Source organism: Actinomadura sp. NTSP31, from assembly GCF_041951385.1.
Taxonomy (GTDB): Bacteria; Actinomycetota; Actinomycetes; order Streptosporangiales; family Streptosporangiaceae; genus Spirillospora; species Spirillospora napierensis.
This window is the reverse complement of record NZ_JBGNUT010000003.1, coordinates 56,756-114,426: the sequence shown is the minus strand read 5'-3', so window position 1 is coordinate 114,426 and position 57,671 is coordinate 56,756. Positions and strand designations below refer to the sequence as shown.

Sequence of the window (57,671 nt, the reverse complement as noted above, 5' to 3'; positions counted from 1 at the left end):
CCCGTCGCGCGGCGGGAGGTCGGCGACCGCCGCCAGGTCGCGGCCCGCGGCGATCATCGCGCCGGCGATCGCGCCCGCCGACGTCCCGACGATCACGTCCGCGCCGGCCGGGTCCGCGCCCGCCGCGCGGAGCCCGGCGGCGAGGCCCGCCATCCACGCCGTGCCGACCGGGCCTCCCGGACCCAGCACCAGGCCCCAGCCCATCAGCCGGCCTCGACGTCGCGCGCGTACATGCCGGGACGGTCCGGGTCGATGTTGAACGCCAGCAGCCGGCGCGGCCGGATGCGGATGAACCAGTCGTCCCGCTCGCCGTCCCGGACCTGTTCGGCCCGTCCCCGGATCTCCAGGAACCGCATGTTCTCCGCGCCCTCGCCGATCGCGTCGTCCACGACGAACGACACCGCCGGGTGCCGCTCGACGTTGCGGAACTTCGCCGAGCCCGCCATGCCGAACCCGTGGATGTCGATCGTGCCGTGCGCGGCGTTGTGCTCGAACCCGACCGGCTTGTTCTGCGGGCTCCCGTCCGGCGCGACCGTCGCCAGCCGCCCGCGCGGGACCTGTGCCAGATACCTCTGCTCGACCTCGTTGAACGTCATGCCCCGACCCTAGGAACGGGACGCCGCGGGCGGCATCCGTCGGATGACTGGTGCGGCGCCCCGCGGGCAAGACTCTTGACATCAAGATAAGCGCGCGGCATCATGTCTCTTGATGTCGAGACAAGCCGAGGCCGTGTGGGACCCCGCCCAGTACGGGGTCTACGGCGACGAGCGCGCCAGGCCGTTCACCGAACTGGTCGGCCGGCTCGGGCCGATCGCGCCCCGGCACGTCGTCGACCTCGGGTGCGGGAGCGGGGAGCTCACCGCGACCCTCGCGGGCCGCTGGCCCGGCGCGGTCGTGGCGGCCCTCGACTCTTCCCCCGAGATGATCGCCGAGGCCCGCGCCCGCGAGATCCCCGGACGGCTCACCTTCGAGGTCGCCGACGTCACCGCCTGGAAGCCCCGGCACCCCGTCGACCTCATCGTCTCCAACGCCGTCCTGCAGTGGGTCCCCGAGCACCTCGACCTGCTGCCGCGCTGGATCGACGCCCTCGCCCCCGGCGGCCGCCTCGCCTTCCAGGTCCCCGGCAACTTCGCGGCCCAGAGCCACGTCCGGCTCCGCGAGCTGTGCCGCTCCCCGCGCTGGCGCGACCGCCTCGCCGGCACCGTCCGCGACGACCCCGTCCTCGACCCGGCCGGCTACCTGGACCGCCTCGCCGGCCTCGGATGCGCCGTCGACGCCTGGGAGACCACCTACATGCAGGTCCTCACCGGCGACGACCCCGTCCTCGAATGGGTGAAGGGCAGCGCGCTGCGCCCCGTCCTGTCGGCCCTCGGGCCGGACGAGACCGGCGAGTTCCTCGCCGCCTACCGCGACCGGCTCCGCGCCGCCTACCCCGCCCGCCCCTACGGCACCGTCTTCCCGTTCAGGAGAGTGTTCGTGATCGCCACACGGCACGCCCCGTAGACGGGACGCCGCCCGCCGGCCGAGGCAAGCGAATCGTTCCCCTGCGGTGTGCCCCTCGGCCGGCGGGCGGCGTCCAGGCCGCGCGGACGCGACCACGAGATGGTCGCAGAGCGCGGCCCGGCACCGAACCCCGGCTTCGCGACCCGACGCCGGCGACCCCTGCCGGTGGCCGCCCGGACGAACTCCGGACGGCCACCGGCGTCCGCACCACGCGCACGACCGGCCACCGGCGGATCAGACCGACGGATGCGGGCTCGGATCGGCGAACTCGGCCTCCACGTCACGGCGGCTCCTGCGCTGCGCCTTCGCCGCCGCCTTCTCTTCCGCCTTCTCCGCCTTCGCCGCCGCCTTCTCGGCGCGCTTCTCCGCGCGCTCCAGCTCCTTGCGGCGCTGCCGCGGATCCAGCGACGGCTTCGGCTCCAGCCCGGCGAGGCCGTTCCACGCGAGGTTCACCACGTGCGCGGCGACCTCCTCGCGCTTCGGCTTGCGCACGTCCAGCCACCACTGGCCCGTCAGGGCCACCATGCCGACCAGGCTCTGCGCGTACAGCGGCGCGAACTTGTCGTCGTAGTCGTGGCGGTCGAACTCCTGCGCCAGGATGTGCTCCACCTCGCCGGCGATCTCGCTCAGCAGGCTCGCGTAGCTCCCGGTCCCCGTGCCGCCGTGCGAGTCGCGCACGAGGATCCGGAACCCGTCCGGATGCGCCTCGATGTACTCCAGCAGCGCCAGCGCCGCCTTCTCCAGCTTGCTCCGGTAGTGGATCGCCGAGTTCAGCGCCTCCGTCACCAGGCTCAGCAGCCGCTCGAACTCCCGGTCGACGACGACCGCGTACAAGCCCTCCTTGCCGCCGAAGTGCTCGTACACCACGGGCTTCGACACACCCGCGGCGGAGGCGATCTCCTCCACCGAGGTGCCGTCCAGGCCGCGCTCGGCGAACAGCGTGCGGCCGATGTCGAGGAGCTGCTCGCGGCGTTCCTTACCGGTCATCCGCTTTCTGCGCGGCCTGGGAGCGGGATCTGTCACGGGATCAATTGTGACGGTCACGCCGCCTGCTTCGCGCGTTTCGCGGCGAGCCTGTCGTCCTTCGGCCACCGGACGTCGCGCGCCCAGCCGGCCTTCTCGAACGCCCAGATGATCCGGGCGCTGACGTCGACCTGCCCCTTCAGCACGCCGTGCCGCGCGCACGTCGGGTCCGAGTGGTGCAGGTTGTGCCACGACTCGCCGAGCGACGGGATGGCCAGCCACCACACGTTGCGGGACTTGTCGCGCACCTCGAAGTGCTCCTTGCCGAACGTGTGGCAGATCGAGTTGATCGCCCACGTCACGTGGTGGACGAGCGTGATTCGCACGAACCCGGCCCAGAACAGGGCCGTGAAGAAGCCGAGCCACGACATCGTGATCAGCCCGCCGAGCGCGGCCGGCAGGAGGAAGGACACCGCCACGAGGCCCGGGAAGGCCAGGTGGATCCGGGTGATGTCGCGGTCGTTCAGCAGGTCCTTGGCGAACCGCTGCTTGGACGTCCGGTTCGCGTCGAACAGCCAGCCGTAGTGGGCCCACACCAGGCCCTTGGCGAGCGCCTTCCAGTCGTCCCCGAACCGCCACGGCGAGTGCGGGTCGAACTCCTGGTCGGAGTGCTTGTGGTGGCGCCGGTGGTCGGCCACCCAGGTGATCACCGGCCCCTGGATCGCCATGCTCCCGGCCAGCGCCAGGAAGATCTTCAGGCCCCGGTTCGCCTTGAACGACCCGTGCGTGAAGTAGCGGTGGTACCCGACGGTGATGCCGCCCGCGGACAGCACGTAGAAGACGGCCGTCAGCGCGACGTCGGTCCAGCCGAGGAACCTGCCCCAGGCGAGCGGGACGGCCGCGAACAGGGCCAGGAACGGGACGCCGGTGAACACCGCGACGAGCGCGCGTTCGGCGTTGCCCTGCTGGTCGGGTGCTAGTTCGGGGCGCCGTTCGGGTTGAGGAGGAGCCATGGTCGGAGCCGTTGTCATGCGTCACCACTTCCTGCGACTAGGGGCTGACTTACCTACGCCAACGTAACCTACGCAACCGTAAGTTGGACAGGGACCACCGGTGAATTCAGCGGGAATCTGTCTCATGAGCCACATAACCCTCGTGTGAACGTCGTCGCCCGCCGCGAAGGGAACTCCATGTCCCGGGCCTGGAGGGGCGCTCCGACCGCGCCCGCGCCGGGTGGTCGGGCGACACGGTGATGGGGTGCTCCGTGACGGGCGTTCTAAACCGATTCGGCAAAATCGACCAGGATGCGCTGGCGCGGTCGAGCACGGGCTTGCGAACGTCCACTGCCGCCACATGCGGACGCGCCCGCGGGCCGGTGCCGGAGTGGATCACCCAGTAGAGTCCCGGGCGAGGCGAAAGCCTTGGGGATCGCGCGGGTCCACTCGGTATCCTTGGTCTCGCTCGACTCGGCTCTCTCTCATGCGGGGAGGGCTGAATCGCCCATCCCGGGTCGTCTAGGGGCAGGACAACTGATTTTGGTTCAGTCAACGGAGGTTCGATTCCTCCCCCGGGAGCACATTCGCCCGGAACGCCGATCTCCAGGGCGTCCGTCCTGGTGAAGCGGCCCTCCGGGTGACGCGCGCCCGGCGGGCGGTATCCTTCCGGTGTCGGGTGCGCCTCGGCCTGCCGTACCGTGATCTCGCAGGTGGGCGCGCTCGCCGTCGATCCCGTCCGCGATGCCGAGGAGCCTCCTAGTGAGTGCCGACAGCCCGGCCGCCGTCATCGTTCTCGCCGCGGGCGAGGGCACCCGGATGAAGTCCCGCACCCTGAAGGTCCTGCACGAGCTGTGCGGGCGCGCCATGCTCGGCCACGTGCTGGCCGCCGCCCGCGAGCTGGAGCCGCGCAGGCTCGTCGCGGTCGTCGGGCACCGGCGCGAGCAGGCCGTCGCCTACCTGCGCGAGCAGGCGCCGGACGTGGAGCCCGCCGTCCAGGAGGTCCAGGGCGGGACGGGCCACGCCGTCCGGATGGCGCTGGAGCAGACCGGGTCGCTCGACGGGACGGTCGTGGTGACCAACGGCGACCACCCGCTGCTGCGCGGCGAGACGCTCGCCGCGCTGGTCCGCGCGCACCGGGACGAGGGCAACGCGGTCACCGTGCTGACGACGGAGATGCCCGACGCGACCGGGTACGGGCGGATGATCCGCGCGGCGGACGGCAGCGTCGAGGCGATCGTGGAGCACAAGGACGCGACCGAGACGCAGCGCGCCGTCACCGAGATCAACGTCGGCATGTACGCCTTCGACGGGACCCTGCTGGAGGACGCGCTCAAGCGGGTGACCACCGACAACGCGGGCGGCGAGGAGTACCTCACCGACGTGGTGGCGATCCTGCGCGGCGACGGCCACCGGGTCGGCGCGCACCTGGTCGCGGACTGGGTGGAGACGCAGGGCGTCAACGACCGGGTCCAGCTGGCGCAGGCCAGGAGGCAGCTGAACGACCGGATCCTGGAGGCCCACATGCGGGCCGGGGTGACGATCGTGGACCCCGCGTCCACCTGGATCGACGTGGACGTGACCGCCGAGCCGGACGCCGTCGTGCACCCGGGGACGCAGCTGCACGGCCGCACCCGTCTAGAGGCGGGCGCCAGCGTCGGGCCGAACTGCACGCTGACCGACACGCGGGTGGGCGAGGACGCGTCCGTGGTGAACGCGGTGTGCGTCGGGGCGGAGATCGGCCCGGAGGCGTCGGTCGGCCCGTTCGCCTACCTGCGGCCGGGGACGCGGCTGGCCCGCAAGGGCAAGATCGGGACCTACGTCGAGACCAAGAACGCCGACATCGGCGAGGGCACGAAGGTGCCGCACCTGACCTACGTCGGCGACGCGGAGATCGGCGAGCACTCCAACATCGGCGCGAGCTCGGTGTTCGTGAACTACGACGGCGTGCGGAAGAGCCGCAGCGTGATCGGCTCGCACGTGAAGGTCGGCAGCGACAACATGATCGTCGCGCCGGTGACGGTGGGCGACGGCGCCTACACCGCCGCCGGGTCGGTGATCATCCAGGACGTCCCGCCGGGGGCGATGGCGGTCGCGCGGGCGCGGCAGCGCAACGTCGAGGGCTGGGTCGAGCGCAAGCGGCCGGGGACGCCGGCGGCGGACGCGGCGGAGGCGGCGCGGCGCGCCGCCGAGGGCCGGGACGAGCCGGCCTGAACGGTGCGCGCCGGCTCCCGGCGCGCCGATGACTGCCCCGCCGCGCGGCGGGGAGGTGGAGGACAGTGGCGTCCCCCACGGACAACAGACGGCCGGGCATCGCGAGGGACCCTTGTGATGCCTGGTGTGTGGGGGCAACAACCCACATGAGTGCACAGTTCCATTGAGGGGGAGTTGTCAGAGGTGAGTGGGATCAAAGCGAGCGGTCAGAAGAAGCTGATGCTCTTCACCGGCCGAGCCCACCCGGACCTGGCCAAGGAAGTCGCCGACAACCTCCACGTCGACCTGACGCCGACGTCCGCGTACGACTTCGCCAACGGTGAGACGTTCGTGCGGTTCCTGGAGTCGGTCCGCGGCTCCGACGCCTTCGTGATCCAGAGCCACACAGCTCCCATCAACCAGTGGATCATGGAGCAGCTGATCATGGTGGACGCGCTGAAGCGGGCGTCCGCCAAGCGGATCACGGTGGTGGCGCCGTTCTTCGGGTACGCCCGGCAGGACAAGAAGCACCGCGGCCGCGAGCCGATCTCGGCGCGGCTGATGGCGGACCTGTTCAAGACGGCGGGCGCCGACCGGTTGATCACGGTGGACCTGCACACCGCGCAGATCCAGGGGTTCTTCGACGGTCCGGTCGACCATCTGTTCGCGCTGGACCTGCTGGCGCACCACTTCGAGAGCCGGCTGGACACCTCCCGGGTGACGGTGGTCGCGCCGGACGCGGGCCGGGTGCGGGTGACCGAGCGCTGGTCGGACCGGCTCGGCGGGGTGCCGATGGCGATCATCCACAAGAAGCGCGACCCGGACGTGGCCAACGAGGTCAAGGTGTTCGACGTCGTCGGCGAGGTCAAGGGCCGCACCTGCGTGGTCGTGGACGACATGATCGACACCGGCGGGACGATCGTGAAGGCGGCGGACGCGCTGTTCGAGCAGGGCGCCGACAAGGTGGTCGTCGCGGCGACGCACGGCGTGCTGTCGGGCCCGGCGGTGGACCGGCTGAAGAACTCGCGGATCTCCGAGGTGGTGCTGACCAACACGCTGCCGATCCCGGAGGACAAGCAGTTCGACAAGCTGACGGTGCTGTCGATCGCCCCGCTGGTCGCCCGCGCGATCAACGAGGTCTTCAGCGACGGCTCGGTCACCAGCCTCTTCGGCGGTCACAGCTGAGCCCGCCCTTCGCGGGCCGATGCCGGACGGCCAGGTCAGGGGCGTGCCGGCGGCGGGGACGGGGGGCGCCTGCGGGCGCCCCCCTGGGGGTCTTGGCGTTGCGCGTGGAAACGATCGGCTAGACTTCTTGAATCCGCGTATGCCCCGGGTCGTCAGTGCGGCGCCGTTCAGGTCCGTACTCCCCGGGTAACGCAAAGAATCTTGGCGCCCGCCCTGAGTCGGCGTGCGAGGATCGCAACGCTCTGTCCGTAGCGGACGTCCTTGGGGACGGCCGTGGATCGCAACAAGCAAGGAGTTTCCGCCGTGTCCGAGGTACGCATCGCCGCCGAGCCGCGCACCGAGTTCGGTAAGGGTGCCGCGCGGCGCACCCGCCGGGCCGGCAAGGTGCCCGCCGTCCTCTACGGCCACGGCACCGACCCGCAGCACATCGCGCTGCCGGGCCACGAGCTGATGCTCGCGCTGAAGACCCCGAACGTGCTGCTGACCATCGACGGCCTCGGCGGCGGCTCGGAGCTCGCGCTGCCCAAGGACGTGCAGCGCGACCCGATCAAGGGGTTCCTCGAGCACGTCGACCTGCTGCTGGTCAAGCGGGGCGAGAAGGTCACGGTCGACCTCCCGGTGAACCTGGTCGGCGACGTGGTCCCCGGCGGCGTCGTGCAGCAGGAGGTCGTGCAGGTCTCGGTGGAGACCGAGGCGACGCACATCCCGGAGGCCGTCGACCTGTCGATCGAGGGCCTGGAGGTCGGCACGCAGGTGCTGGCGAAGGACCTGAAGCTGCCGTCGGGCACCACGCTGTCGCTCGACGAGGACGCGCTGATCCTGCAGATCACGGACGCGTCGGCGTCCGCGGGCGCGACCGAGACCGAGGCCGAGGCGGAGGCCGCCGCGGACGCGGCGGAGACCGCCGCCGCGGAGGCCGAGGCCGAGGGCGCGGCGGAGTCCGCCGAGTAGGTACGCGGAACGGCGAAAACGGCGAACGGCCCCCGCAGGTGCTTCCTGCGGGGGCCTTCGGCTGCGAGGAGAGCGGATGACTGCGGACGTCTGGCTGGTGGTCGGCCTGGGGAACCCGGGGCCGTCGTACGCCGGCAACCGGCACAACGCCGGGTTCATGGTGCTGGACGTGCTGGCCGGCCGGGCGGGCGGCCGGTTCAAGGCGCACCGGTCGCGGGCGGACGTGCTGGAGGGCCGGCTGGCGGGCGCGCGGGCGGTGCTGGCGAAGCCGCGGACGTACATGAACGAGTCGGGCGGCCCGGTGAAGGGGCTGCGGGACTTCTACAAGGTGCCGGTGGAGCGGCTGGTCGTCGTCCACGACGAGCTGGACGTCCCGTTCGGGGCGCTGCGGTTGAAGCGCGGCGGCGGTGACAACGGTCACAACGGGCTGCGGTCGATCTCGAAGTCGCTGGGCGACAAGGAGTACCTGCGGGTCAGGTTCGGGGTGGGGCGGCCGCCGGGGCGGATGGATCCGGCGGCGTTCGTGCTGAAGGACTTCGCCGCGGCGGAGAAGAAGGTGCTGGAGTTGGAGGTCGACCGGGCGGCGGACGCGGTGGAGGCGCTGTTGGCCGGGGGGCTGGAGGCGGCGCAGAACGTCTTCCATGCGGGCTGATTCGCGGCCGGGTGGGGGTTTTCCGGTGATCGGCCGGATGCGGCCCGTGGTGGGCTGGACACGGTGAGGCGCTCGTAAAATCATGCGTGCATGAGGTTCGTGTTTTATGTGAACCTTGAGCGCTCTTCAACCGTCTCTGGGGTGGATCGAGCTTTTCGGGGCGCGCGTTACATGGGTTGGGTGAGGTCGTATGGCCGTCGTTGACAAGGTTCAGGCCGAGTCACCGATCCGCCACGAGCAACGTCGCCCGGATGCGCAGGGCTGGAGTGGATGGTATCGCCGGTTCGCCGGCGGGCTGGACTTCTTCAGCATGCTGGCGGCCGGGGTGATCGCGTTCGTGCTCCGCTTTCCGGGCGTGCCGAGCGATCCGACGGCCCCCTATGTGGCGCTGACGGTCGCCCTGCCGGTGCTGTGGATCCCGATGCTGGCGCTGTGCCGGGCGTACCAGCCGCGCTACATCGGCGTGGGCTACGAGGAGTTCAAAGGTGTCCTCCGCGCGGGGTTCATCTTCACCGCGACGCTGGCGATCCTGGCGTACGCCACCAAGACGGAGGTCGCGCGCGGCTACGTGGTGATGGCGATGCCGCTCGGCACGTTCCTGAACCTGGTCGCGCGGTACCGGCTGCGCAAGTGGCTGCACCGCAAGCGCTGGAACGGCGAGTGCATGCGGCGGGTGGTGGTGGCGGGGCACCGCACGTCCGCCGCGGATCTGATCCGGCTGCTGCGGCAGAAGCGCTACCACGGGATGGACATCGTGGCGGTGTGCCTGCCGCCGGCGCTGGCGTCCGGTGAGGACGCGGTCCGCGAGGTCGAGGGCGTGCCGGTGCTGGGCGACTTCGCCCAGACGGCGGTGGTCGCGGAGCGGATCGGCGCCGACTCGGTCGCGGTGCTGGCGTGCCCGGAGATGGACGGGGTGGCGCTGCGGCGGCTGGCGTGGCAGATCGAGCGCGACGACGTGGAGCTGGTGGTGGCGCCGGCGCTGATGGACGTGACGGGTCCGCGGATCTCGATCCGTCCGGTGTCGGGGCTGCCGCTGCTGCACGTGGAGCATCCGGAGCTGGACGGCGGCCGGCGGGTGCTGAAGGGGCTGTTCGACCGGACCGCGGCGCTGTCCGGGCTGCTGCTGCTGAGCCCGCTGCTGCTGGTGGTCGCGTTCCTGATCAAGGCGACGAGCGCGGGTCCGGTGATGTTCAGGCAGGTCCGGGTGGGCCGCGGCGGCCGCGAGTTCACCGTGCTGAAGTTCCGCACGATGGTGCAGGACGCGGAGGCCCGCAAGAACGCGCTGCTGGAGCACAACGAGAACGACGGCGTGCTGTTCAAGATCCGGGAGGATCCGCGGATCACCCGGGTGGGGCGGTGGCTGCGCCGGTACTCGCTGGACGAGCTGCCGCAGCTGTTCAACGTGGCGCGCGGCGACATGTCGCTGGTGGGGCCGCGCCCGCCGCTGCCGGAGGAGGTCGCGCGGTACGGCGGCGACGTGTACCGGCGGTTGGTGGTGAAGCCGGGGCTGACCGGGCTGTGGCAGGTCAGCGGCCGTTCGGACCTGACCTGGGACGAGTCGGTCCGGCTCGACCTGCGGTACGTGGACAACTGGTCGCTCGCCATGGACCTGCAGATCATGTGGAAGACGTGGTCGGCGGTCTTCCGCGGTTCCGGCGCGTACTAGCGCGGGCTCCCACCGACCGGGACCGCGGCCCTGGCACCGGTCGCCGTGCGGTATCCATGAGAAAGTAGACCGGGCAGACCAGTCGAGTCGGGAATGTGATCAACGGATGACCGAGAGAGCGGCGGCGGACGACCACGCGCTGGCGGCGGAGCTCGCCGCGGCGGCGGGACGGCTGCTGCTGGGCGTGCGGGACGAGGTGGGCTTCGCCGACGGGCGCGCCCTGAAGGACACCGGCGACCTGCGGTCGCACGAGTACCTGATGGCGGCGCTGGCGGAGCGGTGTCCCGGCGACGCCGTGCTCTCCGAGGAGGGCCGCTCGTCGGTCGCGGGCAAGCGCTCGAAGGACGACGACCGGGCCCCGACGCGCAACACCGGCGAGGCCGAGCGGCTGTCGGCGTCCCGCGTGTGGATCATCGATCCGCTGGACGGGACCCGGGAGTTCTCCGAGGAGGGCCGCCGCGACTGGGCCGTCCACGTGGCGCTGTGGGAGCGGGACGCGGCGGGCGCGGCGCGGCTGTCGGCGGGCGCGGTGGCGCTTCCGGCGCAGGGCCTGACGCTGCGCACCTGCGCGACCGGCGGGGCGGTGCTCGTCCGCGACGACGCCGGCGAGCCCGACCCGGTGACCGCGGGGTCGGACGCCGCGCGCCGGGGCCTGCCGCGGGAGGTGCCGCTGCACGTGCCGGGGCCGGACACGGGCAAGCTGCGGATCGCGGTGAGCCGGACGCGTCCGCCCGAGTTCGTCCAGCGCCTCGCTGAGAAGCTCGAATTGGCGGTCGCGGGGGGTGTGGGGGGTCGTCCCCCCTCGGAGGGCATCGACGTGGAGTTGGTGCCGATCGGGTCGGCGGGGGCGAAGATCTCCGCGGTCCTGCTCGGCGAGGTGGACGCCTACGTGCACGCGGGCGGCCAGTACGAGTGGGATTCGGCGGCGCCGGCGGCGGTGGCGCTGGCCGCGGGCGCGCACGCGTCCCGGATCGACGGTGCGCCGCTGGAGTACAACCGGAAGGACCCTCGGCTGCCGGATATCCTGGTGTGCCATCCCGTGTCGGCATCGACGCTGCTGACCGGCATCCGGGACGTGGGCGACAGCTTGCCCGGTTAGCCCGCCCCGTCGGCGGGATCGATCAGAGGCGGGCCGACGTTCGATCCGGTGGGAAGGCGTGCGCCCGTCCCCGTGCCACCGGTTGCATCTGCCAGAACAGCGTGGAGAGAGCCCCAGACCATGCAGCGTTGCGATTATCTGCTGTCCCAGCTAGACGTCCTCGAGGCCGAGTCGATCCATATCTTCCGGGAGGTGGCGGCCGAGTTCGAGCGGCCCGTGCTGCTGTTCTCCGGCGGCAAGGACAGCATCGTGATGCTGCGCCTCGCCCAGAAGGCGTTCTGGCCCGCGCCGATCCCGTTCCCGGTGATGCACGTCGACACCGGGCACAACTTCCCCGAGGTGATGGACTACCGCGACCGGCGGGTCGCCGAGCTGGGCGTCCGGCTGATCGTGGCGTCGGTGCAGGACGCGATCGACTCGGGCCGCGTGGTGGAGCAGAAGGGGCGCCGCGCGTCGCGGAACCGGCTGCAGATCACGCCGCTGCTGGACGCGATCGAGGAGCACGGGTTCGACGCGGCGTTCGGGGGTGCGCGCCGCGACGAGGAGAAGGCCCGCGCCAAGGAGCGCGTGGTGTCGTTCCGGGACGAGTTCGGCCAGTGGGACCCGAAGAACCAGCGCCCCGAGCTGTGGAACCTGTTCAACACGCGGATCACGCAGGGCGAGCACGTCCGGGTGTTCCCGCTGTCGAACTGGACCGAGCTGGACATCTGGGACTACGTGCGGCGCGAGGAGCTGGAGCTGCCGCCGATCTACTTCGCGCACACCCGCCGCGTGTTCGAGCGGGACGGGCTGCTGCTGGACGCCGAGACCGGGTTCGCCAACCGCGGCGACGACGAGCCGGAGTTCGAGGCGTCGGTCCGGTACCGGACGGTCGGCGACGCGTCCTGCACGGGGGCGGTGAAGTCGAACGCCGAGTCGCTCGAGGACGTGATCGCGGAGATCGCCGCGACCCGGATCACCGAGCGGGGCCAGACCCGCGCCGACGACCGGACCAGCGAGGCCGCCATGGAGGACCGCAAGAAGGAGGGCTACTTCTAATGGCCAGCACGAACCGGCCCGCCGAGAGCGCGTCCGCCACGGGCACGTCCGCCACGAGCACGGCCATCACGGGCGAGCCGGCCAAGACGATGGACCTGCTGCGCTTCGCGACGGCCGGCAGCGTCGACGACGGCAAGTCCACCCTCATCGGGCGGCTGCTGTTCGACTCCAAGTCGATCTTCGAGGACCAGCTGGAGTCGGTCGAGAAGACCAGCGCCGACCGCGGCGAGGAGTACACGAACCTGGCGCTGCTGACCGACGGCCTGCGCGCCGAGCGGGAGCAGGGCATCACCATCGACGTGGCGTACCGCTACTTCGCGACGCCGCGCCGCAAGTTCATCATCGCCGACACCCCGGGGCACATCCAGTACACCCGGAACATGGTGACGGGCGCGTCCACCGCCGACCTCGCGATCATCCTGGTGGACGCCCGCAAGGGGATCCTGGAGCAGTCCCGGCGGCACGCGTTCCTGACCACGCTGCTGCAGGTCCCGCACCTGGTCGTGGCGGTCAACAAGATGGACCTGGTCGACTACGACAAGGCCGTCTACGAGCGGATCGTGGACGAGTTCACCGCGTTCGCCTCCAAGCTGGACGTCTCCGACCTGACGTTCATCCCGATCTCGGCGCTGCACGGCGACAACGTCGTCGAGCGCAGCGTGAACATGCCGTGGTACGACGGGTCGTCGCTGCTGCACCACCTGGAGCACGTGCACATCGCCTCCGACCGCAACCTGATCGACGTGCGGTTCCCGGTGCAGTACGTGATCCGCCCGCACGCCTCCACCGACCCCGAGCTGCACGACTACCGCGGCTACGCGGGGCAGGTCGCGGGCGGCGTGCTGAAGCCGGGCGACGAGGTGGTGCACCTGCCGTCCGGGCTGACCACGACGATCACCCGGATCGACGGCCCGAACGGCCCGGTCGAGGAGGCGTACGCGCCGATGTCGGTGACGCTGCGGCTCGCCGACGACATCGACATCTCCCGCGGCGACATGATCGCGCGGCCGCACAACCGGCCGGAGACGGCGCAGGACCTGGACGCGATGGTGTGCTGGATGACCCCCGACCGCACCCTCACGCCCCGCTCCAAGCTGATCATCAAGCACACCACCCGCACCGCGAAGGCGCTGGTGAAGGAGCTGCACTACCGGCTGGACGTCAACACGCTGCACCGCGACGAGCAGGCGCCGGGCCTCGGGCTGAACGAGATCGGCCGGGTCTCGCTGCGGGTGACGCAGCCGCTGTTCGTCGACGACTACACCCGCAACCGGCTGACCGGCGGGTTCATCCTGATCGACGAGGCCACCAACAACACCGTCGGCGCCGGGATGATCACCGGCGCCCGGTAAGCACCCCTTTGGAGCCCCCCGTGCACCTGCCCGCCCCCCGGGGCCCGAGCCCGATCCTCGAGCCGTGAAGGCCCTCGTGCTGGCGGGCGGGGCCGGGTCCCGGCTCCGCCCCATCACCCATACCTCCGCGAAGCAGCTCGTCCCGGTCGCCAACAAGCCCGTGCTGTTCTACGGCCTGGAGGCGATCCGGGACGCCGGGATCCGCGAGGTCGGCATCGTCGTCGGCGACACCGAGGCGGAGATCCGCGGCGCCGTCGGCGACGGTTCGGCGTTCGGCCTCGACGTGACGTACCTGCGCCAGGACGCGCCGCGCGGGCTGGCGCACGCCGTCCTCATCGCCCGCGACTACCTCGGCGGCGACGACTTCGTGATGTACCTCGGCGACAACTTCATCGTCGGCGGCATCGACGGCCTCGCCGGCCGGTTCCGCGCGGAGCGCCCGCAGGCGCAGATCATGCTGACGCACGTGTCGGACCCGCGCGCGTTCGGCGTCGCCGAACTCGACGACGCGGGCCGCGTCGTCGCGCTGGAGGAGAAGCCGGAGTTCCCGAAGAGCGACCTGGCGCTGGTCGGGGTGTACCTGTTCAGCCCGGCGGTGCACGAGGCCGTGGCGGAGCTGAAGCCGTCCGCGCGCGGCGAGCTGGAGATCACCGACGCGATCCAGTGGCTGATCGACCACGGCCACCGGGTCGAGTCCACGGTGATCACCGGCTACTGGAAGGACACCGGCAACGTCACCGACATGCTGGAGGTCAACCGCCTCGTCCTGGAGGGCGTCGAACCTCATGTGGAGGGCGAGGTGGACGAGGCCAGCGAGCTGATCGGCCGGGTCGTGGTGGAGCGGGGCGCGCGCGTCGCCGGGTCCCGCGTCGTCGGCCCGGTCATCGTCGGCGCCGGGTCGGTCGTCCGCGACTCCTACGTCGGGCCCTTCACCTCCATCGACCGCGACTGCGCGGTCCTGGACAGCGAGATCGAGTACTCGATCGTGCTGCGCGGCGCGTCCATCGACGGCGTCGGCCGCATCGAGTGCTCCCTGATCGGCCGCGAGGCCGAGGTCACGCCCGCCCCCCGGGTGCCGAAGGCGCACCGGCTCGTACTGGGAGATCACAGCAAAGTGCAGATTTCTAAATGAGCGCCCCCCGCGTTCTGGTGACGGGCGGGGCCGGGTTCATCGGGTCGCAGTACGTGCGGGATCTGGCGTCCGGTGCCTTTCCCGCGTGGGACGGCGCCGAGATCACCGTGCTGGACAAGCTGACCTATGCCGGGAACCTGGCGAACCTGGAGCCCGTGGAGGGGCGGTTCACGTTCGTCCACGGCGACATCTGCGACGGCGCGCTGCTCGCCGGGCTGGTGCCGGGGCACGACGTGGTGCTGAACTTCGCGGCCGAGTCGCACGTGGACCGGTCGATCGCCAGCGGCGCGGAGTTCGCGCGGACGAACGTGCTGGGCGTCCAGACGCTGATGCAGGCGTGCCTGGACGCGGGGACGCCGCGGGTCGTGCAGGTGTCCACCGACGAGGTGTACGGCAGCATCGACGAGGGCTCGTGGGACGAGGACGCGCCGCTCGCGCCGAACTCGCCGTACTCGGCGGCCAAGGCGGGCGGCGACATGATGGCGCGGGCCTACGCGCGCACGCACGGGCTGCCGGTCAGCATCACGCGCTGCGGCAACAACTACGGGCCGTACCAGTACCCGGAGAAGGTCATCCCGCTGTTCGCCACGAACCTGATGGACGGCCGTACGGTGCCGCTGTACGGGGACGGCGGGAACGTCCGCGACTGGATCCACGCCGCCGACCACTGCCGCGGCATCCAGGTGGTCGCCGAGCGCGGCGAGCCCGGCGAGGTCTACCACATCGCGGGCACGGCGGAGCTGACGAACCTGGAGCTGACGCGGCGGCTGCTCGCCGCGGTCGGCGCGGGCTGGGACATGGTCGAGCGCGTCGAGGACCGCAAGGGCCACGACCGCCGCTACTCGCTGTCGGACGCCAGGCTGCGGGCCCTCGGGTACGCGCCCCAGGTGTCCTTCGAGGACGGCCTGGCCGCGACCGTCCGCTGGTACGAGGAGAACCGCGCCTGGTGGGAGCCGCTGAAGAAGCGGGCGGAGGATGCCGAGTGACCTGGCTGGTCACCGGTGCGGGCGGGATGCTCGGCACCGACGTCGTCGCGCGGCTCGATGACGTAGTGGCGCCGGGACGCGGCGAACTCGACCTCACTGACGCCGACGCGGTCCGCGAGGCGCTGCGGCGGCACCGGCCCGAGACCGTGGTGAACTGCGCGGCCTGGACGGCCGTGGACGACGCGGAGACCTGCGAGGACGCGGCGCTCGCCGTCAACGGCACCGCCGTCGAGGCGCTCGTCGCGGGCTGCGCGGAGATCGGCGCGAAGCTCGTCCAGGTGTCCACCGACTACGTGTTCCCCGGCACGGCCACCGAGCCCTACCCGGAGGACGCGCCGACCGCGCCCGTCAACGCCTACGGCCGCACGAAGCTCGCCGGCGAGGCGGCGGTCCTCGGCTATGAGCGCGGTTATGTGGTGCGGACGGCGTGGCTGTACGGGGCGCACGGGCCCAGCTTCGTCCGGACGATGGCGCGGCTGGCGGGGGAGCGCGACACCGTCGAGGTCGTGGACGACCAGGCCGGGCAGCCGACCTGGACCGGCGACCTCGCCGCCCGGATCATCGCGCTGGCCCGCGCGGACGCCCCCGCCGGGGTGTACCACGGCACGAACGCGGGCCGGACGACCTGGTACGGGCTGGCCCGCGAGGTGTTCGCGCTGCTCGGCCTCGACCCCGGCCGGGTGCGCGCCACGACGAGCGAGAGGTTCGTGCGGCCCGCGCCGCGTCCGGCGTTCAGCGTCCTCGGCCACGGCCGGTGGGCGGCGGCGGGCCTGGAGCCCATGCGCGGCTGGCAGGAAGCGCTGCACGCCGCCTGGCCGTCCCTGCGGGCCGGCTGGGCCGGGGCTCAGCCGGGCAGCCCCAGCTTGGCGTAGTGGTCCAGGCAGTCCTGGTAGGACGGCAGCAGCCCGGCCCGGCGGGCCTCCTCGAGCGTCGGCGCCTGCGCGTCCTTGTCGGACAGGACCGGCTCGACGTCGGCGGCCCACTCGATGCCGATGCCGGGGTCGAGCGGGTGCACGCCGTGCTCGCGGCCCGGCGCGTAGGGCTCCGAGCACAGGTAGACGACGGTCGCGTCGTCGGTCAGCGCCATGAACGCGTGCCCGAGGCCCTCCGCGAGGTACAGGCAGCGCCGTGACCGGTCGTCCAGCCGGACGCCCTCCCACTGCCCGAACGTGGGGGAGCCGACGCGCAGGTCGACGGCGACGTCGAGGATCGCGCCGCGCAGGCAGGTCACGTACTTGGCCTGCCCCGGAGGGACGTCGGCGAAGTGCACGCCGCGCAGCACGCCCTTCGACGACACCGAGCAGTTGGCCTGCGCCAGGTTCAGCCCGTGCCCCGCCACCGCCCGCAGGTCGTCGCCACGGAACCACTCGTGGAAAGATCCCCGCTGGTCACCGTGCACGCGCGGGTCGAAGGAGTAAGTACCTTTGATGCCGAGTGGATCCACATGCGCAAGAATGCCACACGGTCCCCCGCAGAGATGGACGTCCGTACTGTGAGAACACACCCCCTCAGGCTCCGGCCCGCCGCAGGCAGTGCGGCGGCGGTGCTCGTGGTTCTGACAGGGCCGGCGGCGGCCGCGGAGCAGGCGCCGTCGCCGAGTCCCGCCGCGACGAGCACGGCCGCCCCGCATCCGGCGTTCCGGCCCGCCGTGGCCGCTCCCGCCGCGATGGTCGCCGGCGTCGTGCATCCCGACATCTGGTGGACGGTCGCGTCCGGGCCGGCCGGGTCGCGGCTGTACGCGCTGGACGGCAAGGGCCGCGCCCGCGCCTCCTACACGCTGACCGGCGCCCCGGCGGGCCGCTGGGACGCCATCACGGTCGTCAAGAACGGGTCCGGGGAGTCGGGCCTGTTCATCGGCGACCTGAGCGCGGGCCGGGCCGGGACCCTGCTGCTGCACCGCGTCGCCGAGCCGAAGACGCTGACCGGCGGGGCGCTGCCGGTCAAGTCGTTCAAGGTGAAGTTCCCCGACGGCGGGCACCGGGGCGCCGCGCTGCTGGCCGACCCGTCCGAGACCCGGATCTACATCATCACCCGGGACCCGGCGGCCGCGGGCGTGTTCGCGCTGCCGGGGGTGCTCGGCCCGTCGGTGAACGCGCTGACGCGGCTGCGGACGCTGCCGTTCCCGGTGCGCGGCGGCGACTTCGCGCAGGACGGCCGGCTGGTCCTCAAGACCACCACGGACGTGCGGATCCTCGGCGGGATCCGGGACGACGTCGGCCAGGTCGTCAAGACGTCCGCGTCGCTGGCCGGGCACGCGTTCGGGGTCACCTCGGACGGCCGGAAGGCGTTCCTGGCGGGCGCGGGGACCCGGCCGGTGTTCCGCTCGGTGGCGCTGCCGGCGGTGAACGCGGCGACGCAGCCGGACGCGTCCGCCTCCCCGGCGGCCGACGACGGCACACCGGTCGCTTACCCGTCCAAGTCCGGCATGCCCGGCGGTCTGCTCGGCACCGGCGCGCTCGTCGGCCTGGTGCTGCTAGGACTCCTGGGGGGCGCGTTCTACGTACGGGGCCGCCGTCACGGTGGTGGCTGAGGGGTCCGGGCGCTCCAGCGCCTCCCCGGGCCCCTGCTGGACGACCGCCGGGTCGCCGCCCTGCCGGCGCAGCACCTCGGCCCACGCGACGAGGAGGAACAGCCACACCGACGACACGTTCGCCGGGGCGGCCAGGCCCTCGGTCGTCATGCTGTCGGTGAGGAAGCAGCCGAAGATGCCCAGCATCATGCCGGCGTCGGCGCGCAGCGTCCGGTGCCGGCACAGCGTCAGCAGCACGAACCCGAGGGTCAGCAGCAGCGCCGCGAACGCGACGGTGCCGACGGCGCCGTTGTCGACCAGCGCGTTGATGAACGCGTTGTGGCCGCCGCCGAGGCCGATGCTGTCCAGGAACAGCCCGCGGGAGGCGCCGAGGCCCCGGCCGAAGATCGGCTCCTCCCGGAAGGCGTCCATCGCCAGCGACCACAGCTCGGTGCGGGAGTTCAGGGTGGCGAGCTGCTCGGTGCTCTCGCCGCGCGACACGAACGCCAGGATCTTGTCGGAGAACGCCAGCACCGCCAGCACCGCCACCGCGGCGCCCATCACGATCACGTCGATCCGGCCCTTGGGGCCGCGCGCGGTGGCCAGCAGGACGAGCAGCCCGGCGGCGCAGCCGAGCGCCGCGCCGCGCGTCCCGGTGGCGACGAGCGCCCCGGTCAGGACCGCCAGCGCCACCACGTAGACGACCGGGTGCCACAGCCGGTCCTGCGGCCGGTTCCACCGGATCAGGTAGCCGACGACCAGCAGGATCGCGACGGCGAGGTACACGCCGGCGATGACGGGGTGGACGTACAGCCAGTTGAAGCGCGACTCGGTGTGCAGCGTGCGGGGGAACGGGTGCGCGACGCCGATGCCCACCGACACCAGCACGATCCCGACGAAGACGTGCGCGAGTTTGCGCAGGTCCTCGGGGGTGGCGCGGGTCGCGATGGTGTGCGCCACCAGCATCGTGACCAGCAGCTGGACGCCGCGGACGATGCCGAGCGACTTGAACGGCGACCACAGCGCCGAGAACGCCACGTACCCGCAGAAGCACCACGCCGCCAGCAGCAGCCCGGTCGTGCGGCGGCGCGGCAGGCGGAGCCCGAACCGCCACACCAGGTACAGCGCCGCCGCGCCGTAGACCGCGATCTCCAGCAGCACGGTCAGGTCGGCGCTGCCGCTGACCGCGTTGTCGACGTCCCGGCTCCGCAGCTTGTAGTCGCTGGCGAGCATCAGGGCGAGCGGCAGCGCGAAGGCCCACCACCCGGCGCTCGGCGCCGGCGGCCGGCGGCGCGGGAAGACGCCTTTGACGGTCATGAGGCCCTCCCTGGGTGAGTCCGGCCGCCGCCGCGCCCCTCGCGGGCTCGTTAAAGACGAGACCAAGGATACGGGTGGCGGACCGGTAGCCTGTCCCCGTGAATCGAGGGACTCTTCCCGGCCCGGTCGTCGCCGCGGGCCGTAGCGTGATCCGTGGGTACGGGATGAGCACGGCGGCGCTGCGCCCCGGCCCCGACTTCCTGCTGATCGGCGCCAAGCGCGGCGGCTCCACCTCGCTGTACTACACGCTGCTGGAGCATCCGCAGGTGATGCCGCTGTTCCCGAACGCGCGGCTGCTGCCGAAGGACAACCACACCAAGGGCGTGCACTACTTCGACACCCACTACGACAAGGGCGGCGCCTGGTACCGGTCGCACTTCCCGGCGTCCGGGCGCCGGGCCGGCAAGGTCGTCGGGGAGGGCTCGCCGTACTACCTGTTCCACCCGCTGGCGGCGGAGCGGGCCGGGCGGGACGTCCCGGACGCCAGGATCCTGCTGGTGCTGCGGGACCCGATCGAGCGGGCGTTCTCGCACTACCGGGAGCGGCGCCGGCAGAACGCCGAGGAGCTGCCGTCGTTCGAGGAGGCCCTGGCCGCCGAGGAGGGCCGGCTCGCCGGCGAGGTGGAGCGGATCATCGCCGGGCAGCCCGGCTACGCCAGCTACGCGCACGAGCAGCAGTCCTACCGGGCGCAGGGCGAGTACGCCCCGCACCTGCGGCGCTGGATGGAGCACTTCCCGGCCGAGCGGTTCTGCGTGCTGGCGGCGGAGGAGTTCTACGCCGACCCGCAGACCGCCTGCGACACCGTGGCGCGGTTCCTCGGGCTGGAGCCGGCGACGCTGCCCCCGTCGGCGGTCAAGGTGTGGAACGCGGCGCCGAGCCAGGACCTCGCCCCCGCCACCCGGCAGGCGCTCGCCGAGCACTACGCCCCCTACAACGCCGACCTCGAAGCACTACTGGGCCGCGAGTTCCCCTGGACGCGCCCCTGAGCACCTGAGGAGAGCGAAGGCCGGGCCCCTCGGAGCCCGGCCTTTTCGCGTCGTCCGTCAGGACGTCCACGCGCCGATGTGGCGGGTTCCCGCCGGCTTGCCGAGCAGGGCGGCTATGGGGGCGGGGAGCGGGAGGGCGGTGCCGGCGTCCGCCTGGGCGGCGAAGGAGCGCTCCAGGGCGCCGTCCTGCCCGGCGGCGCCGTCGGCCGTCTGCAGGACGCCGCGCTTCTCCTGACCGGTCGCCGACCGGAACCGGCCAAGATCGGTGAAGTCGGAGGTGGCGCCGGAGCTGCGCGCCCACCGCACGACCGCGCGCGGGTTCCCGTCCGGGCGGACGTAGACGTTGCCGTCGACGGTGACGCCCATCTGGCCGGCGCCGCGCTGGTGCGTCCCGTCCTCGACGCACAGCAGGCACGGGGTGCGCGGCCGGGCGTCGGCGAGGGTGTTGTTGCTGATGACGACCTTGGACACGCGCCAGGTCATCGCCGGGTCCGCGCCCTTCTGGCGCGGGTCGCGGCCGGCCGCGTGCGGGTCGGACGGGCTGCGCGGGTCCTGGGCGAGGTGGATCGTGCGGCCGTTGCCGGTCAGCGAGTTGTTCCAGACCTGGACGTCGGAGGTGTTGTTCACCTTCAGGCCGTCCCCGGCGTTGTCGCCGATCACGTTGCCGGCGACGACGGCCTTGGCGCTCAGCTCCAGCGAGACGCCGTGGTCGGCGTTGCGCAGGATCCGGTTGCCGGTGAGCGTGATGCCGTAGACGGACTCGTCCATCCAGACGCCCTTGCCGAGGTTGTCGGCGAACACGCCGCCGGTCACCGCGACCTGCCGCGACCGGGTCACCTTCAGCCCGCCGGAGACCGGCGAGTACTTGAAGCGCTCGGTGTTGTTGCCGGTGCTGCGCACCGACTCCAGCCGCAGGTCGTCGGCGTAGTTGGCGTGGACGCCGAGCATCCCGTTGCCGTCGGCGGTGACGTGCCGGACGAGCGCGTGCGCGGCGAGGACGCTGAGGCCGGTGGTGGCCGAGCCGTTCACCGCGACGTTCTCGACGGTCACGTTCGGCGCGGTGATCTTCACGCTGCCGAGCTGGGGGAGCGAGGTGGCGTAGCGGCGGACGCCGAGGCCGCGCAGCCGCGAGCCGGCGCCGCCGACGGTGATCGCCTCCGAAAGCGTGCTGGCGCGCACGTCGTGGCCGCGCGGGTCCGTTCCGAGGTAGAGCCTGCGGGACCCCTCGTCGACGTAGAAGGTGCCGGGCTTGACGCCGGCGCGGGAGCCGACCTGCCTCTGCGGGGCGCCGTCCAGCCACACCTGGTCGGGGTGCGCGGCCATCGGATGGTCGGGGGAGACGAACTGGAAGTCGTTGTCGCCGCTGGCCTGGGCGCCGGCGGTGTAGGTCGGGCTGGCGTCGAAGCGGGCCGTCCAGCCCTCGTGCACCCAGGCGTCGTTCCCGGGCCGCCACCCGTCGACCGGGGAGCTGCCGTCCAGCCAGACGGCCTCGTGCGGCGCCGACTGGATGGTCAGCCTCTTGCCGCCGGGCACGGTGACCGACTCGTGGTAGGTGCCGCCGCGCAGGACGACGGTGCCGTTCGAGTGCGCCTTGGCGACGGCCCTAGCGAGCGTGCGCAGCGGGTGCTCGCGGTCGCCCGACGCACCGTCGCGCCCGGACGGCGACACGAACAGCGCGCCGTCCGGGATCCGGTAGTCGGTGGAGCCCAGGGGGGCCGCGCCGGGCGGTCCCTGCACCGGGACGGTCTGCGGCGCCGAGTCGTGGCTCTGCGGCAACTGCCAGCCGAGGAAGCCCACCCCCGCGATCACCGGCAGGGCGAGCACCCTGACGATCAGCGTCCGGTTCGAGCTGCGCGACCGGTTCGAGCTAGGCATAACACGACCCTTTACCCCCAGGGAACGCTTGGACCACGAACGTACCCCGCCGAACCGTCAGTTGTGGAGGGCGCCCGCGAACAGCGCGGTCTTGTGCTGGGCGTCGAACTTGACACCGACCATGACCGACTTGTAGCCCGACGAGGGCAGGTCGAAGGCGTAGGACGCCGACCTGGTCCCGCCGGCGGGGACGGCGCCGTAGAAGTCGTTCAGGTTGGCGTAGGAGGTGTGCTGGGCCCGGGTCTTCTTCGCCCCGTACACGGCGGTGACCTGCACCTTGTTGAGGTCGAGGGTCTTGGCGGAGCCGTTGGCGAACTTCAGCGTGAAGATGGTGAGCACCTTGCCGGTGAGCTCGCCGGGCCCCTGGTCCTTGTTCTTGACGTAGCGGATGTTGCTGATCGCCACGCTGACCTTGTCGGAGTAGGTGACGGGCTTGCTCAGCCCGCCGGACGACTTCAGCGCGGTGGAGCCGGGTGCGGCGTTGGCCTGCTCCGTCGGCTGCTCGCTCGGCGGCGGGGGCGGCGTCGGGTCGGCCGACTTCTTCTTCCCACCGCCGCATCCGGTCAGCGCCAGCGCGAGGGCGAGGACGGCTCCCGTCGCGGCGAGATGCCTGTGCGGACGCGCTCCCCGATCGGACATCCGGCTCTCTCCTCATCCAGTGGCGAACGGTCGTCGTCCCGTGACAACGAACGGAAACTTCCAGGGCAGAACAGTGTAAACAGGGTTTCCGGATTACCCTGCTTTTACTTCCGTGACCGAGGGGGCCAACGGAGACCTACGGCAGGGGACCGGCCCAGTGAGATCTGTACCTTCGCATCGGCGCGCGTCACACGTCCGCAAAACGGCGATAGCCGTCCTCGCCGCCGTCTCGACGGTCCTCGCCGGCGCCGCCGCGCCGGCCGCGCCCGCCTCGGCCGACACCGACCCGCCGGCCGGCACGCCGGCCACCGTCAGCGCCGACCCGCTGCCGACCGCGCAGGTCAACGGGGTCGTGTGGAGCATGGCCACGGTCGGGACCACCGTCTACGCGACCGGGAACTTCACCAAGGCGCGCCCGGCGGGCGTCGCCGCGGGCGGGGCGGGCGAGGTCGCCCGCGGCAACATCGTCGCCTTCGACCTCACCACCGGGAACCTCATCCCGTCCTTCGACCACTCCCTGAACGGGCAGGGCCTGCGGATCGTCGCCTCGCCCGACGGCACGCGCGTCTACGTCGGCGGCGACTTCACCACCGTGGACGGCCAGGCCCGCGGCCACGTCGCCGCCTTCGACACCGCCACCGGCGCGCTCGACGCGTCGTTCGCCCCGTCCGTGTCGGCCAAGGTGCGCGCCATCGCGGCGACGGACTCGACCGTCTACCTGGGCGGCAACTTCTTCAACGTGAACGGCAAGTCGCGGACGCGGCTGGCGGCGGTGAACGCGTCCAACGGCGCCGGCATCGACACCTGGCGGCCGACCGCCGACGACGACGAGGTGTTCGCGCTGGCGCTCGCGCCCGCGGGCGACCGGGTCATCGTCGGCGGCCGGTTCCAGCAGCTGAACGGCGAGAAGCACGTCGGCATCGGCGCGGTCAGCGCGGCCAACGGCGGGACGGCGCCGTGGAGCAGCACGCCGATCCCCGCCAGGCTCGGCGACAGCCTGTTCTCCTACGTGACGGACCTGTACGTCTCCGGCGACACCGTCTACGGCGCCGCGGACGGGGAGGGCTGGCACTGGTTCGACGGCCGGTTCGCCGCCAAGGCCGCCACCGGCGACCTGGTGTGGCTGGACAACTGCTACGGCGCGACCTACGGGATGTTCGTGCAGGGGCAGTCGGTCTACAGCGTCTCGCACGCGCACGACTGCACCTCGCTCGGCGCCTGGCCCGACACCAACCCGCAGACGTTCCAGCGGGCGCTCGCCGAGACGACGGCCGCCACCGGGACCGACCACGGGTCCCCGGGCGTCGGCAGCAGCTACAGCGGCCAGCCGATCCCGAGCCTGCTGCACTGGTTCCCGAGGCTGGCGACCGGATCGTTCACCCAGCAGTACCAGGCGGCATGGGCCGTCACGGGCAACGCCGACTACGTCGCGATGGGCGGCGAGTTCCCGAACGTGAACGGCAAGGCGCAGCAGGGCCTGGTGCGGTTCGCGGTCAAGGCGAAGGCGCCCAACAAGACCGGCCCGCAGGCCGCCGACCTCGGCACCCCGACGGCGACCGCCATGGCGGACGGCGGCGTCCGCGTCGGCTGGAAGACCACCTGGGACATGGACAACGCGTCGCTGAAGTACGAGGTGCTGCGCGACGGCGGGACCACGCCCATCGGGACGGTCGACCGGACGTCCGCCTTCTGGAACGAGCCGAACGCCGCCTACTTCGACGGGACCGCCGCGCCCGGCACGGCCCACACCTACAAGGTGCGCGCGGTGGACGCCGCCGGGAACGCCGTGACCAGCGCCGCGTCCAACGCGGCGACGACGGGGAACGGCACGCCCGGCCCGTACCCGAACCAGATCAGGACCGACGGCGCGCAGGCGTACTGGCGGCTCGGCGAGCCGAGTGGCCCGGCCTACGACTACGCGGGCTCCAACGACCTCTCGCTCGGCCTCGGCATCACCCGCGGGCAGGACGGCGCGATCTCCGGCGACGCCGACAAGGCGGCGGGCTTCGGCGGCTTCTTCGGCTCGTCCGCCGGGAGCGGCGCCGCGTCCGCGCCGGGCGACTTCAGCGTCGAGGCGTGGGTGAAGACGGCGTCCGCCAGCGGCGGGAAGATCATCGGGTACGGCGGCAGCGCGTCCGGCAACAGCTCGTCCTATGACCGCCACCTGTACATGACCAATGACGGCCGGGTCGTGTTCGGCGTCTACCCGGGATCGACGAAGACGGTCCAGAGCGCGGCCGGGCTGAACGACGGCAAGTGGCACCACGTCGCCGGGACCCTCGACGGCGCCGCCGGGATGAAGCTGTACGTCGACGGCGCGCAGGTCGCCGCCGACGGCGGGGTGACGTCGGCGCAGAGTTACTCCGGCTACTGGCGGATCGGCGGCGACAACCTGTCCGGCTGGCCGAACCGGCCGTCGAGCGACTACTTCAACGGGTCGATCGACGAGGCCGCGGTCTACCCGCGAGCGCTGACCGCCGAGCAGGTCGCCCGCCACCAGGGCCTCGGCACCGGCGCGGTCCAGCCGAACCAGCCGCCGTCCGCCGCGTTCACCTCGTCGTGCGACGCGCTGGCCTGCACGTTCGACGGGTCCGCGTCGGCCGACCCGGACGGGTCGGTCCCGTCCTACTCCTGGGACTTCGGCGACGGGACGACCGGGACGGGCGCCAAGCCGTCGCACGCCTACGCGGCAGCCGGCGACCACACCGTCAAGCTCACCGTCACCGACGACAAGGGCGCGACCGGCGAGGTCGTGCACACGGTCACGGCGACGGCGCCGGCGCTGCTGGCGTCGGACGCGTTCGGGCGGACGGTCACCGGCGGCTGGGGCGGCGCGGACACCGGCGGCGCCTGGAGCCGGGTCGGCTCCGGCGGCGTCCTGTCGGCGGGCGGAACCGGGCAGATCGAGCTGCCGGCCGCCAAGAACGACGGCGGCGCGAACCTGGCCGCGGTGTCGTCGCAGGACACCGACCTGACGTTCACGGTCGCGGCCGACAAGGAGGGCACCGGCAACGGCGTCTACGTGTGGGCGGTCGGGCGGCGCGTCGCCGGGCAGGGCGACTACCGGGCGCGGCTCAGGCTGCGCCCGTCCGGGGTGGTGTCGTTGCAGCTCAGCCGGGCCGACGCGAGCAACACCGAGACGGCGGTCGGCACCGAGCAGACCGTCTCCGGCCTCACCTACCAGCCGGGTGTGCCGCTGCGCCTGCGCCTCCAGGTGACCGGCGGGTCGCCGACCGCGCTGAAGGCGAAGGTGTGGGCGGACGGCGCGGCCGAGCCGGGCTGGCAGGCCACCGGGACCGACGCGACCAGCGGGCTGCAGGCCGCCGGCGCGGTCGGGGTCCGGGCCTACCTGGCCGGGAACGCCACCAACGCGCCCGCGGTCGTGTCCATCGACGACCTGAGCGCGTCCCGCGCCGCCGGCTGACCGCCGGCGCGGGGCGCGGGCGTGGTGCCGGGCGTGGTGCCGGAAAGTGACCTCTGTGAGCGACTTCGGTCACGATTTCATAAGAGGCCGGATGTATCGGATGGGGTGACCAATAGGATCCGTGCACCGCAGTGACCGTGGTGGTCACCGGGCTGAGGTCTAGGAGCCGACTCGTGAGAGCTCTTGTGCGACAGCGGCGGACGGGCGTCCGCGCGGGCCTGGCGGCCGCCGCCGCCCTCTCGCTGGCGGGTGCGGCCTTCATGCCGGCCGGTCCGGCGGCCGCCGACACCGATCCGCCGTCCGGCACGCCGGCCACCGTCAGCGCCGACCCGCTGCCGACCGCGCAGGTCGACGGCGTCGTGTGGAGCATGGCGACGGTGGGGAACACGGTCTACGCGACCGGGAGCTTCACCAAGGCGCGCCCGGCGGGCGTCGCCGCGGGCGGGGCGGGCGAGGTCGCCCGCGGCAACATCCTCGCGTTCGACCTGACGACCGGGAAGCTCAGCACCTCGTTCGTGCACACGCTCGACGGCCAGGGCCTGCGGATCATCGCGTCCCCGGACGGCAGCCGGGTGTACGTTGGCGGCGACTTCACCAAGGTCGACGGCAAGGCGCACAACCACCTCGCGGCCTTCGACACCACCACGGGCGCGCTGATCGACTCGTTCGCGCCGAACGTGCACAACCGCGTCCGCGCCATCGCCGCGACGGACTCCACCGTGTACGTCGGCGGCAACTTCTTCAACGTCAACGGCAGCGGCCGGACGCGGCTCGCCGCGGTGAAGGCCACCGACGGGTCCAACGTCGCGACCTGGAAGCCCATCGCCGACGACGACGAGGTCTACGCGCTCGCGCTGTACGGCGACCGCGTGCTCGTCGGCGGGAAGTTCCAGAAGCTCAACGGCGAGGCCCACGTCGGCATCGCCGCGGTCAGCGCCACCAACGGCGGCACGCTGCCGTGGAGCAGCAGGCCGATCCCGACCAAGCAGAGCAGCACCAACTTCTCGTACGTGACGGACCTGCGCGTCGACGACGGCATCGTCTACGCCGGTGCGGACGGGGAGGGGCGGCACTGGTTCGACGGCCGGTTCGCCGCCAAGGCCGACACCGGCGACCTGGTGTGGCTGGACAACTGCTACGGCGCCACCTACGGCGTCTACCCCGTGGCCAACGAGGTCTACAGCGTGTCGCACGCGCACGACTGCACCTCGCTCGGCGCGTTCCCCGACACCACCCCGCAGACCAACCACCGGGCGCTGTCGGAGACCAAGGCCGCCACCGGCACCGACCACGGCTTCCCGGGCGCGAACAGCAACTACAGCAGGCAGCCGGTCCCGAGCCTGCTGCACTGGTTCCCCAAGCTCGCCATCGGGTCGTTCACCGAGCAGTACCAGGCGGCGTGGGCGGTCACCGGCAGCGGCGACTACGTGGCGCTGGGCGGCGAGTTCCCGAAGGTGAACGGCAAGGCGCAGCAGGGCCTGGTGCGGTTCGCGGTCAAGGCGAAGGCGCCGAACAAGGCCGGCCCGGAGTCCGCCGACCTCAAGGCCCCGACGGCGAGCGCCCGGCTCGGCGGCACCATCCGCGTGTCGTGGAAGACCACCTGGGACATGGACAACGCGTCGCTGAAGTACGAGGTGCTGCGCGACGGCGGGACCACGCCCGTCGGGACGCTGACCAAGTCGGCCGCGTTCTGGAACCAGGCGAGCCTCGTCTACGACGACACCTCGGCCCCGAGCGGGACCCACACCTACAAGATCCGCGTCGTGGACGCGAACGGGAACACGGTGACGAGCGCGGCGTCCAACTCCGTCAGGCGGTGAACGGCGTCCCAGAAAGGCGATCAACCGACGCCTGAAAGTGCTCCGGGGTTTACACCTCGGAGCACTTTTCTGTTTCCGGATGCGGCCATACTGCGCTGAGCAGCCGACTTCAAGCGGAGCGTGAGCGGTTTCCGTCACGATTTCCCGAGACGCCGGATGATCTGCACGGGATTACCACTAAGATCGCCACACCGGAGTGGCCGATGGGGCCATCCGGGGTCACGTGCTTTTAGGGGAACCGACTCGTGAGAGCTCATCTACGACTGCGCCGTACCAGCGTGCGCGCGAGCCTGGGGGCCGCCGCCGCACTCTCGCTCGTGGGAGCCGCATTCATGCCGCTGGGCACGGCCACGGCCGACACCATGCCCGCCAGCGGAGTGCCCGCGACCGTCAGCGCGGACCCGCTGCCGACGGCCCAGGTGGACGGCGTCGTGTGGAGCATGGCGACCGTCGGGAACACGGTCTACGCGACCGGGAACTTCACCAAGGCGCGCCCGGCCGGCGTCAAGGCGGGCGGGGCCGGCGAGGTCGCGCGCGGCAACATCATGGCGTTCGACCTGACGACCGGGAAGCTCAGCACCTCGTTCGTGCACACGCTCGACGGCCAGGGCCTGCGGCTCATGGCCTCCCCGGACGGCAAGCGCGTCTACGTGGGCGGCGACTTCACCAAGGTCGACGGCAAGGCGCACAACCACCTCGCGGCGTTCGACACCGCGACCGGCAAGCTCGTCGACTCCTTCGCGCCGAACGTGCACAACCGCGTCCGGGCCATCGCCGCCACGAACTCGACGGTGTACGTCGGCGGCAACTTCTTCAACGTCAACGGCAAGGCGCGGACGCGGCTCGCCGCCGTGAAGGCCTCCGACGGGTCCAACATCGACACCTGGAAGCCCGCCGCCAACGACGACGAGGTGTACGCGCTGGCGGTCGCCGGCGACCGGGTGATCGTCGGCGGCCGGTTCCAGCAGCTGAACGGCGCGGCGCACGTCGGCATCGGCGCGGTCAGCGCGACCAACGGCGGGACGCTGCCGTGGAGCAGCAAGCCGATCCCCGCCAAGGACGGCGAGGGCGGGTTCTCCTACGTGACCGACCTGCGGATCCAGGACGGCGTCGTCTACGGCGCGGCCGACGGCGAGCTGTACCACTGGTTCGACGGCCGGTTCGCCGCCAAGGCCGACACCGGCGCCCTGGTGTGGCTGGACAACTGCTACGGCGCGACCTACGGCATCCTGCCCGTCGGCCAGACGGTCTACAGCGTCGGGCACCCGCACGACTGCTCCTCGCTCGGCGCGTTCGGGGAGACCAACCCGAAGACCTTCCACCGCACGCTCGCCGAGACCTTCGACGCGCGCGGCACCGACCAGGCCAAGCCGGGCACCAACAGCAACTACAGCAAGCAGCCGATCCCGCAGCTGCTCGACTGGTTCCCCAAGCTCGGCATGGGCTCCTTCACCAAGCAGTACCAGGCGGCGTGGGCCGTCACGGGCAACAGCACCTACGTCGCGATGGGCGGCGAGTTCCCGAACGTGAACGGGACGGCGCAGGCCGGCCTCGTGCGGTTCGCGATCAAGGCGCAGGCGCCGAACAAGGTCGGCCCGACCACCGACATCAAGGCGCCGACCGTGTCCAAGACGTCCACCGGGCTGAAGGTGTCCTGGACGGGCACCTGGGACATGGACAACGGGTGGCTGCACTACGAGGTGCTGCGCGACAGCTCGACCACCGCGCTGACCTCCGTCAAGCGGCTGTCGAAGTTCTGGGACGAGCCGTCGATGACCTTCACCGACACCAAGGCCGCGAAGGGCAAGCACACCTACCGGATCCGTGTGAAGGACCCGCTGGGCAACACCATCACCGGCCCGGCGTCCGCAGCCGTGACCTGGTGAGATACGGCCTCAGCTGAACGCGTGACACGAGAACGCGCCCCGGTGAGCGGCACCGGGGCGCGTTCCTGTGCGTGCGGGATCGGCGGGATCAGGCCGTCCCGAGCGACCTCAGGATGTCGCTCAGGCGCGTGTTGAAGGCCGCGTCGTGGTCGCCGGCGGAGCGCTGCGCGACCCGCTTCAGCCAGAACTCCGCCGCCTCCGCGACCCCGCTCAGGTCGTCGCGCCCGGACGGCTTGCCGAACACGGTGGCGTGCGTCGCCTCGTAGTAGACGAGGTCGGCGCCCGGCGGCGCCCACGCCGCGTCCTCCCAGTCGATCAGCCACGGCAGGCCCCGTCCGCAGTGCCGCAGGTTCCACGCCGTCAGGTCGCCGTGCATCGGCGCCCAGTGGCCCGGGACGTCCGCCGGGCGGGGCAGCACCGCGGCCAGCCGCCGCTGAAGGTCCGCCAGCAGCGGCGCCAGCGCGACGCCGCGCACCGGGCGGGCCGGACGCGGCGGCATCGCCTCGATGACCATCCAGTGCCAGCCGGCGGTCGCGTCGCGGTCCAGGACGCGGGGGACGCGGAAGCCGTCCGCCCGGCCCTCGGGGAACGCCGACAGCGCCCGCTGCTCGCGGTCCAGCTCGCCCGGGTCGTCGCGCAGCTTGAGGAACCCGGTGGGCCGCCCGTCGCGCAGCAGTACCGCCGCCAGTCCCGTCCGGGACGCCTGCGGGCGCTCGTAGAGGGCCAGGCCGTCGAACGCGCCGATCCGCTCCACCAGCGTCCGCCACCGCTCCGGCCCGCCCGGCGGCTCCCAGCGGACGCGGGAGCCGGGCAGGACGCGCGGCCCGGCGACCGCCACGGCGCCGTACATCGCCCACTGCGCGGCCAGCGCGGGCAGCTTGGAGCGGGTGAACAGCGAGACGCCGGCGAGCGCCCCGCGCCGCGACCCGGCCGGGACGAGGACGTTGCCGGTGCCCATCCGGGGCCGGATGAATGCGTGACCAGATGTGGTCATCTGCTCGGTCATGTCGTCACTTGCCGCGAATGGTCTTGCGCGTCCGGCGACCGGCCACCAGGTCCTCGCACAGCCGCTCGTAGGACGCCGCGACGTCGTCCCACACGTACCGCTCCGCGGCCCGCTTGCGCGCCGCCGTGCCCCGGTCGGCCGCCGCGCCCGGATCGGCCTCCGCCGCCTCGACCTGCGCCGCCAGCTCCGCCGCGTCGCCGAAGAAGCGGCCCGCCTCCTCGCCCAGCACCTCGCGGTTGAAGTTCACGTCGAAGGCCAGCACCGACGCGCCCGCGCCCATGGCGCGCAGCAGCGACGGGTTCGTCCCGCCGACCGAGTGCCCGTGGACGTAGGTGAGCGCGCCCGCGTACAGGGCGTCCAGCAGGTCCTGGTCCCACACGCCGCCCATGAAGGTGATGCGCGGGTCGTCGCCCGCCAGCTCCTTCACCTGCGCGGTGTACTCGTCGGCGTACGGCGCCGAACCGACCACGACCAGCGGCTTCTCGGCCCTGCTGCGCCGGTACCCCTCCACCGCCAGGTGCACGTGGTTCTCCGGCTCGAACCGGGCGACGACCAGGTGGAACCCGCCCGGCTCGTACCCCGCCTCCGCCAGCTTCGCGGTGTCCGTGCCCGCCAGGATGGGCGCGCCGTACGGGATGAACACCGTGTCGGCGTCGAACCGCTCGCGGTAGTAGTCCTGGATGCCGACGGCGTCCGCGATCAGCGCGTCCGACCAGCGCACCGCCATCGACTCCGCGGCCCGGTAGTACTTCTGCCCGGTCCCGCTCCACTTGGTGCGCTTCCACTCCAGGCCGTCGACGTGCGTGGCCACCGGGATCCGCAGCGTCCGCAGGATCGGCAGCATCGGCGCGTTCGCCGCGTTGAACAGCAGCGCGACGTCCGCGCCCTCCCTGCCGATCTTGCCGCGGAAGGCGTGCAGCACCGACAGCCCGGTGTGGCTGAGCGTCTCGGCGACCTTCTTCTCGATCGCCGGCAGGTACACCAGGCGCATTCCCAGATATTCCGGCTCGGGGTGGCGCTCGCCCCGGCAGTAGACGGTGACCTCGTGCCCGGCGGCGGCGAGCCGCTTGCCGATCTCCTCCACCGCCGTCTCGAAACCGCCGTACCGCGCCGGGACTCCGCGAGTCCCTACCATGGCGATGCGCACCCTGACCCCCAGCCATACCGACACTTTGTGATTGATCCGCACAGATTATGCGGAAGGGGGGTTGCACGTCCCTGCGGTGAACGACAGTTAATCTGAAGGTTGCGGGAGACTGGTATCCAGGGGGCTGGATCGCCAGAAGGAGGGCAAGTGGCCGAACGGGACCCGAGGTCCGCGGTGGTGCTGGCGCATCCGTCGCCCGATCTGTACGGCTCCGACAGAATGCTCGTGGAGTCGGTGCGCGCACTGGTCCCCGGCCGCCGCGTCATCGTGACGCTGCCGGAGGACGGGCCGCTCTCACCGGTGCTGAGGGACGCGGGCGCCGAGGTGGTCGTGCTGCCCGTCCCGGTCCTGCGCAAGTCGTACATGTCGCCGTTCGGCCTCGTGCGGCTGGCGTTCGCCGCGAGCCGGGCGCTGCCCCGGGCGTGGCGGCTGCTGCGCCGCGAGCGGGCCGCGGCCCTCTACGTCAACACCGTGACGATCCCGCTGTGGCTGCTCGCCGCGCGGCTCGCCCGCGTGCCCGCGCTGTGCCACGTCCACGAGGCCGAGGACGACGTGCCCGGCCCGGTGCGCGCCGCGCTGTCGATGCCGCTGCGGTTCGCCCGCACCGTCGTCGTCAACAGCCGGGCCAGCGCCGCCGCGCTCGGCTCCGCCGGGCGGAACGCGCAGATCATTTACAACGGCGTCGAGGAGCCGCCTGGGCCGGTCGAGCCGCCGCGCGCCGACCTCGCCGGGCCCGCGCGGATCGTCCTCGCCGGCCGGCTGTCGCCGCGCAAGGGCACCGACGTCGCCGTCCGGGCCGTCCGATCACTGCGTGATCGCGGCTACGATGCGAACCTGACCCTGGTCGGGAGCGTCTTCCCTGGATATGAATGGTTCGAGGAGGAACTGCGGGCCCTCGCCGGCGACGACGGCGCGGTGGAGTTCGCGGGTTTCCGCCCGTCGGTCTGGAATTCGTTCGGCGCGGCGGACATCGCGATCGTCCCCTCGCGCGTCGAACCCTTCGGTAACGTCGCCGTCGAGGCGATGCTCGCCGGCCGGCCGGTGGTCGCCAGCGCCACCCAGGGGCTGGTGGAGATCGTCGCCGACGGCGAGAACGGGGTGCTGGTCGCCCCCGACGACCCCGCCGCCCTGGCGGCCGGGATCGCCCGGCTGCTGGACGACTGGAACGGCGCGCTGGCCATGGCCAAGCGGGCCGGCGCCGACGCCGCCCGGCGCTTCGGCAAGGACCGTTACCACCGCGAGCTGCGGGACGCCGTCCGCCAGCTCGCCGGATCCGAAGCCGCCCCCCAACCGCCCACGGCCACCTGAGGACTCCAAGAGCATCCGATGACAGCACAGAACCCCGTTACACCGGAGATCAGCCTCGTCGAGGCGGTCTGGCGCTACCGGCTGATGTCGCTCATCATCGTGCTGGCCAGCGTCCTCGCCTCCGTCGCGGCCACCCAGATCCTGTTCGGCGGCGCGACCGCCACCGCCCGGTTCGCGGTCACCGACCCGACCAACAACAACAACGCGCTGCGCATGGGCGTGGTCTCCGGGCAGGGCTACGCCGCCTACACCGCGCAGCGCGCGGCGTTCGCCGGCTCCACCCCGGTGATGGCCCGCGCCGCCGAGATCGTCAAGAGCAAGCACGGCCCGAGCCTCACCGGCGAGCAGCTGCGCGGCCGGGTGAAGACCTCCAGCAAGCCGGACGGCGGCGTCGTCGTCGTCACCGCCAACGGCTCGAACATGCCCGAGGCCGCCGTCATCGCCAACGCGGTGCTGCAGGCCTACCAGGACGTCACCGTCTCCACGAACAACAGCAACCTCGATGAGCAGATCAAGGGGCTGAAGGAGCTGGAGACGAAGATCACCGAGCAGATGCAGTCGACGCAGGCGGGCACGCACGCCTACAAGCTGCTGGCGAGCCAGCTCGCGAAGATGCAGTCGGACGAGAGCGGCCTGCTGTCGGCCCGGTCGAAGAACAACGACGGCGTCCAGTTCACCGACAGCGCCGACCCGACCGCGCCGACGCCGAGCAAGCTGCCGCAGAACGGCGCGATCGGCTTCGCCGTCGGCGCGATCCTGGCCTGCGTCGTGTCGTTCCTGCGCGCCTCCTCCCGGCCCCGCGGCCAGGTCCTCGGCGGACCGGCCCCGGCGATGGGCGGGGTACCGGGCGGGGTCCCCGGCGGGGCGCTCGGCGCGCCGGGCACCCCGATGCCCGAGCTTCCGGCGGGCCGGTCCTACCAGGGCCGCCGGTCCATCGGCGACGGGCGCCCGCCCTCGCCGGCGGACGACTACCGCACCGACTACCGCTCCGACGCCTACGACGGGTACGCCGACGAGCAGCCGCCGCCCGAACGGGGCCGCGGCCGCCGCGCCCGCCGGGCCGCGCCGCCCGCCGACTCCGCCGCCGGGCGGGGCTGGGCCCCCGAGGAGGCGCGCGGCGGGCCGGTCGCGCCGCCCGCGTCGGCCACCCAGGCGGTCCCGGCCGTCCCGCCGCCGCCCCTCCCGCCGGAGCGCGGCCGGTCGTCGCGCGCGAACGGGGCCGGGGCGCCCGCGACGTCGTCGCGCTCGTCCTCCGGCCCGCGCGGCACGCGGGTGGCCGGCAACGGGGCGCCCACCGGGAACGGCGCGTCCGGCGCGCCGAAGACGCCGCCGGCCAAGCCGCCGTCCGGGAAGGCGCCGCGCAAGGCCGCGCCGAAGGGCCGCGGCGACAAGCCCGCCGAGGCCGACAAGCGGCCCGCCTCCGACATCGCCGCCGAGCTGTGGCCCGACGGCGGCGACCCGACCCGCACCGCCGAGGACCCGCTGTACCTGCTCGGCGGCAAGGCGCCCGGCGCGGACAAGCCGCCCGCCGACAAGCCGGTGTCCGACAAGCCCGTGTCCGACAAGGGCAGGGGAGGCAAGCCCGAGCCGGGCAGCGGGTCCGGCAAGGGAAAAGGCGACACGTCCCTGATGCACTACGACCTGGACAGGTGACGCAGGGGGCTTCGGGACGGAGCTTGAGCACCCCTGAGAGCACGGTCGAGACGGCGGTCGACCTCCCCGCCCTTCCGGACGGCGTGCTGCCCGGCGAAGCGTCCGGGCCCGTGCCCGGCGGGGGCCGCGGCAAGCGGATCGCGGGCCGGGCCGGGCGGCTGCTGGCGTCCGCCGGCGGCGCCGTCGCCGTGCAGTTCGTCACCGCGGGCGGCAGCCTGGTCGTGCAGTCGCTGGCCGCCCGCACGCTCGGCGCGTCCGGCTACGGCGCCTACGCGCTGTTCTTCTCGATCATCGTCATGATCACCTCGGTGCAGACCAGCTGGGTCGGCGACACCCTGACGGTGTTCGACCGGTTCGAGCCGCGGGTGCGCGGCGCGCTGCTGCTGTCGGTGCTGGGCACCGTCGTGGCGGGCGCGGCCGCCGGTGCCGTCGTCGCGGCCGTGATGGGCCTCGCCGGGCCGGCCGGGATCGCGCTGTTCGCGCTGCTGGTGGCGCTCTGGCTGCTGAACGAGACCGGGCGGCGGATCTTCACCGCGCGGATGGAGTTCTGGCGGCTGACGATCAACGACGCCTGCTACCTGGTGATGACGCTGGCGGCGCTCGGCGCCGCTCTCGGCAGCGGCATGGGCGCCTCGGTGGAGCTGCTGCTCGGCGCGATGTGCTTCGGCTGCCTGTGCTCGATCGCGCTGGCCCGGCTGCGGCTGCCGGCGAGCGAGTACGCGCTCGCCTCGCTGCGCGGCACCGCGTTCCGCGAGATCCTCGGGTTCTCCTGGTGGCGGTCGGTGCAGGCCGGGATCCGGCCGACCGCGCTGCTGCTGGCCCGCGTGATGATCGCCGGGTTCGCCTCGACCGCCGCGCTGGCCGGGGTGGAGGCGGCGCGGCTGCTGCTGTCGCCCGCGCTGACGTTCGTCAACGGCGCGGGCTGGTTCCTGCTCGGCGACTTCGCCAAGGCCGAGCGGGACGGGCGGCCGATGCGCGCCCGGCAGGCGGTGCGGGCCTGCGCGCTGATGTCGGGGATCGCGCTGGTGATGAGCCTCGGCGGGATCGCGCTGGTGGGCTGGCTCGGGCCGGTGGTGACCGGCGGGTCGTTCGCGGTGGACCGGGTCGCGCTCGGCGGCTGGGCGGTCTACTCGGTCTGCTTCTCCTGCACGCTGCCGCTGGCCAGCCTGGCGACGGCCCGCAAGCAGTCCCGGTCGGTGTTCGTGATCCGCGGCGTGGAGAGCCTCACCGGCCTCGCGGTGCTGCTCGGCCTGCTGGTCGCCGACCCCGGGCACGCCGCGATCGCCCCGTACTGCCTGGGCGCCGGCGGCCTCATCTCCGCCGTGATGCTGTGGCGGATGCTGCGCAAGGGCGACCCGCCGCGCCGGGGTGTTCCGGCTGCGCCGGAGCCGGAGGCTCCGCTGGCGGCGGCGTCCCAGCCCTCCGGGGCGACCGCCCCGAACGCCTGATCAGGAGACGTACTCGTCGGCCGACGTGGCGGGGGCGGATGTACGGGCTTGCGGGGCGTCGGCCGCCGTCTTCCCGTCCACCGCCCGGTCCGCGCGGCGCCGTCCGGCCAGCCAGAAGGCGACGGTGCCGGCGGCCAGCACGACCAGCGTCCACGCGATCGGGACGGCGCCGACGCCGAACATCTTCAGCGAGGACGCGACCAGCACCAGCGCCAGCACGCGGCGGATGAGGCCGCCGGGGGCGCGCGAGGAGATCTTCGAGCCGAGGTAGACGCCGGGGATCGAGCCCACCAGCAGCGCGGCGGTGACCTGCATCTGGAAGTCGCCGAACAGCAGGTGGCCGAGCGCGGCGGCGAACACCAGCGGCACCGCCTGCAGCAGGTCGGTGCCGACCAGCTGGTTGGCCTTGAGCGCCGGGTAGAGCGCGAGCAGCGCGACGATGATCAGCGAGCCGGAGCCGACCGAGGTGATGCCGACGACCAGGCCGCCGACGAGCCCGATCAGCACGGTCGGCACCGGCCGGATCCGGATCTCGGGCGCCTCGCCGTCCCCGGCGCCGGGACGGCCGCCGTCGCGGCGGGCGAGCAGGCCGCGGACGACCAGGCCGCCGGCGGCGATCAGCAGCGCGACGCCCATCGCCTTGCTGATCAGGTTCTCGACGCCGTCGCCGTGCCCGAGGGCGCGGGCCAGCAGCACGCCGCAGAAGGCGGCGGGCACCGAGCCGGCGCACAGCCAGCCGACCAGCCGCATGTTGATCGTGCCCTGCCGGTAGTGCACGGCGCTGCCGACCGGTTTCATCACCGCGGCGGCCACGAGGTCGCTGGAGACGGCCGCGAGCGGGCTGACGCCGAAGAACGTCACGAGCATCGGGGTCATCAGCGCGCCGCCGCCCATGCCCGTGAGGCCGACGACGATGGCGACCAGGAACGAGCCGAGGGCCATGGTCCAGTCGAAGTCCACGCGCCTTCACCCCCTACAGCAGCATGGCCTACCGGCTATATAGGAAAACTCGCCTACAAGGTACGGGATGCTACCCGGGTCTGTTAACCCGGGTGCACCGCGACAAACGCGACCAAAGAGACGATCTACGCCTCGTGGGGCGAAAGAGGACTACTCGGGACGGACCCAGCCGCCCGCGACCAGCAGGTCGAGGACCCGCCCGACCGCCTCGTCCGGCGCCATCGCCGAGGTGTCCAGCGCGAGGTCGGCGTCGTCCGGCACCTCGTACGGGTCGGAGATGCCGGTGAACTCCGGGATCTGCCCGGCCCGCGCCTTGGCGTACAGGCCCTTGCGGTCGCGCCGCTCGCACTCCTCCAGCGGCGTCGAGACGTGCACCAGGACGAAGTCGCCCGCCGCCGACACCATCCGCCGCACCTCCGCGCGGGTCGCCGCGTACGGGGCGATCGGCGCGCAGATCGCCACCCCGCCGTGCCGGGTGATCTCCGCCGCGACGAACCCGATCCGCCGGATGTTCAGGTCGCGGTCGGCCTTGGAGAACGTCAGGCCCGCCGACAGCATCCGCCGCACCACGTCCCCGTCGAGCAGCGTGACCGTCCGGCCGCCGCGCTCGACCAGCGCGTCCGCCAGCCCCCGCGCCACCGTGGACTTGCCCGACCCCGACAGGCCGGTGAAGAACACCGTGACGCCGCGCGAGTGCTTGGGCGGCCGGGCCCGCGCCAGCTCCGCGGCGACCGCCGGCGGGGTGAACCAGTCCGGGACGGGCTCGCCGGCGTCCAGCAGCTCGCCGAGCCGCTCGGCGGTCAGCTCGGCCTGCACGTGGTCGGGCTCGATCCGCGCGACCGGGCGCCAGATCTCCACGTCGGCGTCATAGGCCCACGGCTCGGGCACCACGACCGGGATCGCGGCGTCCTCGATCTCCTGCTCGGCGAGCAGGTGCGTGGCGCCGTACGCGGCGGCGACGTGCGCGCGCAGCAGCAGGTCGCGCCCGTCGTCGCCGCGGCGGGGAAGCGGCACCGGGATGATCCGCGTCCCGTCCGGCAGCTCCTTGCGGACGCCCAGCAGCGCCCGGACGAGCGACTCGTCGTGCTCGCCGCTCAGCAGCGGCAGTACCAGCACCCCGGCGCCGAGCTGCTCGGCGACCTGCCGGATCTGGCCGAGCTGCTTGCGGTGCAGGGGTTCGCGGGCGGCGACCGCGAGGACGGGGCCGTCCACCGGGTCCAGCTCGTCGGGGCGGCGGCGCAGGGAGTGGAACGGTCCGTGCGCGGGGGAGCGGAGGGCCCGCAGCGGCCCCGCGAGCCGCCAGCCCTGCGACGTCGGGTCCTGCCAGGCCTCGGCGACCTCCAGCACGGCCAGCGGCACGCCCTCCGGGTCCTGCAGGACGATCCGCTCGTGCGCGGTCAGCTCCTTCGGCACCGACAGGGTGACCGGCACCGGCCACGGCGTCCCGTCGGCGAGCCGGCCGCCGGCGATCACCATCGCGGCGTCGAACGAGCCGAGGAAGCCGGTCAGCGGCCGGTACACGCCCGCGAGCAGCAGCTCCAGGTCGGCGAGCTCCACCGCGTCCGGGGCCCACCCGGGCAGGTCGCGCAGCGTGTCGGGAAGGCCGGCTTCGGCGGTCACCGCGGTCTCCGATCCCGCCCGGCGCGGGCGCCGGGCCGATGCAGGTCAAGGGTCGATTTCCGCCAAATTACTGCGGTCGCGGCGGTGCCCGCATCCCCGGCCCCGTCAGATGACCCGGGCGAACCGGTTCTCCGGCTTGCGGATGACGAGGGTGATGTCGCTGTGGTCTGCGGTGAGGCGCCCCCGGCTGGCCTTCGCCACCAGCCGGCACAGCAGGTCGGTGAGGCCGGTTCCGGCCCCGAGCGCGTCGATGGCCTGCCGGGAGGCGTACTCCTCGGAGATCATCAGCCCGCGCATCACGCAGTACCACTGCATGCCCTGCCGGGACGCGACCTTGTCGTAGATCGCGGGCGGCGGCTGCGGCGGCCGGGCCCGTCCGGCGCGCGGCTCGGGCGGCGCCGTGCGCTCCTCGGGCCGGCCCTCCCGCGCGAGCGCGGCCGGTTCGGCCGCCGGGCCCGCGGTCTCCGCCGCGCCGTCGGCGGGGGCGGGGACGCGGGCGTGCGCGCCGCGCGCGGCCCGGGCGGGACGCGCCCGCCTGCGCCGGCCGGCGGCGTGCATCCAGCGCGGAAGGTGGCGGTCGAGGAAGCCGAACGCGGTGTCGCGGTCGCGCAGGTGGACGAGCAGCAGCCCGCCCGGCTTGAGCGCGGCGACGAACCGGTCGAGGACGAGTTCGGCGTGCGGGACCCGCTCGACCAGGTAGCTCGCGTGCACGATGTCGTAGGCGCGCGGCGGCATCGGGACCGTGCGCAGGTCGCCGAGGTGCCACTCGTCGAGGTCGGGCCGCTCGCAGGCGTGCGCGCGCAGCTCCGGGGACTCCAGGTCGACCCCGGTCACCAGGCGGTCGCGGCCGCCGAGGTCCAGTCCGGTGCCCCAGCCGCAGCCCGCCTCCAGGATGTGGATCCGCTGCAGGGGCTTCTCCAGTGCGTACTGCCTCGCGCGTTCTGAGAAGAGATCGCCGTCGTTGACCGGCGGCGTACGCAGATCGGTCACAATCTCGCAGCGTAATCGTCCGACTGCGCTCTGTCCGCTATTTGCGCATTCTTGGTAACCGCCGTGTCGCCCTCCGCGAACCGCCCCGTCCGGCGCGCGTCCCGCGTCCCGCCTGCGGTATCTCCAGCGCGAGGGCCGTCGGGGGGCGCGTAGTCTGGTACGGGTACCGGGTCCGCTCGCGGATTTCCGGTGCTTCGGGCTGCCCTGCCCCTCGGGGTGAATGCGAACTTACGGGCGAATATGACGCTTTCTGGACTTGTTGATCTTGCGTGCGCCGACCCTGAACTGGACCGCGCGCTGAAGCAGGCGGGCCTCGACACCGAGATCGTCGCGCCCCCCGCCACCTGGCCGATCCTCGCCGCGGCGCTGAGCCGCGCGGTCGGCGCCGCCTCCGGCGGCCCCGGCGGGCGGCACGGCGTGGTGCTGGCGGTGACCGCGACCGGCCGCGAGGCCGAGGACCTCACCGCCGCGCTGACCAGCCTGATCGGCGCGGGCCGGGTGGCGCACTTCCCGGCCTGGGAGACGCTGCCGCACGAGAAGCTGTCGCCCCGCTCCGACACGGTCGGGCAGCGGCTGGCGGTGCTGCGCCGGCTCGTCCACCCGAACGCGGCCGACGCGCCCACCGAGGAGGAGGCGGGAGCGGACGTCCCCGGCAAGGGCGGCGCGCTGGACGTCGTCGTCACGCCGGTCCGCGCCGTCCTGCAGCCGATCGTGTCGGGCCTCGCGGACCTGGAGCCGGTCCGGCTCGTGTCCGGCGGGGACGCCGACATGGACGACACCGTCCGCCGCCTCGTGGACGCCGGGTACCACCGCGTCGACCTGGTCGAGAAGCGCGGCGAGCTGGCCGTGCGCGGCGGCATCCTGGACGTGTTCCCGCCCACCGAGGAGCACCCGCTGCGGGTGGAGTTCTGGGGCGACACCGTCGAGGAGATCCGCTACTTCAAGGCCGCCGACCAGCGGTCGCTGGAGGTCGCGCAGGACGGGCTGTGGGCGCCGCCCTGCCGCGAGCTGCCGCTGACCGAGAAGGTCCGCGAGCGCGCGCGGCTGCTGGCGCGGGAGCACCCGGCGCTGGAGGAGATCCTCGGCCGGATCGCCGACGGCGACACCGTCGAGGGCATGGAGGCGTTCTCGCCCGTCCTCGCCGAGAGCATGGAGCTGCTCACCGACCTGCTGCCGGAGGGCTCGGCGCTGCTGGTGTGCGAGCCCGAGCGCATCCGCACCCGCTCGGTCGAGCTGGTCCGCACCAGCCAGGAGTTCCTCGAGGCGAGCTGGGTGAACGCCGCCGCCGGCGGCGAGGCGCCCATCGACCTCGGCGCCGCCGCGTTCCGGTCGCTGGAGGAGGTGCGGCTGCACAGCACCGAGCTGGGCCTGCCGCGCTGGAGCGTCACCGCGCTGAACCCCGGAACGCGCGGCGGGGACGGCACCGGCGAGCCCGGCGGCCAGTCCCTCGTGGAGGAGCAGGCCGAGGCGCTGGCCCTCGGCGTGCACGCGGCCGAGGCGTACCGCGGCGACACCACCCGGGTCGTCGGCGACGTCAAGGGCTGGATCGACGGCGGCTGGCGGGTCGTCATGGTCACCGCCGGGCACGGTCCGGCCGAGCGGCTCGTCCAGCTCGTCGGCGAGGAGGGCCTCGGCGCGCGGCTGACCGACCTGCCCGGGGCGCCCGAACCGTCCGTCGTCAACGTCGCGACCGGGCTGCTGGAGACCGGCTTCGTCTGGGAGTCGGTCAAGCTCGCGGTGCTGACCGAGACGGACCTGTCCGGCCAGAAGTCCTCCACCAAGGACGTCCGCCGGATGCCGTCGCGGCGGCGCGGCGGCATCGACCCGCTCCAGCTCAAGCCCGGCGACTACGTCGTCCACGAGCAGCACGGCGTCGGACGGTACGTGGAGATGGTCAGCCGGACGGTGCAGGGCGCCACCCGCGAGTACCTGATCCTGGAGTACGCCAAGAGCGACCGGCTGTTCGTCCCGACGGACCAGCTGGAGGAGCTCACCCGCTACGTCGGCGGCGAGGCGCCCAGCCTGCACCGGCTCGGCGGCGCCGACTGGCAGAAGGCCAAGTCCCGCGCCCGCAAGGCCGTCAAGCAGATCGCCGGGGAGCTGATCCGGCTGTACTCGGCGCGGATGGCGAGCCCCGGGCACGCGTTCGGCGCCGACACCCCGTGGCAGCGCGAGCTGGAGGACGCCTTCCCGTACGTGGAGACGCCCGACCAGCTCGCCGCCATCGACGAGGTCAAGGGCGACATGGAGAAGCCCGTCCCGATGGACCGGCTGATCTGCGGCGACGTCGGCTACGGCAAGACCGAGATCGCGGTCCGCGCGGCGTTCAAGGCCGTCCAGGACGGGATGCAGGTCGCGGTGCTGGTGCCGACGACGCTGCTCGTCCAGCAGCACCTGTCGACGTTCAGCGAGCGGTTCGCGGCGTTCCCCGTCGTGGTGAAGCCGATCAGCCGGTTCCAGACCGACGGGGAGATCGACGCGACGCTCCAGGGCCTCGCCGACGGCACCGTCGACGTGGTGGTCGGCACGCACCGCATCCTGTCGGCGCAGACGAAGTTCAAGAAGCTCGGCCTGGTGATCATCGACGAGGAGCAGCGGTTCGGCGTCGAGCACAAGGAGGAGCTGAAGCGGCTGCGCACGCAGGTCGACGTCCTCGCCATGTCGGCGACGCCGATCCCGCGGACGCTGGAGATGGGCCTCACCGGCATCCGGGAGATGTCCACGATCCTCACGCCGCCGGAGGAGCGGCACCCGGTGCTGACGTTCGTCGGCCCGTACGAGGAGAAGCAGATCGCCGCCGCGATCCGCCGCGAGCTGCTGCGCGAGGGCCAGGTGTTCTTCGTGCACAACCGGGTCCGGTCGATCGACAAGGTCGCGGCGAACCTCGCCAGGCTCGTCCCGGAGGCGCGGGTCGCGACCGCGCACGGCCAGATGAACGAGCACGAGCTCGAGAAGGTCATGGTCGACTTCTGGGAGAAGAACTACGACGTGCTCGTCGCGACGACGATCGTGGAGTCGGGGCTGGACGTCCCGAACGCCAACACGCTGATCGTCGACCGCGCCGACATGTACGGGCTGTCGCAGATGCACCAGCTGCGCGGGCGCGTCGGCCGCGGCCGGGAGCGCGCCTACGCCTACTTCCTCTACCAGCCGGAGCAGCCGCTGACCGAGACCGCGCACGAGCGGCTCGCGACGCTGGCGCAGCACACCGAGATCGGCGCCGGCATGTACGTCGCGATGAAGGACCTGGAGATCCGCGGCGCCGGCAACATCCTCGGTGCCGAGCAGTCCGGGCACGTCGCGGGCGTCGGGTTCGACCTGTACGTCCGGATGGTCGGCGAGGCCGTCCGGGACCTGAAGGAGGGCGGCGCCGCGCCGGAGGCCGTCGAGACCAAGGTCGAGCTGCCCGTCGACGCGCACCTGCCGCACGAGTACGTGCCGGGGGAGCGGCTGCGGCTGGACGCCTACCGGCGGATCGCGGCGATCACGTCCGAGGACGAGATCGGCGCCGTGCACGACGAGCTGAAGGACCGGTTCGGGCCGCTGCCCGTCCCGGTGCTGAACCTGCTGGAGGTCGCCCGGTTCCGGGCCAAGGCGCGCCGGGCCGGGCTGTCCGACGTCACCGTCCAGGGCAACCACATCAAGTTCATGCCGGCGCGGCTGCCCGACTCCCGGCAGGTCCGGTTGCAGCGGCTCTACCCGAAGAGCATCCTGAAGCCCGCCACCGACACGCTGCTGGTGCCCGCGCCGAAGACGGCGCCGCTCGGCGGCCGCCCGCTGCGCGACCAGGAGCTGCTGAAGTGGGCGACCGACCTGGTCGAGGCGCTGTTCCTGGAGGCCTCGCCCGCGCCCGCCGGGCGGGGATAGGCTGCCCCGGACCCCAGTGATCGGGAACGCGGCGGTCCCGGCTGCGCCGGGCGGCCTGCGGCGACGAACGACGAGACGAGGATTCCGTGCCCGGTAAGTCCCTGAAGGTAGCGGTGGCCGCCGTCGTGGCGGCCGGCGCGCTGGCCGGCTGCGGCGGCCAGACCCGCGTCGGCAGCGCCGCCGTCGTCGGCGGCGACCGCATCACCGTCACCTCCCTCGACCGGACCGTCCGGGACTGGCGCGGCCAGTTCAAGGACGACCCGATCGCGAACCAGATCCGGGCGAACTCCGGCGGCCTCGCGCCGGACCTCGGCGGCCAGGACTCCGAGACGGACATGCAGGGCGCGCTGAGCCTGCTGGTGAACTTCCGCGTCGCCGACCGGGTCGCCCGGCGGGCGGGGGTGTCGGTGCCGGACGGGCTCGCCGACCAGACCGCGGCGCTCATGGACCAGCGCGGCGGCGCCGCGTCGATCACGCTGGCCAGCGGGCTGCCGCGGTCGCGCGCCCGCGACCTGGCGCGCTTCATCGCCACGCAGACCGTGGTGATGCAGAAGTTCGGCGCCGACCTGGACAACGCGCAGAGCCCGCTGACGCAGCGGGCCGCGCAGCAGTGGGGACAGCTGTTCCAGCAGACCGCGGACGGCATGCACATCGAGATCAACCCGAGGTTCGGCCGGTACGACCCGGCGAAGGTCGACATCGGCCCCGTCGTCTACAAGCTGTCCTCCGCCGAAACGGGTACCGCAGGAACATGAGCGGAGCGAACGGGGGGTGCGGGGGGTCGTCCCCCCGCAGGGGGAGCGCATGAGCCTGACGTTGCTCGCGACCACGCACCGGGTCGCGCCGGGACTGCTGACCTGGAAGGCGTGGGACGTGCTCCGCTCGGCGGGGCGGGTGCTCGTGCGGCCCGGCCATCCGCTGCTGCCGTACCTGCGCGACGCCGGGGCCGCCGCCGAGGAGACGGCCGTCCCGGATCCGGCCGCGCTGGTCGCCGCCGCGCGGGACGGGGACGTGGTGTGGGTCGCGGCGCCGGAGGGCGACGAGGACCTGATGCGCGAGATCGGCGCCCTCGTCGTGCACGACCCGCTGGACGTCGAGGTGCTGCACGGCTCCTACGACCTGCCCGGCGCGCGGCTGCTCGACCTCGTCGCGGTGATGGACACGCTGCGCCGCGACTGCCCGTGGGACCGCAAGCAGACGCACGAGACCCTCGTCCCGTACCTGCTCGAGGAGGCCTACGAGGTCCTCGACACGATCGAGAACGGCGACTACGGCGCGTTGCGCGAGGAGCTCGGCGACGTGCTGATGCAGGTGGCGTTCCACGCGGTGGTGGCCGCCGAGCGCACCGACGAGACCGCGTTCACCGTCGACGACGTCGCCGCCGGGATCGTCGACAAGCTCGTCCGGCGGCATCCGCACGTGTTCGGGGACGTGTCGGTGTCCGGCGCCGACGAGGTCAACGCGAACTGGGAGCAGATCAAGGCGGCCGAGCGGGCGGAGAAGAGCGGCGCGGAGGCCTCGGCGCTGGACGGCGTCGCGATGGGCCAGCCGTCGCTGTCGCTGGCGGCGCAGCTGCACCGCCGCGCCGGCCGGATGGGCGCCCCCGGCGATCTCGCGCCGTCCACCGGTCAGGACGCCGGCACCGGGGACGACCTGGGAATACGCCTATTCGCCCTGGTCCGGGAGGCCGCTGATCGCGGACTCGACGCCGAAGCGGAGTTGCGGGCCGTTTCCCGGGTATTCCGCGATCGTGTCAGAGCGTGGGAACGACGGCGGCAGCGCGACTGATTCGGGGAAATCCGGGCGGAACATCGCCGATGGGGTGGTCCGGCCGGAGACGCACGTTTACAGTGAGCGCGTGCCGAACGGGGCCGAGGACGGCGGCGGGGACGGGTACCGGTCACCGGTGCGCCGCCGGCGCCGGGTGCTGACGGCCTCCACGACCCCCGCCGAGAAGCTCCGCGCGCTGCGCGGCCTGGGCGTCCTCGGCGGGCTCGCCGGGCTCATCGTCGCGCTGATGGTGCTGCCGGCCGCCTGCACGGCCGGGGTCGACGCCCGCGACTCGGCCCGCTGGTTCGACGGCGTCCCCGCCGACCTGGACACCTCCGGCGTGCCGCAGCGGTCCCGGATCCTCGCCGCCGACGGCACCCCCGTCGCGACGTTCTTCTACCAGAACCGGGTCGACGTCCGGTTCGACGCGATCGCGCCGATGGTCCGCAAGGCGGTCGTGGCGATCGAGGACAGCCGCTTCTACGAGCACGGCGCCATCGACGCGCAGGGCACGCTGCGGGCGCTGGTCAGCGACCTCGGCAGCGGGGCGGTCACGCAGGGCGGGTCCGGCATCACCCAGCAGTACGTGAAGAACCTGCTGCTGACCCAGGCCGACTCGGCCACCGAGCGGAGGGCGGCCAAGGAGATCTCGGCGGCCCGCAAGATCCGCGAGCTGCGGTACGCGGTGGCGGTGGAGAAGCGCTACTCCAAGGACGAGATCCTGCGGCGGTACCTCAACATCGCCTACTACGGCGCGGGCGCCTACGGCATCGAGGCGGCGTCGCGCCGCTACTTCTCCAAGCACGCCTCGCAGCTGAACCTCGCCGAGGCGTCGCTGCTGGCCGGGATCGTCCGGTACCCGTTCGCCTACGACCCGACCCGGCACCCCGAGGCGGCCCGCCAGCGGCGCGACACCGTCCTGCAGCGGATGGCCGACCTCGGCTACATCGACCAGGCCACCGCGACCGCCACCGAACGGCAGCCGATCAAGCTGCACGTCCAGGACGTCAAGAGCGGCTGCGTCACCAGCGAGGCGCCGTTCTTCTGCGACTACGTCCAGCGCGACATCCTCGCGAACCCGGTGTTCGGCAAGACGGCCGGCGACCGGGAGAAGCTGCTGAAGCGCGGCGGCCTCACCATCCGCACCACGCTGGACCGGAAGGCGCAGAAGGCCGCGCAGCGCGCCGTCGACGCGCACGTCCCGGCGAAGAACTCCGCGCACAAGGCCGCCGCCGAGGCGATGGTGGAACCCGGCACCGGCAGGGTCAAGGCGATGGTCGTCGACCGCCGGCTCGGCTCCGACAAGGTGCGCGGCAAGACCTGGATCAACTTCGCCGCCGACGCCGACCACGGCTCCAGCATCGGCATGCAGGCCGGGTCCACGTTCAAGGTCTTCACGCTGGCCGCCGCCCTCGACGAGGGCCTGCCGTTCGGCACCCGGCTGATGGCGCCCAAGGAGTTCACGCCGGTCGGCTACCGCGACTGCAAGGGCAACCGGGTCGGCGACCCGGGCACCTCGCTGCACAACGCGGGCGACGGCGAGGGCGGCAAGCCGTTCAGCATCGTCACCGGCACGCACCATTCGGTGAACACCTTCTTCCTCGCGCTGGAGAAGAAGGTCGGGCTGTGCGCGACCGTCAAGATGGCCGAGAAGTTCGGCATGAAGCAGGCCACCGGCAAGCCGCTGCAGCAGTACCCGTCGTTCACGCTCGGCATCAACCCGGTCTCGCCGGTCCGGCTGGCCGCCGCCTACGCCGCGTTCGGCGCGCGCGGGAAGTACTGCTCGCCGGTCGCGATCGCGCAGATCACCGACGCGTCCGGGCACCGGCTGAAGGTGCCGAGCGCGCACTGCGAGCAGGCCGTGGACAAGGAGACCGCCGACGCCGTCAACTACGTGCTGCGCGGCGTGCTCACCAAGGGCACCGCCGCCGGGCAGGGCATCGGCCGCCCCGCCGCCGGCAAGACCGGCACCGTCGACGACTTCTCCGCCGCCTGGTTCGCCGGCTACACCCCGGACCTGGCGTCCGCCGTCTGGGTCGGCGACCCGCGCGGCGGCTACAAGTACCCGATGACCGACCTGTGCATGGACGGCCGCTGCTACGGCCCCGTCTACGGCGCGACGATCCCGGCGCCGATCTGGCACCAGAGCATGATCGGCGCGCTGGAGGGCACGGCCGGGTCGCCGTTCGTCCAGCCGCCCCCGCACTTCTTCAGCAAGGGCACCGGCGAGGAGCGCGCCAAGCTGCCGGACGTGCGCGGGCTGAAGGTCGGCGACGCCGCCGCCAAGCTGCGCGGCGCCGGGTTCAAGGTGCGGATCGGCGACCCCGTCAAGTCCGAGTACCCCAAGGGGACGGTCGCCGGCGTCTCGCCGTCGTCGCCCCGGCCCGGCGACACGATCACGCTGCGCCCCAGCAGCGGCAAGCAGAAGCACCGCGACGAGGCGGGCGGCCGGCGCCACGGACTACCCGGCTGACCTGCGCTTCCGTGTGATCGCCGACCGCCTGGGTAGATCATCTGGCGGGGATCCCAGAACGCAGTCCATCGGGGGGACGTCATGCGAGCCATCGCCGTGTCCGAATACGGCGCCACACCGGCGCCCACGCACCTGCCGCGCCCGGAGCCCGGGCCCGGCGAGATCCTGGTCAAGATGATCGCGGCGGGCCTCAACCCGGTCGACTGGAAGATCGCCGACGGGATGCTGAAGGACTCCGCCGAGGCCCGGTTCCCGCTCATCCTCGGCCAGGACGGCGCCGGCGTCGTCGAGGCGGTCGGCGAGGGCGTCACCCGGCTGCGGCAGGGCGAGCAGGTGTACGGGATGTTCCGCGACGTCGAGCGCGGCATCGGCAGCTACGCCGAGTACGCGCTGGCCGCCGAGGACGGCCCGGTCGCCCGGATGCCCGAGGGCATGATCTACACGCAGGCCGCGGCGGTGCCGACCGCGTGCGCCACCGCCCTGGCGATGGTGGACGAGGCGAACCTCGACACCGGCCAGACCGTCCTCGTCGTCGGCGCCACCGGCGGCGTCGGGCAGGCGCTCGTCCAGCTCGCCGCCCGCACCGGCGCCAAGGTCATCGCCACCGCCCGCGACGACATGGCCGGCACGATCCGCCGCCTCGGCGCCGCCGAGACCGTCGACCACTCGATGGGCGACCTCAACGACCAGGTGCTCCGCGTCCACAACGACGGCATCGACGCCGTCCTCGACGTGGTCAGCGACGCCCAGGGCACTGAGCGCCTCGCGCAGCTCCTGCGTCCCGGCGGCGTCTACCTCAGCAGCATCTGGGCGGTGAACCCCGACGCCATGCAGGCCCAGGGCCTGCGCGGGATCAACCGGGGCGGCGAACCGTCCGCCGACGTGCTGGACCGGCTCGCCGACCTGATCGACGCGAGCGAGCTGCGGGTGATGATCGAGCGGGAGGTCCCCCTGGAGGCGGCGGGCGACGCGCTCGCCGACAACCGCGCCGGCGGCGCGCGCGGCAAGACCGTGATCAGGATCTAGGTGATCGCGGCGCCTGGGCGGGCATGCAGGCACTGCCGAACCCCGACAAGGAGGGCCCCATGAACGACGACGAGAAGCGCGCCCGGCTCCGCGACCTGGACGCGAACATCTCCCGGCTGCGCGCCGAGCTCCCGCCGCCGAACGGCGACGCCGCCGACTTCGTCGACGCCGGCCAGAACCTCGCCGCCCGCGAGGAGCTCGCCGGCCAGATCGAGTCGCTGGAGAACGAGCGGCAGCGGCTCCGCGACCAGCTCGGGATGACCTGACCCGCGGGAACAAACGGCCCCGCCACCCGGTTTCGAGTTGCGTCGAGCAACCCGGAAGGGGGCCCCATGACCACCTACGAGGACTTCCAGCGCGCCACCCTGTTCTTCGACGCGAAGGACTACGCGGGCGCCGCGCGCCTGCTCGCCCCCATCGCCGCCGAGAACCCGGGCAACCGCGCCGTGCGGGAACTGCTGGCCCGCGCCTACTTCCACAGCGCCCAGCTCGGCCGCGCGGAGGACGCCTTCCGCCGCCTGGTCGACCTCGACCCCTGCAACGGCTGGGCCTACGAGGCCCTGGCCCGCACCCTCGAACGCCGCAGCCGCCATGGCGAGGCCCGCACCTACCGCAACATGGCCCAGGCCATGGGAGTGGACCCCGCCGACAAGGTCGACGTCTCCCTCACCGCCGCCAACCTGGCCTGACCCCGGCGGAACATATACGCCGGCTCGCCCGCCGGTTGACAGGCCGTTTCCCGCGGAGCGGTAAACGGCCTGTCAACCGTGACGGGAGCTCGCAGGCGGGGCGCCCTCCTGGGGGAGTCTCAACACGAAGCGGGCGCCCTCCTCGTCCGCCTGGCGGTCGGCGAGGACGAGCGAGCCGCCGTGGGCGGCGGCGATGTCGCGGGAGATGGCGAGGCCGAGGCCGGTGCCGCCGGCGTCGCGGTGCCGGCCCTCGTTGAGGCGGGTGAAGCGCTCGAAGACGCGCTCGCGGTCCTCGGGTTCGATGCCGCGGCCGTCGTCGATCACCTCGACCACGGCGGTGGCGGGCTCCTCGGTGCAGACGATCACGGTGACGGCGGATCGGGCGTGCCGGTCGGCGTTGTCGATCAGGTTGGTGAGCAGCCGGGACAGCTCGGAGCGTCCGCCGGACACCGTCACCGGGCCCTCCGAGAGTACGGTGACGCGGGCGCGGCGGGGGCGGCGGAGCACCTCCTCGTCCGCCAGCTCGGTCAGGTCCACGGTCTCGCGCGGGAAGTTGCGGTCGGCCTCCAGCCGGGCGAGCGCGAGCAGGTCGTCCACCACGGCGCCGACCCGGTCGGTGTTGCTGAGCAGGGCGCGCAGCGTGTCGGGCAGGTCGGTGGCGTCCGGGTCGGCGAGCGCCAGCTCCAGCTCCATCCGCAGGCCGGCGAGCGGGCTGCGCAGCTCGTGCGAGACGTCGACGACGAACGCGCGCTGCCGCGCGACCGCCTCCTCCAGCCGTTCGAGGGTGGCGTTGATGCTGTCGGCGAGCACCGCGATCTCGTCGCGGCGGTTCGGCACCGGGACGCGGCGCTGGATGTCGGTCGCGGTGATCTCGTCCAGCTCCCGGCGGATCGCCTCCACCGAGCGCAGCGTCTGGCCCGCCGACAGCCACGTCCCGTAGCCGACGAGCCCGGTGACCGCGGGGATGGCGAGCGCCAGCAGCGCCGCGAGCAGCGGGCGCGGGAACAGGCCCGGCTCGGGCGCGAGGGTGAAGACGAAGTCCTGGTCCGGGCCGGGCAGTCCCACCCGGAACTCGACGATGCGGAAGCACGGGCCGCCGGGCGCGTCGACGGCGCAGCTGCTGCCGTCGCGGCGGTCGTCGCCGGGCGGGGGCCGGGGGAAGGCCAGCGGGGGCCGGCCCAGCATGGTGGGGCTGGCCGCGATGACGCGGTGCCGGTCGTTCACCACCTGGGCGAGCGTCTTGTCGGCGGCGGTGTAGACGTTCGGTGTCGGCAGCGCGTTCGCGTGGATCAGCGTCCCGATGCGGCGGCCCTCGCGGGACAGGTCGTCGCTGATGTCGGTCTCGACGTCCCGCCTGATCAGCCACAGGCAGGCCACGTAGGCGAGCGTGGTCAGCAGCAGCGCGACCAGCGCCGCCATGGCCGTCACCCGGGTCCGGATCCGGGGGCCGTGCAGCGCGACCCGCCACACCCAGCGGGTCAGGACCGCTGGGAGCCGGCGGGACCGGACACCGATGACGACCTCCCGGGTAGGTTGCCGATACCCGGTGTTTCTTGCCTGAGCAGGGCAAACGCGACCGTGGGCGGCGGGTAAAAGATCGGTTGCCCCGCCCGGCCGGGGGCGGCCGCCCCGGCCGGTCAGTCGTCCAGTCCCCAGCGGCTGCGGATGGCCCGGTCCACCACCCCGAACAGCTGGTCGATCACGATCCCGATGATCAGGATGACGATCATGTAGGAGATCATGCCGGGCGCGTCGTTGAACTCGCGGGCCTGCGCCAGCAGCACGCCCAGCGAGGTGGTGCTGCCGATGATCACCAGCAGCTCGCCGGCCATCAGGCTGCGCCACGCGAACGCCCAGCCCTGCTTCAGCCCGGCGACGAACGACGGCAGCGACGCGGGCATGATCAGGTGCCGGTACAGGTTCGGCCCGCGCAGCCCCATCACCTTCCCGGCGCGCAGCAGGATCGGCGGGGTGTAGTCGACGCCCGCGATCAGCCCGTTGGCGATGGACGGCGCCGCGCCCAGCACCACCACGAAAAGGATCGCGCTCTCGCTCAGCTTGAACAGCATGATCGCGAGGGGGAACCAGGCGATCGACGGCATCGTCTGCAGCCCGGTGATCAGCGAGCCGAACGCGCGGCGCAGCACCCGGAACTGCGACACCAGCGCGCCGATCACCACGCCGAAGGCGACCGAGACGGCGTACCCGATCAGCGCCCGCTGCATGGTGAGGCCGACGGCGCTCCAGAAGGAGGAGGTCGTGACGTGGTCCCAGAGCACCGGGAGCGTGTCCTTGGGCCCGGGCAGGACGTAGGACGGCTTCCACCCGCTCCACACCACGACCTGCCAGGCGAACAGCCCGATCAGGACGGCCGTGATGATCGGCCAGACCGCCGACCAGGCGCGCTCCAGCGTCCGGCCGCGGGTGCCGCCGCCGAGTTCGAGGGCGTCCAGCCCGGCCAGCTCCCGGTTCAGCCGCCCGTCCGGCGCGCCGGTGCCCGCGGGGACCGTGTCCACCGGGGCCTTGCCGGGTTCGGGGGCGTCCGGGGGTGGTGCGTCGTGCCGGCTCGTGGTGTCATGCGCCATGGCGGCCGACCTCCTCTCGCAGCCGGTCGGTGATGGCCGCGGCGAGTTCGGCGACCTCGGTGGAGTCGATCCGCCGGGGCCGCTCGAACGGGACGGGGAACTCCTGCACGACCCGGCCCGGCCGGCTGCTGAGCAGCACCACCCGGTCGCCGAGCCGCACCGCCTCGCGGACGTTGTGCGTGACGAACAGGACGGTGAGCCCGCGCTCGCGCCAGATCCGCTCGATCTCGTCGTGCAGCAGGTCGCGGGTCATCGCGTCGAGGGCGCCGAACGGCTCGTCCATCAGCAGGACGGTGCCCCGTCCGCCGGAGCCGTTGCCGTCGTCCTCGGTCAGGGCGAGCGCGCGCGCGAGCGCGACGCGCTGGCGCATGCCGCCGGACAGCTGGTGCGGGCGCTTCTTGGCGAACCCGCCCAGGTGCACCGAGTCGAGCAACTCGGCGGCGCGGGGCCGCCGGTCCGGGCGGGGGACGCCGCGCATCTTCAGCGCCAGCTCGATGTTCGCCGTGACGTTCAGCCAGGGGAACAGCGCGGGCTCCTGGAACATCAGGGCGACCCGCGCGCCCTCGGTGTCGATGGTCCCCGCGCTGACCCGGTCGAGCCCGGCGACCAGGTTCAGCAGCGTGCTCTTGCCGCAGCCGGACGCGCCGAGCAGGCAGACGAACTCGCCGGGTGCCGCGTCCAGCGACACCTGGTCGAGCGCGAGCAGGGACGAGGTCCCCGACCCGAACGCCTTGGAGACGCCACGAAGCCGGACCGCTGCCGCGGTCCGGCTCGGGGCGGCCGTGACGGCCTCTGTCATTTGTCGCTGACCTGTGCCTTCCCGCTCGCCTTGAGCACGTCGTTGAGGGGGCCGAGGCTGTAGATCCCGCCCAGGTCGGTCTTCTGCAGCAGGCCGATCTGCTCGGCGTGCTGGGCGCCCGCGGTCAGCGAGGACGCGACCGGGTCGACGGTGAAGGTGATCGACTTGAACGCCGAGCTCAGCACGGCCGGCTTCAGCGGCTTGCCGCTCAGCTTGGTGAGCGCGTCGTTGGTGACCTTCTCGGCGTCGGCCTTGTTCTGGTTGATGTAGTCGGTGGCCTCGACGACGCCCTGCAGGAGCTTCTTCACCACGTCCGGGTGCTTCTTCTCGAACTCCTGGTTGACCAGCAGGTTGGTGATGACGAACTTGCCGCCGGGCCACAGCGACGCCTCGTCCAGCAGCTTGACGCCCTTGTCCTCCTGGATCAGCCGGGAGGCGTACGGCTCGGGGACCCAGGCGCCGTCGATGGTGCCCTGCTCGAAGGTCTGCAGCGTCTGCGCGTTCTCCTGCGGGACGATCTTGACGTCGCCGCTGCCGTCCTTGTTGGCGGTGAGCCCCTGCTGCTTGAGCCAGTAGCGGGCCGCGACGTCCTGGGTGTTGCCGAGCTGCGGGGTGGCGATCTTCTTGCCCTTGAGGTCCTGCGCGCTCTTGATCCCGGGCTTGACGATCAGCGCGACGCCGCCGGAGGCCGCGCCGGAGATGATGTGCACCGCCTTGCCGTGGGACTGCGCCCAGGCGTTGATGGACGGGTTCGGGCCGACGAAGGTCGCGTCGATCGCGCCGGAGAACAGCGCCTCGACGGCCGCGGGGCCGGCGTTGAAGGTGGCGGTCTTCGGGGCCTTGCCGAGGTGCTTGGCGAAGATGCCCTTCTCGACGCCGACGAGCGCGGTGGCGTGCGTGATGTTCGGGAAGTACCCCAGCTTGAGCTGGGGGTCCGCACCGGACTTGGCGTCGCCGCCGTCGTCGCCACAGGCGCTGAGCGTGCCCGCGCCGGCCAGGACGATCAGTGCCGCGGCGGCCGCGCGCCATCGGAGTCTGCGATGCATTGTCACTTATCCCTACTTACCAAGTGTGTTTGACGTGCTTAGTAGATAAGGTGGGCAATGATTCCGTCAAGTCGCTTGCGCGGCACCGTCCGCTAACGGCCGCCGCCCCCGGCGGTGGAGGCCCCGGCCCAACGGCGAGCCAGTTGGGCGGCGCGGGGGCCCCGCGGGATAGGCTCGGTGACCGCACCGATTCGTCCCGCACCACCAGGGGGTTGCCCGTGTCGTCCATCGAGGCCGTACTCGCCCGGGAGATCCTTGACTCCCGCGGCAATCCGACCGTCGAGGTGGAGGTGCTGCTCGCCGACGGGACCGAGGCCCGCGCCGCCGTCCCGAGCGGCGCGTCCACCGGGCAGTTCGAGGCGGTCGAGCTGCGCGACAAGGGCGAGCGGTACGGCGGCAAGGGCGTGCGGAACGCCGTGAAGGCCGTCAACGAGACCATCGACGAGAAGCTCGTCGGCTACCCCGCCTCCGACCAGCGGCTGATCGACCAGCTGCTGATCGACCTCGACGGCACCCCGGCCAAGTCCGAGCTCGGCGCCAACGCGATCCTCGGCGTCAGCCTCGCCGTCGCCAAGGCCGCCGCCGACTCCGCCGGGCTGCCGCTGTTCCGCTACGTCGGCGGGCCGAACGCGCACCTGCTGCCCGTCCCGATGATGAACATCCTGAACGGCGGCGCGCACGCCGACAGCAACGTCGACGTCCAGGAGTTCATGATCGCGCCGATCGGCGCGGCGACCTTCGCCGAGGCGCTGCGCTGGGGCGCCGAGACCTACCACGCGCTGAAGGCGGTGCTGAAGTCGCGCGGCCTCAGCACCGGGCTGGGCGACGAGGGCGGGTTCGCGCCGGACCTGCCGAGCAACCGGGACGCGCTCGACCTGATCCTCGAGGCCATCGGCAAGGCCGGCTTCACCCCCGGCCGCGACATCGCGCTCGCCATGGACGTGGCGGCCAGCGAGTTCTTCGCCGACGGGCAGTACGCCTTCGAGGGCACCAAGCGCTCGTCCGACGACATGGCCGCCTACTACGGCGAGCTGCTCGGCAACTACCCGCTCGTCTCCATCGAGGACCCCCTCGACGAGGAGGACTGGACCGGCTGGGAGGGCCTGACCGCCGCCATCGGCGAGCGCGTCCAGCTCGTCGGCGACGACCTGTTCGTCACCAACCCCGAGCGCCTCGGCCGCGGCATCGCGTCCGGCGCCGCGAACGCGCTGCTGGTGAAGGTCAACCAGATCGGCACGCTCAGCGAGACCCTCGACGCGGTGTCGCTCGCGCAGACCAGCGGCTACCGCTGCATGATGAGCCACCGGTCCGGCGAGACCGAGGACACCACGATCGCCGACCTCGCCGTCGCCACCAACTGCGGCCAGATCAAGACCGGCGCCCCGGCCCGCAGCGACCGCGTCGCCAAGTACAACCAGCTGCTGCGCATCGAGGAGCTGCTGGACGACGCGGCCCGCTACGCCGGCGCCGCCGCGTTCCCGCGCTTCGACGCGCAGGGCGCCTGACCGCCCCGTGTCCCGGGACGAGCGGGACGACCCCCGGGGAGAGGACTCCCCGGGGGCCGGTGCGCGCCGCGCCAGCCCGGCGCTGACGAGCCGCGCCGCGATCCTCGCGGTGGTGATGTGCGCGATCGCGCTGAGCCTCGCCTACCCTGTGCGCGAGTACATCGCGCAGCGCAAGGAGATCTCCGATCTGCAGCGCAAGCAGGCCGCCGCCCGCAAGAAGGTGGACGAACTCGCCCAACGCAAGCGGCAACTGGGGGACAAGTCGTACATTGAGCGTGAGGCGACGCGGAGGCTCCACTACTGCCGCCCGGACGTGACGTGCTACATCGTGCTGGACGGCGGCGGAGACGGCGGGCGCACCGCCCGCAAGGGCGGCCCGGCGAACAGGCCTCCGTGGTATGAGACGTTGTGGCGGTCGGTGGAGACCGCCGACAGGCCGCGCTGATCCTGTCCCGCGGCACGGCGGGCGGGACGGACGGCCGCGACCGGCGGGTGGGGCCGGGCGCGGGCGGACCGGCGGCGCGGCACGGACGGATCAAGGTCGCGGGTGGGGACGGATGATCGACGAACGTTGCACAGGGGGATCCGGGGGCGCGTCCCCCGGGACGGCCCGCACGGCCGGGGCGGCGGGCGCCGCGAGCGAACCGGCGTCCGGGCGCGACCTCGCTGCGGTGGCGGAGCAGCTCGGCCGCGAGCCGCGCGGCGTCCGCGGGGTGGCCTACCGCTGCCCGTGCGGGCTGCCGGCCGTGCTGGAGACGGCGCCGCGGCTGCCGGACGGCACCCCGTTCCCGACGCTGTTCTACCTGACCTGCCCGAAGGCCGCGTCGGCGATCGGCACGCTGGAGGGGAGCGGCGTCATGCGGGACATGCAGGCGCGGCTCGCCGACGACCCGGCGCTCCGGGCCGAGTACGCCGCCGCCCACGAGGACTACCTGCGCCGCCGCGCCGAGGCGGCCCGCGAGGACGGCCTCGAACCGCTCCCGGACGGCATGCAGAGCGCGGGCGGGATGCCCGAGCGGGTCAAGTGCCTGCACGCCCTGATCGCGCACGAGCTGGCGGTGCCGGGCGCGAACCCGTTCGGCCGCGAGGCCCTGGCGGCGCTGCCCGAATGGTGGCGCTCCGGGCCGTGCGCGTGCGCCGGCTCCGATGCCCCCGGCGCCCGCCCGGACCCCGCCGCCCAGGACGCCCCCGACGCCGAGGAGGCCAAGTGACGCGCGTCGCCGCCATCGACTGCGGGACCAACTCGGTCCGCCTGCTGATCGCCGACATCGTCACCGGGCCGGACGGCGGGAAGCTCACCGACGTGGAGCGCCGGATGGAGATCGTCCGGCTGGGGGAGGGCGTCGACGAGACGGGCCGGCTGTCGCCCGCCGCGCTGGAGCGCACCTTCACCGCGATGCGCGGGTACGCCGAGCTGATCGAGCGGCACGGGTCGCGGGCCGGCGAGGGCCCGATCAAGACGCGGGTCGTCGCGACCAGCGCCACCCGCGACGCCGAGAACCGGGCCGACTTCGTCAGCGGCGTCGTCGAGATCTTCGGCACCGTCCCCGAGGTGGTCAGCGGGGACGAGGAGGCGGCGCTGTCGTTCACCGGCGCCACCCGCGAGCTCGC

At 72.8% G+C, this 57,671-nt stretch carries 48 protein-coding genes and 1 tRNA gene (2 of these 49 running past the window's edge); 32 read left to right on the top strand and 17 right to left on the bottom strand.

Annotated elements, in window-relative coordinates:
* Positions 1-204, bottom strand: partial view of a patatin-like phospholipase family protein gene (locus ACA514_RS05705; protein WP_375039938.1) — the start only. The gene continues 576 nt to the left of window position 1, outside the view; the window shows 204 of its 780 coding nt (coding positions 1-204); the start codon lies at positions 202-204; its stop codon lies beyond the left edge, outside the window.
* On the bottom strand, positions 204-596 hold the full coding sequence (locus ACA514_RS05700; protein WP_375039937.1) for a PPOX class F420-dependent oxidoreductase: 393 nt from the start codon (positions 594-596) through the stop codon (positions 204-206). Before ACA514_RS05700 ends, ACA514_RS05705 begins: the two co-directional genes overlap by 1 nt.
* A 112-nt stretch (positions 597-708) precedes the next feature.
* Between ACA514_RS05700 and ACA514_RS05695 the strand changes: the two genes are divergently transcribed.
* Positions 709-1,503 carry a trans-aconitate 2-methyltransferase gene (locus ACA514_RS05695; protein ID WP_375039936.1) on the top strand — a complete coding sequence of 265 codons (795 nt, stop codon included), beginning with the start codon at positions 709-711 and terminating at the stop codon, positions 1,501-1,503.
* 234 nt (positions 1,504-1,737) lie between these two features.
* On the opposite strand, the gene ACA514_RS05690 is transcribed toward ACA514_RS05695, so the two are convergent.
* Positions 1,738-2,490: a TetR/AcrR family transcriptional regulator gene (locus tag ACA514_RS05690; RefSeq protein WP_375039935.1), complete on the bottom strand. Its 753-nt coding sequence runs from the start codon at positions 2,488-2,490 to the stop codon at positions 1,738-1,740.
* Positions 2,491-2,543: 53 nt separating this feature from the next.
* Positions 2,544-3,497 carry an acyl-CoA desaturase gene (locus tag ACA514_RS05685; protein ID WP_375039934.1) on the bottom strand — a complete coding sequence of 318 codons (954 nt, stop codon included), beginning with the start codon at positions 3,495-3,497 and terminating at the stop codon, positions 2,544-2,546.
* A gap of 472 nt (positions 3,498-3,969) precedes the next feature.
* On the opposite strand from ACA514_RS05685, the gene ACA514_RS05680 reads away from it, so the two are divergent.
* The 12 genes from ACA514_RS05680 (at position 3,970) to rfbD (ending at position 16,584) form a co-directional block, all read left to right on the top strand.
* A tRNA-Gln gene (locus tag ACA514_RS05680) sits at positions 3,970-4,040 on the top strand.
* Between the two features lie 180 nt (positions 4,041-4,220).
* Positions 4,221-5,672 carry a bifunctional UDP-N-acetylglucosamine diphosphorylase/glucosamine-1-phosphate N-acetyltransferase GlmU gene (gene glmU / locus ACA514_RS05675; protein ID WP_375039933.1) on the top strand — a complete coding sequence of 484 codons (1,452 nt, stop codon included), beginning with the start codon at positions 4,221-4,223 and terminating at the stop codon, positions 5,670-5,672.
* A gap of 183 nt (positions 5,673-5,855) precedes the next feature.
* Positions 5,856-6,836 carry a ribose-phosphate diphosphokinase gene (locus ACA514_RS05670; RefSeq protein ID WP_375039932.1) on the top strand — a complete coding sequence of 327 codons (981 nt, stop codon included), beginning with the start codon at positions 5,856-5,858 and terminating at the stop codon, positions 6,834-6,836.
* Positions 6,837-7,139: 303 nt separating this feature from the next.
* Positions 7,140-7,787: a 50S ribosomal protein L25/general stress protein Ctc gene (locus tag ACA514_RS05665; RefSeq protein WP_375039931.1), complete on the top strand. Its 648-nt coding sequence runs from the start codon at positions 7,140-7,142 to the stop codon at positions 7,785-7,787.
* Positions 7,788-7,863: 76 nt separating this feature from the next.
* Positions 7,864-8,439 (top strand): aminoacyl-tRNA hydrolase, encoded by a 576-nt coding sequence (pth, locus tag ACA514_RS05660; protein ID WP_375039930.1) that lies wholly within the window; start codon positions 7,864-7,866, stop codon positions 8,437-8,439.
* A 190-nt stretch (positions 8,440-8,629) separates the two neighbouring features.
* The gene (locus ACA514_RS05655) at positions 8,630-10,105 is read left to right on the top strand and encodes a sugar transferase (protein ID WP_375039928.1); all 1,476 of its coding nucleotides are present in this window, start codon (positions 8,630-8,632) and stop codon (positions 10,103-10,105) included.
* 106 nt (positions 10,106-10,211) lie between these two features.
* Positions 10,212-11,204 carry an inositol monophosphatase family protein gene (locus ACA514_RS05650; RefSeq protein WP_375039927.1) on the top strand — a complete coding sequence of 331 codons (993 nt, stop codon included), beginning with the start codon at positions 10,212-10,214 and terminating at the stop codon, positions 11,202-11,204.
* Positions 11,205-11,324: 120 nt separating this feature from the next.
* Entirely contained in the window at positions 11,325-12,242 is a 918-nt protein-coding gene (cysD, locus tag ACA514_RS05645; protein ID WP_375039926.1) for a sulfate adenylyltransferase subunit CysD, read from the top strand.
* An 89-nt stretch (positions 12,243-12,331) separates the two neighbouring features.
* Positions 12,332-13,594, top strand: a complete 1,263-nt coding sequence (locus ACA514_RS05640) for a sulfate adenylyltransferase subunit 1 (RefSeq protein ID WP_375040279.1) — start codon at positions 12,332-12,334, stop codon at positions 13,592-13,594.
* Between the two features lie 64 nt (positions 13,595-13,658).
* Entirely contained in the window at positions 13,659-14,726 is a 1,068-nt protein-coding gene (locus ACA514_RS05635) for a glucose-1-phosphate thymidylyltransferase (RefSeq protein WP_375039925.1), read from the top strand.
* Positions 14,723-15,712, top strand: a complete 990-nt coding sequence (gene rfbB, locus ACA514_RS05630; RefSeq protein WP_375039924.1) for a dTDP-glucose 4,6-dehydratase — start codon at positions 14,723-14,725, stop codon at positions 15,710-15,712. The genes ACA514_RS05635 and rfbB overlap by 4 nt, the downstream gene beginning before the upstream one ends.
* Complete coding sequence (gene rfbD, locus ACA514_RS05625; RefSeq protein WP_375039923.1) at positions 15,709-16,584, top strand: dTDP-4-dehydrorhamnose reductase; 876 nt, start codon at positions 15,709-15,711, stop codon at positions 16,582-16,584. Before rfbB ends, rfbD begins: the two co-directional genes overlap by 4 nt.
* Here rfbD and rfbC read toward each other — a convergent pair.
* Positions 16,557-17,156, bottom strand: coding sequence for a dTDP-4-dehydrorhamnose 3,5-epimerase (gene rfbC, locus ACA514_RS05620; RefSeq protein ID WP_375039922.1), 600 nt, complete (start codon positions 17,154-17,156; stop codon positions 16,557-16,559). The genes rfbD and rfbC overlap by 28 nt on opposite strands.
* A 105-nt stretch (positions 17,157-17,261) precedes the next feature.
* Here rfbC and ACA514_RS05615 point away from each other — a divergent pair, with 105 nt between their 5' ends.
* Positions 17,262-18,242: a hypothetical protein gene (locus ACA514_RS05615; RefSeq protein WP_375039921.1), complete on the top strand. Its 981-nt coding sequence runs from the start codon at positions 17,262-17,264 to the stop codon at positions 18,240-18,242.
* Here the strand turns inward: ACA514_RS05615 and ACA514_RS05610 are convergent.
* Positions 18,186-19,538 carry an O-antigen ligase family protein gene (locus tag ACA514_RS05610; protein ID WP_375039920.1) on the bottom strand — a complete coding sequence of 451 codons (1,353 nt, stop codon included), beginning with the start codon at positions 19,536-19,538 and terminating at the stop codon, positions 18,186-18,188. The genes ACA514_RS05615 and ACA514_RS05610 overlap by 57 nt on opposite strands.
* Before the next feature lie 98 nt (positions 19,539-19,636).
* Between ACA514_RS05610 and ACA514_RS05605 the strand changes: the two genes are divergently transcribed.
* A complete protein-coding gene (locus tag ACA514_RS05605; RefSeq protein ID WP_375039919.1) occupies positions 19,637-20,524 on the top strand; it encodes a sulfotransferase in 888 nt (295 codons plus the stop codon).
* A gap of 57 nt (positions 20,525-20,581) precedes the next feature.
* On the opposite strand, the gene ACA514_RS05600 is transcribed toward ACA514_RS05605, so the two are convergent.
* Positions 20,582-22,399, bottom strand: a complete 1,818-nt coding sequence (locus ACA514_RS05600; RefSeq protein WP_375039918.1) for a right-handed parallel beta-helix repeat-containing protein — start codon at positions 22,397-22,399, stop codon at positions 20,582-20,584.
* A gap of 57 nt (positions 22,400-22,456) precedes the next feature.
* Positions 22,457-23,038, bottom strand: a complete 582-nt coding sequence (locus tag ACA514_RS05595) for a hypothetical protein (RefSeq protein ID WP_375039917.1) — start codon at positions 23,036-23,038, stop codon at positions 22,457-22,459.
* 157 nt (positions 23,039-23,195) lie between these two features.
* On the opposite strand from ACA514_RS05595, the gene ACA514_RS05590 reads away from it, so the two are divergent.
* The 3 genes from ACA514_RS05590 to ACA514_RS05580 all read left to right on the top strand — a co-directional run bounded on the left by ACA514_RS05590 (position 23,196) and on the right by ACA514_RS05580 (position 30,168).
* Positions 23,196-26,462, top strand: a complete 3,267-nt coding sequence (locus tag ACA514_RS05590) for a LamG-like jellyroll fold domain-containing protein (protein WP_375039916.1) — start codon at positions 23,196-23,198, stop codon at positions 26,460-26,462.
* Positions 26,463-26,635: 173 nt separating this feature from the next.
* Positions 26,636-28,282, top strand: a complete 1,647-nt coding sequence (locus tag ACA514_RS05585; RefSeq protein WP_375039915.1) for a hypothetical protein — start codon at positions 26,636-26,638, stop codon at positions 28,280-28,282.
* Positions 28,283-28,614: 332 nt separating this feature from the next.
* Complete coding sequence (locus ACA514_RS05580) at positions 28,615-30,168, top strand: hypothetical protein (RefSeq protein WP_375039914.1); 1,554 nt, start codon at positions 28,615-28,617, stop codon at positions 30,166-30,168.
* Between the two features lie 88 nt (positions 30,169-30,256).
* Here the strand turns inward: ACA514_RS05580 and ACA514_RS05575 are convergent, their stop codons facing one another.
* Together ACA514_RS05575 and ACA514_RS05570 are read right to left on the bottom strand one after the other, a co-directional pair.
* Entirely contained in the window at positions 30,257-31,174 is a 918-nt protein-coding gene (locus ACA514_RS05575) for a phosphotransferase (RefSeq protein ID WP_375039913.1), read from the bottom strand.
* 4 nt (positions 31,175-31,178) lie between these two features.
* A complete protein-coding gene (locus ACA514_RS05570; protein WP_375039912.1) occupies positions 31,179-32,309 on the bottom strand; it encodes a DUF1972 domain-containing protein in 1,131 nt (376 codons plus the stop codon).
* Between the two features lie 159 nt (positions 32,310-32,468).
* On the opposite strand from ACA514_RS05570, the gene ACA514_RS05565 reads away from it, so the two are divergent.
* From ACA514_RS05565 to ACA514_RS05555, 3 genes are read left to right on the top strand one after another with little or no spacing between them, the layout of a single operon-like run.
* Positions 32,469-33,629 (top strand): glycosyltransferase family 4 protein, encoded by a 1,161-nt coding sequence (locus tag ACA514_RS05565; RefSeq protein ID WP_375039911.1) that lies wholly within the window; start codon positions 32,469-32,471, stop codon positions 33,627-33,629.
* 18 nt (positions 33,630-33,647) lie between these two features.
* On the top strand, positions 33,648-35,282 hold the full coding sequence (locus ACA514_RS05560) for a hypothetical protein (protein ID WP_375039910.1): 1,635 nt from the start codon (positions 33,648-33,650) through the stop codon (positions 35,280-35,282).
* 23 nt (positions 35,283-35,305) lie between these two features.
* Positions 35,306-36,730, top strand: a complete 1,425-nt coding sequence (locus ACA514_RS05555) for a lipopolysaccharide biosynthesis protein (protein WP_375039909.1) — start codon at positions 35,306-35,308, stop codon at positions 36,728-36,730.
* Here ACA514_RS05555 and ACA514_RS05550 read toward each other — a convergent pair whose 3' ends face one another.
* The 3 genes from ACA514_RS05550 to ACA514_RS05540 form a co-directional block, all read right to left on the bottom strand.
* The gene (locus ACA514_RS05550) at positions 36,731-37,690 is read right to left on the bottom strand and encodes a sulfite exporter TauE/SafE family protein (protein ID WP_375039908.1); all 960 of its coding nucleotides are present in this window, start codon (positions 37,688-37,690) and stop codon (positions 36,731-36,733) included.
* Positions 37,691-37,840: 150 nt separating this feature from the next.
* Complete coding sequence (gene cysC, locus ACA514_RS05545; RefSeq protein ID WP_375039907.1) at positions 37,841-39,310, bottom strand: adenylyl-sulfate kinase; 1,470 nt, start codon at positions 39,308-39,310, stop codon at positions 37,841-37,843.
* A 105-nt stretch (positions 39,311-39,415) separates the two neighbouring features.
* Complete coding sequence (locus ACA514_RS05540) at positions 39,416-40,300, bottom strand: class I SAM-dependent methyltransferase (RefSeq protein ID WP_375039906.1); 885 nt, start codon at positions 40,298-40,300, stop codon at positions 39,416-39,418.
* Between the two features lie 240 nt (positions 40,301-40,540).
* On the opposite strand from ACA514_RS05540, the gene mfd reads away from it, so the two are divergent.
* The 7 genes from mfd (at position 40,541) to ACA514_RS05505 (ending at position 50,125) form a co-directional block, all read left to right on the top strand.
* The gene (gene mfd, locus ACA514_RS05535; protein ID WP_375039905.1) at positions 40,541-44,167 is read left to right on the top strand and encodes a transcription-repair coupling factor; all 3,627 of its coding nucleotides are present in this window, start codon (positions 40,541-40,543) and stop codon (positions 44,165-44,167) included.
* Positions 44,168-44,253: 86 nt separating this feature from the next.
* Positions 44,254-44,922, top strand: coding sequence for a hypothetical protein (locus tag ACA514_RS05530; protein ID WP_375039904.1), 669 nt, complete (start codon positions 44,254-44,256; stop codon positions 44,920-44,922).
* Positions 44,923-44,971: 49 nt separating this feature from the next.
* A complete protein-coding gene (locus ACA514_RS05525; protein WP_375039903.1) occupies positions 44,972-45,955 on the top strand; it encodes a MazG family protein in 984 nt (327 codons plus the stop codon).
* Positions 45,956-46,025: 70 nt separating this feature from the next.
* Positions 46,026-48,410: a penicillin-binding protein gene (locus ACA514_RS05520; protein WP_375039902.1), complete on the top strand. Its 2,385-nt coding sequence runs from the start codon at positions 46,026-46,028 to the stop codon at positions 48,408-48,410.
* Between the two features lie 81 nt (positions 48,411-48,491).
* Positions 48,492-49,436, top strand: a complete 945-nt coding sequence (locus ACA514_RS05515) for an NADP-dependent oxidoreductase (RefSeq protein WP_375039901.1) — start codon at positions 48,492-48,494, stop codon at positions 49,434-49,436.
* Positions 49,437-49,495: 59 nt separating this feature from the next.
* Positions 49,496-49,702, top strand: coding sequence for a hypothetical protein (locus ACA514_RS05510; RefSeq protein WP_375039900.1), 207 nt, complete (start codon positions 49,496-49,498; stop codon positions 49,700-49,702).
* A 66-nt stretch (positions 49,703-49,768) separates the two neighbouring features.
* Positions 49,769-50,125: a tetratricopeptide repeat protein gene (locus ACA514_RS05505; protein ID WP_375039899.1), complete on the top strand. Its 357-nt coding sequence runs from the start codon at positions 49,769-49,771 to the stop codon at positions 50,123-50,125.
* A 72-nt stretch (positions 50,126-50,197) separates the two neighbouring features.
* Here ACA514_RS05505 and ACA514_RS05500 read toward each other — a convergent pair whose 3' ends face one another.
* The 4 genes from ACA514_RS05500 to ACA514_RS05485 form a co-directional block, all read right to left on the bottom strand.
* Positions 50,198-51,544, bottom strand: coding sequence for a sensor histidine kinase (locus ACA514_RS05500; RefSeq protein WP_375039898.1), 1,347 nt, complete (start codon positions 51,542-51,544; stop codon positions 50,198-50,200).
* Between the two features lie 218 nt (positions 51,545-51,762).
* Positions 51,763-52,710, bottom strand: coding sequence for an ABC transporter permease (locus ACA514_RS05495; RefSeq protein WP_375039897.1), 948 nt, complete (start codon positions 52,708-52,710; stop codon positions 51,763-51,765).
* Complete coding sequence (locus ACA514_RS05490; RefSeq protein WP_375039896.1) at positions 52,700-53,509, bottom strand: ABC transporter ATP-binding protein; 810 nt, start codon at positions 53,507-53,509, stop codon at positions 52,700-52,702. The genes ACA514_RS05495 and ACA514_RS05490 overlap by 11 nt, the downstream gene beginning before the upstream one ends.
* A complete protein-coding gene (locus ACA514_RS05485) occupies positions 53,506-54,555 on the bottom strand; it encodes an ABC transporter substrate-binding protein (RefSeq protein ID WP_375039895.1) in 1,050 nt (349 codons plus the stop codon). The genes ACA514_RS05490 and ACA514_RS05485 overlap by 4 nt, the downstream gene beginning before the upstream one ends.
* Before the next feature lie 218 nt (positions 54,556-54,773).
* On the opposite strand from ACA514_RS05485, the gene eno reads away from it, so the two are divergent.
* The 4 genes from eno to ACA514_RS05465 all read left to right on the top strand — a co-directional run.
* The gene (gene eno / locus ACA514_RS05480; RefSeq protein ID WP_375039893.1) at positions 54,774-56,060 is read left to right on the top strand and encodes a phosphopyruvate hydratase; all 1,287 of its coding nucleotides are present in this window, start codon (positions 54,774-54,776) and stop codon (positions 56,058-56,060) included.
* Positions 56,061-56,067: 7 nt separating this feature from the next.
* Positions 56,068-56,505 (top strand): septum formation initiator family protein, encoded by a 438-nt coding sequence (locus ACA514_RS05475; RefSeq protein WP_375039892.1) that lies wholly within the window; start codon positions 56,068-56,070, stop codon positions 56,503-56,505.
* A 112-nt stretch (positions 56,506-56,617) separates the two neighbouring features.
* A complete protein-coding gene (locus tag ACA514_RS05470) occupies positions 56,618-57,271 on the top strand; it encodes a DUF501 domain-containing protein (RefSeq protein ID WP_375039891.1) in 654 nt (217 codons plus the stop codon).
* A protein-coding gene (locus tag ACA514_RS05465; protein ID WP_375039890.1) for an exopolyphosphatase crosses the window boundary here: on the top strand, positions 57,268-57,671 show its beginning. The gene runs 547 nt beyond the window's last position; the window shows 404 of its 951 coding nt (coding positions 1-404); the start codon lies at positions 57,268-57,270; its stop codon lies off the right edge, out of view. Before ACA514_RS05470 ends, ACA514_RS05465 begins: the two co-directional genes overlap by 4 nt.

Bases quoted from the DNA above. Each gene is read 5' to 3' on its own strand.
- ACA514_RS05650 (WP_375039927.1), top strand. From the start codon at position 10,212: ATGACCGAGAGAGCGGCGGCGGACGACCACGCGCTGGCGGCGGAGCTC.
- ACA514_RS05575 (WP_375039913.1), bottom strand. From the start codon at position 31,174: ATGACCGAGCAGATGACCACATCTGGTCACGCATTCATCCGGCCCCGG.
- ACA514_RS05500 (WP_375039898.1), bottom strand. From the start codon at position 51,544: ATGGCGGCGCTGGTCGCGCTGCTGCTGACCACGCTCGCCTACGTGGCC.
- ACA514_RS05560 (WP_375039910.1), top strand. From the start codon at position 33,648: ATGACAGCACAGAACCCCGTTACACCGGAGATCAGCCTCGTCGAGGCG.
- ACA514_RS05470 (WP_375039891.1), top strand. From the start codon at position 56,618: ATGATCGACGAACGTTGCACAGGGGGATCCGGGGGCGCGTCCCCCGGG.
- pth (WP_375039930.1), top strand. From the start codon at position 7,864: ATGACTGCGGACGTCTGGCTGGTGGTCGGCCTGGGGAACCCGGGGCCG.
- ACA514_RS05580 (WP_375039914.1), top strand. From the start codon at position 28,615: ATGCCGCTGGGCACGGCCACGGCCGACACCATGCCCGCCAGCGGAGTG.
- ACA514_RS05510 (WP_375039900.1), top strand. From the start codon at position 49,496: ATGAACGACGACGAGAAGCGCGCCCGGCTCCGCGACCTGGACGCGAAC.
- ACA514_RS05515 (WP_375039901.1), top strand. From the start codon at position 48,492: ATGCGAGCCATCGCCGTGTCCGAATACGGCGCCACACCGGCGCCCACG.
- ACA514_RS05700 (WP_375039937.1), bottom strand. From the start codon at position 596: ATGACGTTCAACGAGGTCGAGCAGAGGTATCTGGCACAGGTCCCGCGC.
- ACA514_RS05695 (WP_375039936.1), top strand. From the start codon at position 709: ATGTCGAGACAAGCCGAGGCCGTGTGGGACCCCGCCCAGTACGGGGTC.
- mfd (WP_375039905.1), top strand. From the start codon at position 40,541: ATGACGCTTTCTGGACTTGTTGATCTTGCGTGCGCCGACCCTGAACTG.
- ACA514_RS05610 (WP_375039920.1), bottom strand. From the start codon at position 19,538: ATGACCGTCAAAGGCGTCTTCCCGCGCCGCCGGCCGCCGGCGCCGAGC.
- cysD (WP_375039926.1), top strand. From the start codon at position 11,325: ATGCAGCGTTGCGATTATCTGCTGTCCCAGCTAGACGTCCTCGAGGCC.
- ACA514_RS05595 (WP_375039917.1), bottom strand. From the start codon at position 23,038: ATGTCCGATCGGGGAGCGCGTCCGCACAGGCATCTCGCCGCGACGGGA.
- ACA514_RS05525 (WP_375039903.1), top strand. From the start codon at position 44,972: ATGAGCCTGACGTTGCTCGCGACCACGCACCGGGTCGCGCCGGGACTG.
- ACA514_RS05485 (WP_375039895.1), bottom strand. From the start codon at position 54,555: ATGCATCGCAGACTCCGATGGCGCGCGGCCGCCGCGGCACTGATCGTC.
- ACA514_RS05685 (WP_375039934.1), bottom strand. From the start codon at position 3,497: ATGACAACGGCTCCGACCATGGCTCCTCCTCAACCCGAACGGCGCCCC.
- ACA514_RS05690 (WP_375039935.1), bottom strand. From the start codon at position 2,490: ATGACCGGTAAGGAACGCCGCGAGCAGCTCCTCGACATCGGCCGCACG.
- ACA514_RS05640 (WP_375040279.1), top strand. From the start codon at position 12,332: ATGGACCTGCTGCGCTTCGCGACGGCCGGCAGCGTCGACGACGGCAAG.
- ACA514_RS05495 (WP_375039897.1), bottom strand. From the start codon at position 52,710: ATGGCGCATGACACCACGAGCCGGCACGACGCACCACCCCCGGACGCC.
- ACA514_RS05505 (WP_375039899.1), top strand. From the start codon at position 49,769: ATGACCACCTACGAGGACTTCCAGCGCGCCACCCTGTTCTTCGACGCG.
- ACA514_RS05655 (WP_375039928.1), top strand. From the start codon at position 8,630: ATGGCCGTCGTTGACAAGGTTCAGGCCGAGTCACCGATCCGCCACGAG.
- ACA514_RS05490 (WP_375039896.1), bottom strand. From the start codon at position 53,509: ATGACAGAGGCCGTCACGGCCGCCCCGAGCCGGACCGCGGCAGCGGTC.
- rfbB (WP_375039924.1), top strand. From the start codon at position 14,723: ATGAGCGCCCCCCGCGTTCTGGTGACGGGCGGGGCCGGGTTCATCGGG.
- ACA514_RS05570 (WP_375039912.1), bottom strand. From the start codon at position 32,309: ATGGTAGGGACTCGCGGAGTCCCGGCGCGGTACGGCGGTTTCGAGACG.
- ACA514_RS05600 (WP_375039918.1), bottom strand. From the start codon at position 22,399: ATGCCTAGCTCGAACCGGTCGCGCAGCTCGAACCGGACGCTGATCGTC.